General features: G+C 44.4%; 36 protein-coding genes, 1 tRNA gene, 22 pseudogenes and 2 other annotated features (1 of these 61 running past the window's edge). Of the genes and pseudogenes, 2 read left to right on the top strand and 57 right to left on the bottom strand.

All coding sequences use genetic code 11. The annotated features are described in order from the left end of the window. The 31 genes and pseudogenes from hemA to MMY81_RS34485 all read right to left on the bottom strand — a co-directional run. A protein-coding gene (gene hemA, locus MMY81_RS23625; protein ID WP_252314751.1) for a glutamyl-tRNA reductase crosses the window boundary here: on the bottom strand, positions 1–1,304 show its 5' portion. 97 nt of this gene lie to the left of the window's left edge; only the first 1,304 of its 1,401 coding nucleotides appear in the window; the start codon lies at positions 1,302–1,304; its stop codon lies off the left edge, out of view. 227 nt (positions 1,305–1,531) lie between these two features. Further along, entirely contained in the window at positions 1,532–2,119 is a 588-nt protein-coding gene (gene yihA / locus MMY81_RS23620; RefSeq protein ID WP_120192543.1) for a ribosome biogenesis GTP-binding protein YihA/YsxC, read from the bottom strand. Then, positions 2,116–4,372 (bottom strand): annotated as a pseudogene (gene lon, locus MMY81_RS23615) (endopeptidase La). Before lon ends, yihA begins: the two are co-directional and overlap by 4 nt. Positions 4,373–4,679: 307 nt before the next feature. Next, positions 4,680–5,951, bottom strand: a complete 1,272-nt coding sequence (gene clpX, locus MMY81_RS23610; RefSeq protein ID WP_120192545.1) for an ATP-dependent protease ATP-binding subunit ClpX — start codon at positions 5,949–5,951, stop codon at positions 4,680–4,682. 259 nt (positions 5,952–6,210) lie between these two features. After that, entirely contained in the window at positions 6,211–7,557 is a 1,347-nt protein-coding gene (gene tig, locus MMY81_RS23605; protein WP_252314750.1) for a trigger factor, read from the bottom strand. 105 nt (positions 7,558–7,662) lie between these two features. Continuing rightward, positions 7,663–8,685 (bottom strand): tetratricopeptide repeat protein, encoded by a 1,023-nt coding sequence (locus MMY81_RS23600; protein ID WP_252314749.1) that lies wholly within the window; start codon positions 8,683–8,685, stop codon positions 7,663–7,665. A 99-nt stretch (positions 8,686–8,784) separates the two neighbouring features. After that, positions 8,785–9,372 (bottom strand): 3-isopropylmalate dehydratase small subunit, encoded by a 588-nt coding sequence (gene leuD / locus MMY81_RS23595; RefSeq protein ID WP_120192548.1) that lies wholly within the window; start codon positions 9,370–9,372, stop codon positions 8,785–8,787. 16 nt (positions 9,373–9,388) lie between these two features. Continuing rightward, complete coding sequence (gene leuC, locus MMY81_RS23590; protein WP_252314748.1) at positions 9,389–10,804, bottom strand: 3-isopropylmalate dehydratase large subunit; 1,416 nt, start codon at positions 10,802–10,804, stop codon at positions 9,389–9,391. Between the two features lie 22 nt (positions 10,805–10,826). Further along, positions 10,827–11,910: pseudogene (gene leuB, locus MMY81_RS23585) on the bottom strand (3-isopropylmalate dehydrogenase). 27 nt (positions 11,911–11,937) lie between these two features. Further along, the gene (locus MMY81_RS23580; protein WP_120192551.1) at positions 11,938–13,485 is read right to left on the bottom strand and encodes a 2-isopropylmalate synthase; all 1,548 of its coding nucleotides are present in this window, start codon (positions 13,483–13,485) and stop codon (positions 11,938–11,940) included. Further along, positions 13,472–14,493 (bottom strand): annotated as a pseudogene (gene ilvC, locus MMY81_RS23575) (ketol-acid reductoisomerase). The gene MMY81_RS23580 and the pseudogene ilvC overlap by 14 nt, the downstream one beginning before the upstream one ends. Positions 14,494–14,526: 33 nt before the next feature. Continuing rightward, the gene (gene ilvN, locus MMY81_RS23570) at positions 14,527–15,048 is read right to left on the bottom strand and encodes an acetolactate synthase small subunit (RefSeq protein WP_120192553.1); all 522 of its coding nucleotides are present in this window, start codon (positions 15,046–15,048) and stop codon (positions 14,527–14,529) included. Beyond that, positions 15,045–16,715, bottom strand: coding sequence for an acetolactate synthase large subunit (ilvB, locus tag MMY81_RS23565; RefSeq protein ID WP_252314760.1), 1,671 nt, complete (start codon positions 16,713–16,715; stop codon positions 15,045–15,047). Before ilvB ends, ilvN begins: the two co-directional genes overlap by 4 nt. 151 nt (positions 16,716–16,866) lie before the next feature. After that, positions 16,867–17,127 (bottom strand) — a binding site (T-box leader). Between the two features lie 11 nt (positions 17,128–17,138). Then, the gene (gene ilvE, locus MMY81_RS23560) at positions 17,139–18,038 is read right to left on the bottom strand and encodes a branched-chain-amino-acid transaminase (RefSeq protein ID WP_252314759.1); all 900 of its coding nucleotides are present in this window, start codon (positions 18,036–18,038) and stop codon (positions 17,139–17,141) included. A gap of 324 nt (positions 18,039–18,362) precedes the next feature. Continuing rightward, positions 18,363–18,439, bottom strand: a tRNA-Arg gene (locus MMY81_RS23555). A 161-nt stretch (positions 18,440–18,600) separates the two neighbouring features. Further along, positions 18,601–19,116: a metallophosphoesterase family protein gene (locus MMY81_RS23550; RefSeq protein WP_252314747.1), complete on the bottom strand. Its 516-nt coding sequence runs from the start codon at positions 19,114–19,116 to the stop codon at positions 18,601–18,603. Positions 19,117–19,129: 13 nt separating this feature from the next. Next, positions 19,130–19,722: pseudogene (locus MMY81_RS23545) on the bottom strand (XTP/dITP diphosphatase). A gap of 1 nt (position 19,723) precedes the next feature. Further along, positions 19,724–20,481 (bottom strand): annotated as a pseudogene (rph, locus tag MMY81_RS23540) (ribonuclease PH). A 23-nt stretch (positions 20,482–20,504) separates the two neighbouring features. Then, positions 20,505–20,885, bottom strand: a complete 381-nt coding sequence (locus MMY81_RS33485) for a glutamate racemase (protein WP_256497992.1) — start codon at positions 20,883–20,885, stop codon at positions 20,505–20,507. A 27-nt stretch (positions 20,886–20,912) separates the two neighbouring features. Beyond that, positions 20,913–21,320 (bottom strand): glutamate racemase, encoded by a 408-nt coding sequence (murI, locus tag MMY81_RS33480; RefSeq protein ID WP_308215460.1) that lies wholly within the window; start codon positions 21,318–21,320, stop codon positions 20,913–20,915. Between the two features lie 19 nt (positions 21,321–21,339). Continuing rightward, a complete protein-coding gene (locus MMY81_RS23530; RefSeq protein WP_252314746.1) occupies positions 21,340–21,825 on the bottom strand; it encodes a MarR family winged helix-turn-helix transcriptional regulator in 486 nt (161 codons plus the stop codon). Between the two features lie 156 nt (positions 21,826–21,981). After that, a pseudogene (gene ptsP / locus MMY81_RS35760) lies at positions 21,982–22,940 on the bottom strand (phosphoenolpyruvate--protein phosphotransferase). After that, positions 22,922–23,119, bottom strand: coding sequence for a hypothetical protein (locus MMY81_RS35755; protein ID WP_374562673.1), 198 nt, complete (start codon positions 23,117–23,119; stop codon positions 22,922–22,924). Before MMY81_RS35755 ends, ptsP begins: the two are co-directional and overlap by 19 nt. A gap of 196 nt (positions 23,120–23,315) precedes the next feature. Further along, positions 23,316–23,708: a phosphoenolpyruvate-utilizing N-terminal domain-containing protein gene (locus MMY81_RS35750; RefSeq protein WP_374562671.1), complete on the bottom strand. Its 393-nt coding sequence runs from the start codon at positions 23,706–23,708 to the stop codon at positions 23,316–23,318. After that, positions 23,708–23,971: a phosphocarrier protein HPr gene (locus tag MMY81_RS23520; protein WP_120192561.1), complete on the bottom strand. Its 264-nt coding sequence runs from the start codon at positions 23,969–23,971 to the stop codon at positions 23,708–23,710. Before MMY81_RS23520 ends, MMY81_RS35750 begins: the two co-directional genes overlap by 1 nt. A 345-nt stretch (positions 23,972–24,316) precedes the next feature. Then, positions 24,317–24,771 (bottom strand): annotated as a pseudogene (locus MMY81_RS23515) (acyl-CoA thioesterase). Between the two features lie 81 nt (positions 24,772–24,852). Then, positions 24,853–25,625: pseudogene (gene sdhB, locus MMY81_RS23510) on the bottom strand (succinate dehydrogenase iron-sulfur subunit). Next, positions 25,625–27,352, bottom strand: a pseudogene (gene sdhA / locus MMY81_RS23505) (succinate dehydrogenase flavoprotein subunit). Before sdhA ends, sdhB begins: the two co-directional pseudogenes overlap by 1 nt. Positions 27,353–27,438: 86 nt before the next feature. Continuing rightward, positions 27,439–28,043, bottom strand: a pseudogene (locus tag MMY81_RS23500) (succinate dehydrogenase cytochrome b558 subunit). Positions 28,044–28,587: 544 nt separating this feature from the next. Next, the gene (locus MMY81_RS23495) at positions 28,588–29,580 is read right to left on the bottom strand and encodes a TrkH family potassium uptake protein (protein ID WP_308215459.1); all 993 of its coding nucleotides are present in this window, start codon (positions 29,578–29,580) and stop codon (positions 28,588–28,590) included. Between the two features lie 11 nt (positions 29,581–29,591). After that, the gene (locus MMY81_RS34485) at positions 29,592–29,798 is read right to left on the bottom strand and encodes a hypothetical protein (RefSeq protein ID WP_308215458.1); all 207 of its coding nucleotides are present in this window, start codon (positions 29,796–29,798) and stop codon (positions 29,592–29,594) included. Between the two features lie 109 nt (positions 29,799–29,907). On the opposite strand from MMY81_RS34485, the gene MMY81_RS23490 reads away from it, so the two are divergent. Further along, positions 29,908–30,288, top strand: coding sequence for a DUF2507 domain-containing protein (locus tag MMY81_RS23490; protein WP_252314745.1), 381 nt, complete (start codon positions 29,908–29,910; stop codon positions 30,286–30,288). Positions 30,289–30,334: 46 nt separating this feature from the next. On the opposite strand, the pseudogene uvrC reads toward MMY81_RS23490, so the two are convergent. The 17 genes and pseudogenes from uvrC to MMY81_RS23405 form a co-directional block, all read right to left on the bottom strand. Beyond that, positions 30,335–32,116: pseudogene (gene uvrC, locus MMY81_RS23485) on the bottom strand (excinuclease ABC subunit UvrC). Positions 32,117–32,243: 127 nt separating this feature from the next. Beyond that, positions 32,244–32,558 (bottom strand): thioredoxin, encoded by a 315-nt coding sequence (trxA, locus tag MMY81_RS23480; protein ID WP_120192569.1) that lies wholly within the window; start codon positions 32,556–32,558, stop codon positions 32,244–32,246. Positions 32,559–32,719: 161 nt separating this feature from the next. Then, positions 32,720–33,692: pseudogene (locus tag MMY81_RS23475) on the bottom strand (electron transfer flavoprotein subunit alpha/FixB family protein). 13 nt (positions 33,693–33,705) lie between these two features. Next, positions 33,706–34,479, bottom strand: coding sequence for an electron transfer flavoprotein subunit beta/FixA family protein (locus MMY81_RS23470; RefSeq protein ID WP_252314744.1), 774 nt, complete (start codon positions 34,477–34,479; stop codon positions 33,706–33,708). A gap of 20 nt (positions 34,480–34,499) precedes the next feature. Further along, the gene (locus tag MMY81_RS23465) at positions 34,500–35,273 is read right to left on the bottom strand and encodes an enoyl-CoA hydratase (RefSeq protein WP_252314743.1); all 774 of its coding nucleotides are present in this window, start codon (positions 35,271–35,273) and stop codon (positions 34,500–34,502) included. A gap of 19 nt (positions 35,274–35,292) precedes the next feature. Beyond that, entirely contained in the window at positions 35,293–35,895 is a 603-nt protein-coding gene (locus MMY81_RS23460; RefSeq protein ID WP_252314742.1) for a fatty acid metabolism transcriptional regulator FadR, read from the bottom strand. 171 nt (positions 35,896–36,066) lie between these two features. Further along, the gene (locus MMY81_RS23455; RefSeq protein WP_252314741.1) at positions 36,067–37,770 is read right to left on the bottom strand and encodes a long-chain-fatty-acid--CoA ligase; all 1,704 of its coding nucleotides are present in this window, start codon (positions 37,768–37,770) and stop codon (positions 36,067–36,069) included. Between the two features lie 239 nt (positions 37,771–38,009). Next, on the bottom strand, positions 38,010–38,420 hold the full coding sequence (locus tag MMY81_RS23450; protein ID WP_252314758.1) for a DUF350 domain-containing protein: 411 nt from the start codon (positions 38,418–38,420) through the stop codon (positions 38,010–38,012). 41 nt (positions 38,421–38,461) lie between these two features. Continuing rightward, positions 38,462–40,818 (bottom strand): annotated as a pseudogene (locus tag MMY81_RS23445) (endonuclease MutS2). Between the two features lie 2 nt (positions 40,819–40,820). After that, the gene (gene polX, locus MMY81_RS23440; RefSeq protein ID WP_252314740.1) at positions 40,821–42,566 is read right to left on the bottom strand and encodes a DNA polymerase/3'-5' exonuclease PolX; all 1,746 of its coding nucleotides are present in this window, start codon (positions 42,564–42,566) and stop codon (positions 40,821–40,823) included. 87 nt (positions 42,567–42,653) lie between these two features. Then, positions 42,654–43,202 carry a CvpA family protein gene (locus MMY81_RS23435; RefSeq protein WP_120192577.1) on the bottom strand — a complete coding sequence of 183 codons (549 nt, stop codon included), beginning with the start codon at positions 43,200–43,202 and terminating at the stop codon, positions 42,654–42,656. A gap of 62 nt (positions 43,203–43,264) precedes the next feature. After that, positions 43,265–43,471 (bottom strand): cell division protein ZapA, encoded by a 207-nt coding sequence (gene zapA / locus MMY81_RS23430; protein WP_252314739.1) that lies wholly within the window; start codon positions 43,469–43,471, stop codon positions 43,265–43,267. A gap of 177 nt (positions 43,472–43,648) precedes the next feature. Then, positions 43,649–46,069 (bottom strand): annotated as a pseudogene (pheT, locus tag MMY81_RS23425) (phenylalanine--tRNA ligase subunit beta). 11 nt (positions 46,070–46,080) lie between these two features. Beyond that, positions 46,081–47,113, bottom strand: a pseudogene (pheS, locus tag MMY81_RS23420) (phenylalanine--tRNA ligase subunit alpha). 345 nt (positions 47,114–47,458) lie between these two features. Then, entirely contained in the window at positions 47,459–48,223 is a 765-nt protein-coding gene (locus MMY81_RS23415) for a TrmH family RNA methyltransferase (RefSeq protein ID WP_252314738.1), read from the bottom strand. A 132-nt stretch (positions 48,224–48,355) separates the two neighbouring features. Further along, positions 48,356–49,439: pseudogene (locus MMY81_RS23410) on the bottom strand (M42 family metallopeptidase). A gap of 102 nt (positions 49,440–49,541) precedes the next feature. Next, a pseudogene (locus MMY81_RS23405) lies at positions 49,542–49,936 on the bottom strand (dUTP diphosphatase); the annotation flags it as partial. Between the two features lie 254 nt (positions 49,937–50,190). Between MMY81_RS23405 and MMY81_RS23400 the strand changes: the two are divergent. Continuing rightward, entirely contained in the window at positions 50,191–50,583 is a 393-nt protein-coding gene (locus tag MMY81_RS23400; RefSeq protein WP_308215456.1) for a sigma-w pathway protein ysdB, read from the top strand. Between the two features lie 75 nt (positions 50,584–50,658). Here the strand turns inward: MMY81_RS23400 and rplT are convergent. The 9 genes and pseudogenes from rplT to MMY81_RS23355 all read right to left on the bottom strand — a co-directional run. Then, a pseudogene (rplT, locus tag MMY81_RS23395) lies at positions 50,659–51,014 on the bottom strand (50S ribosomal protein L20). Between the two features lie 55 nt (positions 51,015–51,069). Continuing rightward, on the bottom strand, positions 51,070–51,261 hold the full coding sequence (gene rpmI / locus MMY81_RS23390; protein WP_120192585.1) for a 50S ribosomal protein L35: 192 nt from the start codon (positions 51,259–51,261) through the stop codon (positions 51,070–51,072). Between the two features lie 12 nt (positions 51,262–51,273). After that, positions 51,274–51,914 (bottom strand): annotated as a pseudogene (infC, locus tag MMY81_RS23385) (translation initiation factor IF-3). A gap of 69 nt (positions 51,915–51,983) precedes the next feature. After that, positions 51,984–52,119 (bottom strand) — a sequence feature (ribosomal protein L20 leader region). 67 nt (positions 52,120–52,186) lie between these two features. Then, positions 52,187–54,119, bottom strand: a pseudogene (gene thrS, locus MMY81_RS23380) (threonine--tRNA ligase). A 348-nt stretch (positions 54,120–54,467) separates the two neighbouring features. Then, positions 54,468–55,573: pseudogene (gene mqnC, locus MMY81_RS23375) on the bottom strand (cyclic dehypoxanthinyl futalosine synthase). 189 nt (positions 55,574–55,762) lie between these two features. After that, a complete protein-coding gene (locus tag MMY81_RS23370; RefSeq protein WP_252314736.1) occupies positions 55,763–56,089 on the bottom strand; it encodes an ATP-binding protein in 327 nt (108 codons plus the stop codon). After that, complete coding sequence (locus tag MMY81_RS23365) at positions 56,086–56,694, bottom strand: hypothetical protein (RefSeq protein WP_252314735.1); 609 nt, start codon at positions 56,692–56,694, stop codon at positions 56,086–56,088. The genes MMY81_RS23370 and MMY81_RS23365 overlap by 4 nt, the downstream gene beginning before the upstream one ends. An 11-nt stretch (positions 56,695–56,705) precedes the next feature. Next, the gene (locus MMY81_RS23360; RefSeq protein ID WP_252314734.1) at positions 56,706–57,203 is read right to left on the bottom strand and encodes a DnaD domain protein; all 498 of its coding nucleotides are present in this window, start codon (positions 57,201–57,203) and stop codon (positions 56,706–56,708) included. Next, positions 57,196–57,671: pseudogene (locus tag MMY81_RS23355) on the bottom strand (replication initiation and membrane attachment family protein); the annotation flags it as partial. The gene MMY81_RS23360 and the pseudogene MMY81_RS23355, both read right to left, overlap by 8 nt.

Raw genomic sequence — 57,671 nt, 5'->3', positions numbered from 1 at the left:
TTATGCTGAATGCTCTCTACTTCTTTAGCAGAGGCAATTTCCTCTTCAAGAGCAAATATTTCTGTAAACAAAGCAAGGGACTGTTCAGCGTCAGGTTCAGCTGCCAGCTCTTTTGCACGCATGATAGGATCACGCAGCATTTGATTGACAATGCTTTTAGTGTGCTTACGAAGAATTTTACGCTCTCTTTCCGTTAAGTCGGGAAGCTTTCGCTCGATGCTGTCCATTGTATCAGCCTGAATAGAGACAGCTTTGCTCCGCAGAGCAGAAATGATAGGCACGACGCCCAGGGTATCCACCCATTCTTTAAACTGTAGAAGCTGGTCCTGCATCATGTCTTCTATTTTAGCTGCCGCAACTTTCCGCTCGGAAAGATTAGACTCCACGATTCCCTGAAGATCATCGATATCGTAAAGAAAAATATTATCAAGATCGTTCAGCTCCGGATCCAAATCTCTTGGAACGGCGATATCGATCATAAACAGCGGCCGGCCTCTGCGTTTTTTCAGAGCCATTTCCATCATTTTTCGATCGATCACATATTCCTTTGAACCCGTTGAGGAAATCACAATATCCGCGCTCTCGAGCGTCTGCTGAAGGTGATCCATTTCCAGCGCCCGGCCGAAAATCCGGTCTGCCAGTTCTGCCGCTTTGGAAAACGTTCTGTTTAAAACGGTTACTTCCGCTGCACCACTGGAATACAGATGACGGGCCGTTAGTTCACTCATTTTCCCTGCACCTAGAATCAGGACATTCTTATTCGAGAAATCCCCAAATATTTTATGGCCCAGTTCTACTGCTGCGTAACTTACCGACACGGCGTTATCATTAATTTCCGTTTCATTATGGGCTTTTTTCGCGAACGTAATAGCCTGCTTAAATAATTCGTTAAAAATAGTTCCTGTTGCTTCTGAGTCCTGGGCGGTAAAAAAGCTGTTTTTCACCTGACCGAGAATCTGTGTTTCTCCCAGAATCATGGAATCAAGACCGGTTGCCACCTTAAATAAATGCTGAATCGCAGCATCATTTTCACGTATCGTTAAATAAGGGCCGAACTCTTCTTTTGGAAGATCGAACCACTGGGAAAGAAATTGTTTAATATATTGGCGTCCCGTGTGAAGCTGATCAACCACAGCGTATACTTCCGTACGGTTACAGGTGGAAATAATAGTGCATTCCAGAATACTCTTCATTCCACTAAGGCTGTGAAGAGCTTCCGGCAGCGTTCCATCCTGGAAAGCAAGCTGCTCTCTGATCTCAACGGGGGTTGTTTTATAATCTAATCCTGCAACGAGAATATGCATGTATTGTTCACCCCTAATAAATAAGCTGCACTATTTCACAGAGAATGTAAGTATGTAACAGCATTTTACTTTTTACATACGCTTTCATACTCTTATAGTTATACCATTTTTTTCGTTCATATTAAAGAAGCTGAACGCTTTTCTTATTTAGAATAATTCTATTATAACATGATTTATTATAAACGAAAAAAAGAAATGTGAACAGCAAACGACATCTCGCTGCATAATTATTTTGCTCTAAGCCTGTTAATAGCACCCCATGCTTCTTCTTTACCCTGGCCGGTTTCCGAGGAAAACAATACGACCGAATCTTCTTTATGCAGGCCAAGCGTTTCTTTTATCTGCTTCACGTGCTTGGGTCGTTTATTTTTGGTGACTTTGTCCGCTTTTGTAGCAATTATGACAACAGGCAGCTCAAAATGCTTTAAATATTGATACATCCTCACATCTTCACCGCTTGGTGCATGCCTTACATCCAATATAAGAGTAACTCCGCAGAGCTGGTCACGTTCTCCTAAATACGTTTCAATCATTTTTCCCCATGCTGCGCGTTCTGTTTTGGAAACTTTAGCGTAGCCGTAGCCAGGAACGTCTACAAGCATCAGGATTTCATTAATTAAATAAAAATTAAGGGTTCTTGTTTTTCCCGGCTTGGACGAAGTTCTCGCCAGGTTTTTTCTATTAAGCAGGGTATTGATAAAAGAAGATTTCCCTACATTGGACCTTCCGGCCATGGCAATCTCCGGAAGATCCATTGTGGGATACTGTTCTTCAGCTACTGCACTTATTACAAGCTCTGCTTGATTGGCTTTCATTCTTTTTCCTCCAACGCGTGTTCTAATACTTCATCTAACTGGGAAACCGGTATAAAGGTAAGTCCTTTTCTAACGCTTTCCGGTATATCTTCCAAATCTTTTTCGTTGTCCTTTGGAATAATAATCGTTGTTAGCCCGGCTCTATGAGCGCTCATTGCTTTTTCTTTGAGCCCGCCTATCGGAAGTACTCTTCCTCTCAGCGTTATCTCTCCGGTCATTCCCACTTCTTTCTTAACGGGTTTGCCGGTGAAAGCAGAAATCAAAGCAGTAGCAATCGTGATTCCCGCCGATGGACCATCCTTTGGCGTAGCGCCTTCGGGAACATGAATATGAATATCATACTCCTTGTAAAAGTCCGGAGAAATACCTAATTGTTCTGCGTTGGCTCTCGTATAGCTGAAAGCAGCACGTGCAGATTCTTTCATGACGTCTCCGAGTTTACCGGTGAGACTTAAATCACCTTTTCCTTTTGCAAGCGATACTTCAATGGAAAGAACGGTACCTCCGGCTGTAGTGTATGCAAGTCCCATAGCCGTTCCTACCTGATTTTCTATCTCCGCCTGGCCGTAACGGAATTTAGGACGTCCAAGCATCTCTTCAATCGTATTTTCCGTAACAACGACACGCTTCTTCTCGCCTGCTACTATTTTCTTCGCAGCTTTCCGGCATACTTTAGCTATTTCTCTTTCCAGACTCCGGACTCCTGCTTCCCTTGTATAATAACGGATTAATTTCATCATGGAATCGTCTTTAATCTGTAGTTTGCTCTTTGTGAGCCCATGGGCTTCCAGCTGCTTTGGAAATAAATAGTCGATGGCAATACGCTCTTTTTCAAGCTCCGTGTAACCGGCAATCGGAAAATTTCCATACGGTCCAGAAGAGGCCCCGGTATAGCAGAAATGTTGTTTGCTGTCGTAATAAAAAGCACTTTCGACAGATCATACGTCTCTTCTATATAATGATCGCTGAATGAATTATTCTGCTCAGGATCAAGCACTTCAAGCATGGCAGAAGACGGATCTCCTCTGAAATCACTTGCCATTTTATCAATTTCATCCAGCAGGAACACCGGGTTGGTGGAGCCGGCTTTATTCATGCCCTGAATGATACGTCCCGGCATCGCTCCTACATACGTGCGTCTGTGGCCTCTAATTTCCGCTTCATCACGCACTCCGCCAAGGGAAACACGGACAAACTTACGCTCTAGTGCACGCGCAATCGATTTAGCCAGTGATGTTTTACCGACTCCCGGCGGACCGCTGATACAAAGAATAGGTCCTTTTAATGAGTTGGTAAGCTCCTGTACAGCTAAATGTTCCAGCACCCGTTCTTTTACTTTCTCAAGGCCGTAATGGTCCTCGTCAAGAATTTCATGGGCATGGTTCACGTCCAGACGGTCCGTTGTTTCTTCTTTCCACGGAATGGACGTCAGCCATTCGATATAGGTACGGATAACGGAACTTTCCGCCGCTGTGGACGGCATCTTTTCGTAGCGGTCCAGCTCTTTATAGGCTTTAGCCAGCACCTGCTCGGCATATCGGACTGTTCAATTTTTTCACGGAGTTCTCCAACTTCGCCGTCTTTACCGTCTTTGTCACCCAGTTCTTTTTGAATAGCTTTCATCTGTTCGCGAAGATAATATTCTTTCTGCGTTTTTTCCATTGATTTCTTTACCGTCTGGCCGATTTTTTGTTCCAGGCCGAGAACTTCTTTTTCATTATTTAAGATATCCAGAATACGCTGCAGTCTTTTCTTAACGGAAACCGTTTCCAGAAGTTCCTGCTTTTCAGCGACTTTCAAAGGAAGGTGGGAACTGACGATATCCGCGAATCGGCCCGGTTCTGCTATATCCTGAACGGACTGAAGGGTTTCTTTTGATACTTTTTTGGATAAACGGATATATTCTTCAAATTGCTCCAGGGCATTGCGCATTAATGCGAGTTCTTCAGAAGGATTGCTTTCCTCCACATTCGATAAAATCGACATTTCCACCTGAAAGTACTCTTCCTTTTGCGTAAACTTTTCAATTTTTGCCCGCTCCAGTCCTTCGACCAGCACACGGATAGTGCCGTTCGGGAGCTTAAGCATCTGCTTTACCTTTGCCATCGTACCTACCTGGTACATATCATCTGCACCAGGCTCATCTACTGATAAATCCACCTGGCTCGTGAGTAGTATTTCGCTGTCTTCCACCATAGCCTGCTCTAATGCCTGGACGGACTTGTCTCTTCCTACGTCCAAATGCAGCACCATCGTTGGGAAAACTAAAAGTCCTCTAAGTGGTAAAAGTGGTATCGTTCTATTGTTTGATTCTGTCAATTGTCAGCACCTCCGGTCTCTATCTCTATATAAGCTGTCATTCTATGTAATGAAACAGCAGGATAACTACCCTGCTGCAGTATATGCACAGTACTTTTATTTTATCCCACTCCTGCACGGTTGTCTAATGAAGCCGGCGTATTGAGTAAGAATGCTCTCATTTATAGAATTTGGCATTATATAGGAAAAACCGCTTTGGGATTCACTAAAACCCAAAGCGGTTTGACTTTCATTTGTAGTGTTACGCGCTTTCTTTTGGTTCACCTTTGAGAGGAACTATTTCGCCGTCTTTTGTTTTTAAAATTGGCGTAGCATCTCCGGTCACACATTCAGCTGTAATTTCACACTTGACCACTTCTTCTTTAGAAGGCAGATCATACATAACGTCCAGCATAATTCCTTCAATAATAGAACGAAGTCCACGTGCGCCAGTTTTTCTTTCAATTGCTTTAATCGAAATTTCGCGAAGCGCATCATCAGTAAATTCAAGTTCTACGTCATCAAGTTCAAGCAGCTTCTGGAACTGTTTAACAAGCGCATTCTTAGGCTGTGTCAAAATTTCAATCAGCGCCTGCTCATCCAATGTAGAAAGGCTGGAGATAACAGGAAGACGTCCGATGAATTCAGGAATAAGACCGTATCTTAACAGGTCTTCCGGAAGAATTCTGCTCATGTACTCTTCTTTTGCAAGCTCTTCTTTTTCCGAATCAGAACCAAAGCCGATTACTTTTTTACCTAAACGCTGTTTTACGATTTGATCGATACCGTCAAAAGCACCGCCGCAGATAAACAATACGTTGCTTGTATCAATCTGGATAAATTCCTGGTGTGGATGCTTGCGTCCGCCCTGTGGAGGAACACTTGCCGTCGTACCTTCGAGAATCTTTAGAAGAGCCTGCTGCACACCTTCACCCGAAACGTCTCTTGTAATAGATGGATTTTCAGATTTTCTGGCTACTTTATCGATTTCATCGATATAGATAATGCCTTTTTCTGCTTTTTCAACATCATAATCTGCGGCCTGGATTAATTTAAGAAGGATGTTTTCCACATCTTCTCCTACATAGCCGGCTTCTGTCAGAGAAGTAGCATCTGCAATCGCAAATGGCACGTTTAATACTCTGGCAAGCGTCTGTGCAAGAAGGGTTTTACCGCTTCCTGTAGGACCGATTAGGCAGATGTTACTTTTCGCAAGCTCTACATCATCAGTTTTCTTAACAGAATTAACCCGTTTGTAGTGATTGTACACAGCTACTGAAAGCGAACGTTTGGCTCGTTCCTGTCCAATAACATAATCATCCAGAATTTCGTTAATTTCAGAAGGCTTAGGAATTTCTTCAAATTCCACTTCTTCATCTGTACCCAGTTCTTCTTCTACAATCTCCGTACATAGTTCAATGCACTCATCGCATATATAAACACCAGGGCCTGCTACAAGCTTTCTGACCTGGTCCTGAGTTTTTCCGCAAAAGGAGCATTTAAGCTGACCTTTTTCTTCATTGAATTTAAACAATTCGTTCACCCCTTACATGTTTTTAAAGCTCATTATTATACTTACTATATGTTAGTCATAAAAGAGAGCAGCTTATCTATCAGCTGCCATTTATCTTTGATTTATGGCTAATTTATGAATTTATATCATGGACTGCATTGTATCATAAAATGAACATGAATATAAAACAATACGTTCTTCTATGTGTATCTCTTTTTTTAGTACTTATGTAGAAAACTGCCCTGAAAGTAATCGATACTTACAGGACAGCATTTCTTTATTATTCTTTCTCTTCTCCTTCTTCAGCTTCAGGCGCTTCTTCTTCCTTCTTTTCCACAGTTACACTGTGTTCAACAAGAAAGTCGATCGCTTTTTGAATGCGGAGGTCGCCTTTAATAGCGTCGTCTCCGCCCTGCATGGCAAGAAGATTTCTAATTTCATCTTTAGAGCGCTTGTACATTTCCGCCATTTTATCAAGTTCCGCTTCTACATCTTCATCAGATGCTTCAAGCTTCTCTTCATCGGCTACAGCTTCAAGCGTAAGGTTCATTTTCACACGCTTTTCAGCTTCTTCTTTGAACTGTTCTTTCATGCCTTCTTCATCAGAACCTGTCACCTGGTAGTACATATCCATAGACATGCCCTGGGACTGAAGACGCTGACTGAATTCCTGAAGCATACGGTCTGCTTCTGTGCTTACCATGGCCTCTGGAATATCAACAGAAGCATTCTCAGCAGCAAGCTCTACTACTGTATCTCTATCATGATGTTCTTTGGAGTGCTCTTTATCGTGCTCAAGCTTGTGCGCTACGCTGCTTTTTAATTCATCAATTGTTTCTGCTTCGTGCTCTTCCAGATCTTTAGCAAAATCATCATCAAGCTCAGGAAGTTCTTTGCGCTTAATATCATGAAGCTTAACTTTAAATACGGCTTTTTTACCGGCAAGATCTTCTGCATGGTACTCTTCAGGGAACGTTACTTCTACGTCCTGTTCAGCACCCGGCTTTAATCCGATTAACTGTTCTTCAAATCCAGGAATAAACTGGCCGGAACCAATTTCAAGTGAATGGTTCTCCGCCTGTCCGCCTTCAAATGGCTCACCATCAACGAATCCTTCAAAGTCAAGAATAGCAGTATCGCCTTCCTGTACTTCTCCATCTTCTACAACAGCAAGATCTGCCTGCTTCTCACGAAGCTGGTCAAGCTCTGCCTGTACTTCGTCTTCTGTAACAGTTACATCGAACTTTTCAACTTCAAGTCCTTTGTATGTGCCAAGCTTCACTTCAGGCTTCACGGTAACAGTTGCTTTAAAAATAACGTCTTTACCCTGCTCTACCTGATCCACATCAATTTCCGGTCTGTCCACCGGCTCAATTCCTGCTTCGTCAACAGCAGATGCATAAGCATCAGGAAGAACGATATCCAGAGCATCCTGGTATAATGATTCAACGCCAAAGCGCTGTTCAAAAATTTTGCGTGGAATTTTCCCTTTTCTAAATCCAGGAACGTTCACCTGTTTTCTTACTTTTGTAAAAGCCTGATCCAATGCTTCGTCAAATTTTTCTGACGCTACATCAATTGTCAGTACACCTTGATTTCCTTCTAATTTTTCCCAATTGACACTCATTTATTTGTCCCTCCAACATTCTTATATCCGTTTTTGACAACCACTACATTATAACATATCACTTAGCCATTTCAATCATAAAAGCCAATTCAGGCGCTGATACGTCTATATTGTTGTTAATTGCTTTTGAATCCTTTCATAATCGCGATGTACAGCCTGAAAATCATGAACGCTGACATCGTAGCTTTGGCATATTGCTTCCACCTGCATGTCATATCCGGACTGAACAGCAGCTTCATAATGAAGCATAGCAGAAAGAGCTGAAATCTGCACGGATGGCGGAAAAGGATAATAATACAGCAGCATCTGCTGAAGCAGATGAATAATATGCTGCATTAACGTCGGATCTTTTTCTCCTATAACCTGCTCAAGCGCAGCCGTGGCTTCCAGATAGGACGTACTGCTGTTAATATCCGGAAGCGTTTCAGGAGCAAACTCCCCCTGCCGGTTTAATTTATTTACTTCTATCGTTCTTTCTACTTCCCAGTCCTTTAATAACAGGACTAGAAAACTCTTTAAAAGAGGGGAAGTATGTTCACTTGTCAAAAGGGTCTGTATGTAAGGCAGAGACTGAAGCGAACGCTGCTGTTTTAATTCCTGAAGCACAGCCATCTTCTCTTCAGGAGAGCCGCTTCTAAGCATCGGTACCCATTCCGGCTCATTTGCTTCATATGTAATAGGAAGTCTGCTTTCTTCATTCGCTTCTATTATAGTACGCTGCATGTTTTTAGAAACCGTCAGCAGGTGTTCAAGTTCTTTTTTTAACTTGGACGGAATGTCTTCTTCAGCCATGACCGCTTCAAGCGTTACGATCACTTCTTCATACTGCTCCAGTTGAGCCAGCACAGAAACATAAACCTGGAGAATTTCGTAATAATCCCCGCTGTCTTTTTTCATCATTTCTTCAGCCAGAAGCCTGGCTTTCGTAAGCTGATTGGTTTCTGCATAAGCAAGGAGCAGGCCATAGGCAGCTTCTTCGTGCTCAGGATCGTGCATTAACGCTTCTTGAAAAAAAGACTCTGCCTCCGACTTGTCAGCCTGCTTTAATGCATGCAGCCCATCTGTAATCAATTTATCAACAGCCCCTGGAAATGGAACAATATTTCCTTTTTCTTTAAATGCATCCACTCATTTCCCCTCCCTTCTCTCTTCTATCGGTCTCTATCTAAAAATCATAATACCCGTCAGCAGCCATACAAAAAGGAAGACGGCCTTGTAGGCCGCCGTTTAAATCCCTCTTTGCTTTTCATAAGCATCAATATGATCTGCATACTGCAGTGTCAGGCTGATTTCGTCCCAGCCTTTCAAAAGCATTTCTTTCCAGTATGGATCAATTTCAAAACCGGCTTCAAAACCTTTGCTGTCCTGAATCGTTTGATGCTCCAGATCTACTTTGAGTTTATAATACTCTTCTTTCCCATTATCCATCAGTTCGTAAACCTGTTTTTCCGGAAGTCTTATTGTTAATATACCGTTCTTAAAACAGTTGTTATAAAAAATATCCGCAAAGCTTGGAGCAATAATAACACGAAAACCATAATCCTGCAGAGCCCACGGCGCATGCTCTCTTGAAGAACCACATCCAAAATTGTGATCTGCCAGCAGGACACTTGCTTCTTCTGCTTCCGGCTTATTTAATTCAAACGAAGGATCCGGCGTTCCGTCAGCCAAAAAGCGCCAGTCAAAAAACAGAAACTGTCCAAATCCTGTGCGTTCTACTCTTTTTAAAAATTGTTTCGGAATAATCTGGTCTGTATCAACGTTCACACGAGGCAGTACCGCAGTGTTACCCTCATGCACAATAATTGGTTCCATTTTTTATTACCCTCCTTTATTGAAGCGATGGTTTTTTTAAATCACGGATATCCACAAATCTGCCGGCTACTGCGGCAGCTGCTGCCATAGCAGGACTGACCAGGTGGGTGCGGGCACCTTTTCCCTGGCGGCCTTCAAAGTTACGGTTGGATGTAGAGGCACAGCGTTCTCCTTCAGGCACAAAATCCGGATTCATGCTTAAACACATGCTGCATCCAGATTCTCTCCATTCAAAGCCGGCTTCTAGAAATACTTTATCCAATCCTTCTGATTCCGCCTGCATTTTCACTGCCTGTGAACCCGGCACAACCAGAGCGCGGACGCCATCTGCTACTTTTCTGCCTTCTGCTATTTTCGCAGCGGCTCTTAAATCGCTTATTCTTGAATTTGTACAGGAACCGATAAATACATGCTGTATTTCTACCTCAGTCATTTTCATTCCCGGTTTTAAATCCATATAGTCAAGCGACTGCTGGATTGCTCTGCGGTCATGATCCGACTCAGCATTAGCAGGGTCAGGAATCTGCTTATGAATGCCGATTCCCTGAGAAGGGTTTGTTCCCCATGTCACCATAGGCTCGATTTCTTCACTATCCATCTCCACGACCGCATCGTACACAGCACCTTCGTCGGAAGCCGTGTCTCTCCATTCCTGGGCGAGCTTTTCAAAAGCTTCTCCGTCCGGTACTTTTTCACGGCCCTTCAAATAGTCAATCGTTACCTGGTCCGGACTGATCAAACCAGCTTTAGCACCTGCTTCAATCGACATGTTGCATATAGTCATACGCTCTTCCATAGTCAATCCCCGGATCGCTTCGCCGGTAAATTCAAGAACATGGCCCGTACCAAAGTCAACACCGTGCTTAGCAATAATACTTAAAATAATATCTTTTGCAGTAGCACCGGGATTAAGGCGTCCGTTTACACGAACCTCCATTGTTTTAGGCTTTGACTGCCAGATCGTCTGGGTGGCAAGTACGTGCTCTACTTCACTCGTTCCGATTCCAAACGCAAGCGCACCGAAGGCTCCGTGGGTGGAGGTATGGCTGTCTCCGCATACTATCGTTTTTCCAGGCTGGGTCAGCCCCATCTGCGGTCCGATAATATGGACAATACCATTGTTCGGGCTGTTAAGATCCGCAATATCAATACCAAACTCTTCACAATTGTTGGCAAGAGTTTCAATTTGTTTTTTTGCAATCGAATCTGTAATGGACATTCGGTTCTGGGTCGGTACATTATGATCCATTGTTGCAAATGTTAGATCAGGACGGCGTACTTTTCGACCAGCTAAACGAAGTCCTTCAAAAGCCTGGGGTGACGTTACTTCATGAACCATGTGCAAGTCAATAAACATAAGGTTCGGTTTACCTTTTTCGGACATCACTGCGTGCTTATCCCAAATTTTTTCTATTATCGTTTTTGGCTGCATCGAACTACACCCTCTCTATCTTTTATAATTTAGAACGCAGAGTTTCTATAACTTTCCGCGTTATTTCCGAAGTTGTTTTTACTGCTTCGCCTTCTCTGGCAATATCGCCGGTACGAAAGCCTTCATTGAGCACTTGATCTATAGCTTTATCGACAGCAAGTGCCTCTTCTGACAAACCAAACGCATATTTCAGCATCATGGAAGCAGACGAAATCGCTGCCAGCGGATTCGCTTTATCCTGTCCTGCAATATCAGGTGCTGAACCATGAACCGGTTCATACAAACCAGGTCCTTCAGCACTCATGCTTGCAGAAGGAAGCATTCCAAGAGAACCTGTAAGCATAGACGCTTCATCACTTAATATATCTCCAAACAGGTTTTCTGTAACAATAACATCAAAATACTGTGGATCTCTAATCAACTGCATAGCGGCATTATCAACCAGCATATGCTCTAATGCAACATCCGGGTATTCTGTGCTTATTTCCTCTGCAATTTCTCTCCAGAGCCTGCTTGTTTCCAATACATTGGCTTTATCCACAGATGTTTACTCTTCTGCTTCGCACCTGGGCAAGCTCAAAGCCTTTGCGGATGATTCTTTCTATTTCAGAACGGCTGTATATTAACGTATCCACAGCTATCGTTTCACCATTTTCTTCGCGGCGTTCCCGAGGCTCCCCAAAATACAGGCCGCCTGTCAGTTCACGCACGATCATTAAGTCTATCCCGGTAATCACTTCTTTACGAAGAGTGGAAGAATCAGACAGACTGTCAAATCCGATAACAGGTCGAAGATTGGCGAAAAGATCCAATTCTTTACGAATACGAAGAAGACCTTTTTCCGGCCTCATATCGCCACTCAGCTGATCCCACTTCGGACCGCCGACTGCGCCTAGAAGAACTGCATCTCCTGCTTTGCAGGCTTCAATAGTAGAAGCAGGAAGCGGATCATTGTGCTTGTCAATGGCGCTTCCCCCAATATCCGCATAAGCAAAGGAAAAGTCATGTCCGTATATCGTGCCGATTGTTTCAAGCACTTCCACGGCCGACTGCACGACCTCCAGGCCGATTCCATCTCCGGGAAGTACTGTAATATTTTTTTTCATAACAGGCTCTCTCCTTAGTGACAGCCGTTAAACGTGGATGGTTTCCATTTTCGTTTTGTCCCGGCTTGAACGATTCATAATTCTATTTACTGCGTTAATATAAGCCTTTGCAGAAGCTTCAAGAACATCATTTGCCGTGCCTCTTCCGGTAGTTTCTTCCCCGTCGAACTCAACCCGTACAAATACTTCTGCCAGCGCATCCCGGCCTCCGGTAATAGACTGGATCCGGTAGTCTTTCAACTTGATCTTTCTATCAATTATACGTTCAAGCGTATTATAGAGCGCTTCTACGCTTCCTGAGCCGGTGGCTGCTTCTTCTACAATTGAGCCGTCCGGTATTTTCATGGTTACGGTGGAAGTTGGTATATTGTTAGTTCCATAATTCACCTGAAGTGTTTCTACTTCATAATACTTTACAGCTTCGCCGGCTTTTTCCTCTGTCATCAAGGCAAAGATATCTTCATCAGTGATTTCTTTTTTCTTATCCGCCAACGACTTAAATGCTTTGAACACTTTGTTTAACTCATCTTCACTTGTGTTATACCCAAGATCAGTAATTTTTTCTTTAAAGGCATGACGTCCGGAATGCTTTCCGAGCACCATTCTATTGGCATGTACACCGACGAGTTCAGGAGTAATAATTTCATACGTTGTTTTTTCCTTCAGAACACCATCCTGATGTATGCCTGCTTCGTGGGCAAAGGCATTGTCTCCTACAACAGCTTTGTTGTTAGGTACGGCCATTCCGGTTAAGGAGCTTACAATCGTACTGCTGCGCTTAATTTCTTTGAGCGTTAATCCAGTCTCCGCATTATAATAATCCTGACGGATTCGAAGCGCCACGGCAATTTCTTCTAAAGAAGCATTACCGGCCCGCTCACCGATGCCGTTAATGGTACATTCCACCTGATCTGCACCTGCTTCAATGGCAGCAAGAGAGTTGGCTACAGCTAATCCAAGGTCATCATGGCAGTGTGCGGAAAGATTTGCTTTATCAATGTTCGGTACTGTTTTTTTCAGGTAGCTGAACATTTCAAAAATTTCTTTTGGTGTAATATAGCCGACGGTATCCGGAAGATTAATTACTTCTGCGCCTGCATCAATTACCTGTTCAATAATTTCTGCAAGAAAATGAATATCTGAGCGACAGGCATCCTCCGCAGACCACTGTACTTTTGCAAAACGTTCTTTTGCATATTTAACAGAATCAACAGCTGTGTCTATCACCTGCTGGGGGCTCATGCGGAGTTTATGCTCCATATGAATAGGCGAGGTTGCCAAGAATAAATGAATTCTTGGCTCCGCTCCTCCTTTTAACGCTTCCCACGACGTATCAATTTCTTTTTTGATGGATCTGGAGAGTCCGGTTACTGAACTGTTTTTAATCGTGTTGGCAATGGCCTGAACCGATTTAAAATCGCCTTCAGAAGCTCCTGGAAAACCAGCTTCCATGATATCCACTCCGAGCCTTTCAAGCTGGGTGGCTATCTGCATTTTTTCTTCAAAGTTCAAGTTCACGCCCGGTGATTGTTCTCCATCTCGAAGCGTCGTGTCAAAGACGTTAATTTTTCGCACTGCCCACCACTCCCTTAGATTGTTTGTTCACAAACGGCATCATGCCGCGGAGTTCCTTGCCGACTTCTTCAATCAAATGGTTGTTTTCTCTATCGTTTGTAGCATTGAATTCTGGACGGTTTGCCTGGTTTTCAAGAATCCATCCTTTAGCGAAACGGCCGGTTTGATATCGGTAAGAACGTCACGCATAGCCTGTTTAGTATCTTCTGTTACGATACGTGGGCCTGCCTGAAAATCTCCCCACTGAGCTGTGTCAGAGATAGAATAGCGCATTCCGGCCAAACCGCCTTCATACATTAAATCAACGATAAGCTTCAGTTCATGCAGACACTCGAAGTAAGCTACTTCAGGCTGATATCCGGCTTCAACCAGTGTTTCAAAACCGGCTTTTACCAATGCAGAAGTTCCTCCGCAAAGGACAGCCTGCTCACCGAATAAATCTGTTTCTGTTTCTTCCTGGAACGTTGTTTCCAGAACGCCTGCTCTTGCTGCACCGATCTGTTTTGCATAAGCAAGTGCTGTATCTTTTGCAGATCCTGTTGCATCCTGATATACAGCGATTAATGCAGGAACGCCTGCTCCATCTTCATACGTACGGCGGACAATGTGGCCCGGTCCTTTAGGAGCTACCATAAATACGTCCACATTTGATGGTGGAACGATCTGGTTAAAGTGAATGTTAAAACCGTGCGCGAATACAAGCGCCTTGCCTTCTTTCAGCTGTGGTTCAATTTCGTTTTTATAAATTGTTGGCTGGTATTCATCCGGAAGAAGGATCATGATAACATCCGCTTTCTCGGAAGCGTCTTTTACAGAAAGGACAGTAAACCCGTCTTCTTTCGCTTTATCCCAGGATTTTCCCTGGCGCAGGCCGATTACGACATCTACACCGCTCTCACGAAGATTCTGTGCGTGTGCGTGTCCTTGTGAACCATAACCTACTACTGCTACTGTCTTATTCTGAAGTACCCCTTCATTTACATCCCCGTTATAAAATACTTTAGCCATTTTTACATTCTCTCCTTTAGTGTTTGCAATTTTTTAGTTGATAACAGAATACTTTGGACTATCTATAACGCCTTTTTTAGTGTCACGCTTAAAGGCGGTAATCCCGGTTCTTGCCAATTCTTTAATTCCATAAGGTTTCACCAAATCAATCAGTGCTTCTACCTTGTCGTTATCGCCGGTAACCTGAATCGTAATACTTTCGCGGCTCACATCAATAATCGAGGCGCGGAACGGCTGAATAAGATCTGTTAATTCTCCACGCTGCTGCGGGGGAGAAAGCACCTTGATTAAGGCAAGTTCTCTCGCAACAATCGCTTCATCGGTTAGATCTCTTACTTTCAGCACGTCGACCTGCTTATTAAGCTGTTTAATAACCTGGTCGAGTCCCCGCTGATCGTCGACATTCATGACAAAAGTCATCCGGGACACCCGTGGGTTCTCAGTCATGCCTACAGTAATGCTTTCAATATTAAAATTACGCCGGGCAAACAGTCCCGTTATTCGGTTCATTACTCCGGACGTATTATTTACGGTTGCAACGATTGTTTTTCTCATGGTTTGATCCCCTCCATCTCATGGTGGCCTTTTCCTGGAGCAATCATTGGATATACGTTTTCTACTTTATGGACTCTGCAGTCAAGCAGAACCGGACCGTCATACGCAAGAGCTTCTTTCAGAATATCCTGCATTTCCGCGGGGTCTTCGATTTTCCATCCCTTAACGTTGTAAGCATCCGCCAGCTTTACGAAGTCCGGCTGAATAGGGAATAGTGAGTTGGAATAACGCTCTTCGTAGAAAAGCTGCTGCCATTGTCTTACCATTCCAAGAGATGCGTTGTTTACAATGATGATTTTTACCGGAAGGTTTAATTCCTGCAGAATCGACAACTCCTGCGCGGTCATTTGGAAACCTGCATCCCCGACAACGGCAACTACCGTTTTGTCAGGCTCTGCAAACTGGGCCCCGATTGCTGATGGAAAACCAAATCCCATCGTTCCGAGACCACCGGAAGTAACCCACTGATTCGGCTTAGGAAATTTGTAGAACTGGGCAGACCACATTTGGTGCTGACCTACATCTGTTGTAACGATCGCATCGCCGTTCGTTTCTTCATAAATCATCTCAATCAGGCGCTGCGGCTTTAACAGTTCATCATCCTCTGTATACCAGAGCGGATATTCCGCCTTCCACTTTTTAATCGTCTCTTTCCAATCACCGCATTCACAGTTCGTCTTCGCTTCTTCATTGAGCATTCGCATCGCTTCTTTAGCGTCTCCTACAATAGGAATATGCGTTTCCACGTTTTTACCGATTTCTGCCGGATCGATATCAATGTGGGCAATGGTGGCATATGGCGCAAAAGCATCAAGTCTGCCTGTAAGCCGGTCGTCAAACCTGGCACCGATATTAATTAATAGATCGGCTTCATGCAGTGCCATATTAGCTGAATACGTTCCGTGCATACCGCCCATTCCAAGAAATTGTTCATGATCCCCCGGGAATGCCCCCAGTCCAAGCAGCGTGCTCGCTACCGGTATCTGCTGATTCTCCGCAAATTCAAGTACTTCTTCCGAGCCGCCGGCATGTAGAATACCCGCTCCTGTTAAAATAACCGGTTTTTCAGCCTTTGCTACCGCTTCTGCCAGCTTACGAATCTGCAGCCTGTTCGGAATTTTTGTCGGCTGATAGCCTGGAAGATCGAGTGGTTCATCATAATTAAATTCACCAATCGCAATAGACACATCTTTAGGCAGGTCAATAAGCACAGGTCCCGGTCGTCCGGAGGTGGCAATGTGAAAAGATTCTTTAATAATATTTGGAAGGTCATTTACGTTTCTTACCTGAAAATTGTGTTTCGTAATCGGCATTGTTACTCCGATAATGTCAGCTTCCTGAAAAGCATCTGTTCCAATAACCGAAGTGGCTACCTGGCCTGTAATAACGACAAGCGGCAGCGAATCAATCATGGCGTCCGCGATACCCGTAATCACATTTGTGGCTCCCGGGCCGGAAGTAACAACGCATACGCCTGGTTTTCCGGACACTCTTGCATATCCTTCGGCAGCGTGAATAGCTCCCTGTTCATGCCGGGCAAGAATATGTCTGATCCCTGTGCGGTAAATTTCGTCATAAGTTGGCAGAATAGCTCCACCGGGATACCCGAAAATGACGTCTACTTTCTCTCTCGCTAATGCCTGGATCAGCATGCTCGATCCTGACATCTGCTGATTTTCCACCTTCAATTCACGACCATTTTCTTCTTTTACTTTTGTATTCACTGCTAGCCCTCCTTATTAGCCTATCGCTCTATCGCCCGGAATTTTTATACACAAAAAAATCTCTCCACTCCAATCAGCCTATAGTTATATAGGCCAAAGGGGCGAAAAGATTCTTTTCACGGTACCACCCTTATTTCGCGGTAAATCTTTACCGCCTCAGCAGTAATCCTTTTACGGATCACTCATTTGATAACATGTGAAGTGTGTGCTTCACACGGCCCGGATTAATAGTATAAACGTTCATCCAGGCGCTCAAAGGGGAGTTCATTCTCAGCGTTTACACCGTTTCTCAGCAATCAACGGTTCTCTGTAGTAATACGGTCTGACAACTACTTATCCTTCTCAACGCATTTCTATATATAATTATTAGGCTTTAACTTCATTTGCAGAGTAAATTTTCACACCGTCCTGTACAACTTTCCGGCGGAAGCCGTCCAGCAGCACATTCGTATGATATCCGGGTTTTCCGTCGCCGATTATCCGGCCGTCCACTTTAACAACTGCAATAACTTCTGCAGCCGTTCCGGTTAGAAATACCTCATCTGCTGTATATACATCATGTCTGGTAAAAGGTTCTTCTTTAAGAGTATAACCTAATTCTTCAGATAATTCCATAATCGCGGCTCTGGTTATTCCTTCCAGCGCCCCAATATAGCCGGGAGGCGTGTAAAGCGTATTGTTTCTAATAATAAAAATATTGTCTGCAGAACCTTCAGCTACATAGCCTTCGCTGTTTAGCATAAGGGCTTCGCTCACTCCTGCAAGTCCTGCCTCTATCTTAACGAGTATATTATTTAGATAATTTAATGATTTTACTTTCGGACTGAGCACATCCGGGCTGTTTCTTCGGGTGGCCACTGTTACAATATCAAGCCCATTTTCATAAAATTCCTTTGGGTAAATAGCCAGTTCTTCTGCAATCGCTATAATCTGCGGAGAAGAACATGATGCAGGATCCAGACCTAGATTTCCGACTCCCCTGGATACCACCAGTCTAATATAAGCATCCTGAAGATCATTTTTACGAAGGGTTTCCAATATAATTTCTGTCATCTCTTCAGAGGAATGGGGAATGTCCAGCATAATCGACTTGGCAGAATTATACAACCTCTTTAAGTGTTCATCAAGTTTGTATACATTGCCGCTGTAAACCCTGATACCTTCAAATACGCCATCACCATACAGAAAACCATGATCATAGACGGAAATTTTGGCATCTTCTTTTTTCACAAATTCACCGCTTAAATAAATCCACTGATTTTTCATCATTAACCACTCCTGATGTTTGAACTCAATATAAGGAACCATCAGGACTTTGCTTTCAAGTTACATCTTAGACGGTTCTATCTTTTATTTGTACACACGGAAAAGCCAAATGTATTTCCCCTGTATACAAACAGTGCGTTGAAATCCATATTACTCCGTTTGTACTGAAGGGTCAACCGTTTTTCGTAAATATTTTGACGATTCGTATTACTTTTCATTACAGCCGGGAAGACTAAACAGGAGGCTCCTAATGTATCCGCTTTTATTATATGCTAAAACAAAAAAGAACAGCATCTGCACAGATGCTGTTCGGAATATTAGTTTTGGTGTCCCAGGCAGGATTCGAACCTGCGACCGACGCCTTAGAAGGGCGTTGCTCTATCCTGCTGAGCTACTGAGACATTATATGTTCTGTCGTTTTTCACGACAAGATTTATATTAATATATCTTCACGATAAAGTCAATGCAGTTTGTAAAGAAACTTGCAGTTCACTTCAACTATTTAACAGGAACTGTCCCTTCCGTATCTAAATATAGATACGGCGGAACCCAGGCATTTTTATTATAGAAAAAAATGCCCGGACAGCTCTTCTACTTCTTTTCCGGAATGTTCTTCATAAAACCTCACATTTGCTTCTGCCGGTGCAGGAAATTCTACGACAGCATATGTTTTCTCCATCCGCGTCCTTGGCATCAATAAGCTGCCGGGATTTACAAACAGTCGGTTTTGGTAGACTTCAGCCGCTGCTATATGACTATGTCCGCTGCAGACAAGGCTGGCACCGTTTTTTTCTGCCTCTTTCGCTATAGGTTTAATATCGCTTTTTACGTTCAGCAGATGGCCGTGGGCGGCATATATTGTAATGCCCTCCACTTCAACGGATACCTCCGTAGGAAATTGACCCGGCGTATCCACATTCCCTTCAACAATATGAATGCCCGAGAGAATTTCGTCATCCCGGAGGAGCTCGGAGTCCCCACAGTGAATGACAGTATGAACTTCCTCCCTGTGCCGCTCTAATACACGCTGCAGTTCTTTTTTGCTTCCATGTGTATCGCTTACGATTAATGCTTTCATTCCATTCCCGCCTTTATTCATTCATTGTGTTGGAAATATAGTCTGCAGCCAGCTTTAACGCTTTGCCACGGTGGCTGATTTCGTTTTTTTGTACGCTGGAGAGCTGGGCCATCGTTTTATTGTAGGAGGGCAGAAAAAATACAGGGTCATACCCGAATCCGTTAGCGCCTTCTTTTACAGGATGGATGACTCCGTCACAACTCCCTCTAAACGTGATTGTTTTCTCCCCGGGAACGGCTACTGCAATTACACAGACAAATCGTGCCGTTCTTTCTTCCTCGGGAACGCCGTTTAGTTCCTGGAGCAGCTTATTTATATTCTCTTCATCGTTTTTTTGAGGGCCGGCATACCGGGCAGAATACACCCCAGGCTCCTGATTGAGGGCGTCCACTTCAAGACCCGAGTCGTCCGCCACTGCCATGCATCCAAACATCGAAGCGACCGCTTCTGCTTTTGCTGCAGCATTTTCTTCAAATGTGATTCCGTTTTCGGGATATCTGCAATATCATAATCAAGAAGTGATTTTACATTCCACCGATCCTGCAGCATATCGTTAAATTCAGCAATTTTTCCTTTATTCTTTGTAGCAATAATAAGTGTTTTCATTTTATACTTCCTTTGTTTCATCTTTTTGGAAAGGCAGAATTTCCTTTAGTGCTTCAGCCTGAACTAAAAAAAGTTCATCCGCTCCCTTTTCAGCCAGATCGAGCATTGCGTTAAGCTGGGCTCTTGAATAGGTAGATTCTTCTCCGGTTCCCTGCAGTTCCACAAGTTCCCTGTCGCCTGTCATAACAACGTTCATATCAACCAATGCTGCGGCGTCTTCTTCATAGCATAAATCCAGTAGAGCACGCTCTTCTTTATCGATACCGATTGATACGGCACAGAGGTAGTTTGTTATTGGCAGAGACTTAATTTTCTTTTTCTTCACATGACCCTGCAGCGCCATAACCATCGCTACATATGCACCCGTTATAGAAGCCGTTCTCGTGCCGCCGTCTGCCTGAATAACATCACAGTCTATCCATATTGTTCGTTCGCCAATACGCTTAAATCTACTACCGATCGAAGAGAACGGCCGATTAAACGTTGAATTTCCATTGTTCTTCCGGTCAATTTTCCTTTTGCTGCTTCTCTAATATTTCTTTTGGCTGTGGCTCTTGGAAGCATCGAATACTCTGCAGCAATCCAGCCCTTGCCTGAATTTCTTAAAAAAGGAGGCACTCTATCTTCAATGCTTGCCGTACAGATTACTTTTGTATCGCCGACAGTAATTAGTACAGAACCTTCCGGATGCATTAGATAGTCTGTTTCTATCGTTACGGGTCTTAATTCATTTTCTTGTCTCTGGTCAATACGGAACATACTCTTTCCCCTTTTGCTGCTCTCTATTTTTGCGCGCTTGTTTTGCTTAATTGTATTGAATATACAGCCAGTTCATCATTCTGCAGCCATTCTTCTGCCATTTCTTTAAACGATTCTGCCGGGCCTGTAGTGTAATAAATATTGTCCTCCAGTGCTTCTTCCGAGGCTAAATCGTTATTGTAATGCAGGATGGTGCTAACTTCTCTGGCCGTTTCATCTCCCGAGCTGATTAAAGAGATGCTCTCTCCTACTACTTCCTGAATTAGTTCCTGCAGCAGAGGATAATGGGTGCATCCAAGAATCATCGTATCAAAAGAGGAAGATAGTAACGGCTGGAGCGTATTTGTAATTACCTCAATTGCTTCTTCTTTATCGGTATAGCCATTCTCCCACCAGGGGAACAAACGGCGGACAGGAAATACTATCTACCTTTACATTGGCATTAATCGTATGCAGCGCTTCGTTATAAGCCCGCTTGCAATGGTACCCTCTGTACCGATAACAGCTACATGATTGTTCGCCGTCACTTTTAAGGCTGTAATAGCTCCAGGCTGAACTACGCCAATCACCGGAATCGTAAGCGATTCTTTCACTTCCTCCAGAACTACCGCAGTAGCTGTATTACAGGCAATAATAAGCATTTTTATGTTTTCTTCAAGAAGCCGGTCTATCATTTCCCATGTATATGCCCTGACTTCTTCAACAGGACGTGGGCCGTAGGGACATCTGGCAGTATCGCCTATGTATACCATCCTCTCCTTAGGAAGCTGTCTTGAGATTTCTTTCGCTACAGTGAGGCCTCCCAGCCCCGAATCAATTACTCCAATCGGTCTTTCCACACTTTTCCCTCGTTTTCTGTTAGAAGTTGTACATAATTATTTTTGTATCGGCTGGTTCTTTATCTGCTGTATCTTTTAACTGATTCATTTTTTCCTGAAGAGCTGCCATCCCCTGTTCAATTGATATTACCTCTTCAGGCGACATTTCAGACAACACGCCTTCTAAATAAATCTGGCGTTCATTAATCACATCTTTAATAATAACGGTTCCCTTTTCTAAAAGGTGAATTCTTACTACGCGGCGGTCCTTCTCGTCTTTCACACGTTCTACCAGTTCGTTTTTTTCCATCCGGTCAATCAAATCAGTAGTCGTGCTGCACGCTAAATACATGCGCTGAGAAAGTTCGCCGATCGTCATATCCCCCTCTTCCTGAAGCCACTGCAGAGCGACAAACTGAGGAGGTGTTATAGGGAATTCATTAAGAATTTCTCTTCCCTTCTGCTTTACGATGTAGGAAACATGCCGAAGCGACTTTTCGATTTGAGACACTTGCTGTCGATTCACCACTGTTTTCCTCCCTTCCTTTCGGGTCTCTGTATATTTTCGCTTGTTTCGCTCTTTATTGCAAGTCGTATGAAGCAAAATCAAGCGTGCTGTATCTATCATGTGACGGTTATTGGACATAGAAAAAAAGCTGCCCCGGAAAGAGGCAGCTTTTTATTACATTTCTTCTGTAATAAATCCACGCTTTTGAACCAGCTCAGCAATTTCAGCAGAAGTAGACAGCGTCATCGCTTCTTCCACTAATGATTCTGCTTCTTTCTTTGAAAGCTGGCGGATCTGGCTTCTTGCCGGAAGTACCGATGTTGCACTCATGCTGAACTCATCGAGCCCAAGTCCGAGCAGAAGGGGTACAGCTGTTGGTTCTCCAGCCATTTCTCCACACATTCCGGCCCATTTGCCTTCTTTGTGAGCTGCATCGATAACGTTCTTTACGAGTCTGAGAATCGCCGGATGATACGGCTGGTATAAATGAGCTACCTTTTCGCTCATCCGGTCTGCAGCCATCGTATACTGAATCAAATCGTTTGTTCCAATGCTGAAGAAATCTACTTCTTTGGCAAAAATTTCTGCCGCCGCAGCAGTAGACGGAATTTCCACCATGATGCCGATTTCAATTGCATCACTGACTTCAGTGCCGCCGGCCGTAAGCTCTTCTTTTACTTCCTGTAGAATAGCTTTGGCCTGTCTTACCTCTTCAATAGCAGCTACCATAGGAAACATAATGCTCAATTTCCGTAGGCGCTGGCCCGTAGAAGAGCTCTCAGCTGTGTTTTGAACATGTCGGTTTTTTCGAGGCAGAGACGGATAGCACGGAAACCGAGAAATGGATTCATTTCCTTAGGAAGATCTAAATACGGAAGCTCTTTATCTCCACCTATATCAAGCGTGCGGATAACCACACGTTTGTTATCCATTTTTTCCAAAACAGACTTATAAGCTTCAAACTGCTCTTCTTCTGTAGGCAGTTCATCGCGTCCCATATAAAGAAATTCTGTACGGTAAAGGCCGATGCCTTCTGCGCCGTTTGCAAGAACACCTTCCATGTCCTGAGGCGTGCCGATATTAGCAGCAAGCTCTACATGATGATCATCTTTCGTTACAGACGTTTCATTAATAAGCTTCGCCCATTCCTCTTTTTGGCGGCGAACGCCTCTTTTTTCTCCTTGTATTCCGCAATTGTCTTCTCATCAGGATTAACAAGTACAGTTCCCTCTAATCCGTCAATAATGACAAAGTCACCGGTTTGAACAGAAGAAGTAGCTTCTTTTGTTCCAACGACAGCAGCAACTTCCATAGATCTTGCCATGATAGCCGAATGGGAAGTTCTTCCCCGATATCGGTGGCAAACCCTTTAATGTATGCCAGATTAAGCTGCGCTGTGTCAGAAGGAGTCAAGTCTTCTGCAATAATAACTGTTTCTTTATTAATCTCAGCAAGACTTGTGTTTTCCATGCCAAAGCAGATGAAGCAGTACCCGCTTTGATACGTCTTTAATGTCTGCAGCGCGTTCTTTTCATATACTCATTGTCCATGCTCTCAAACATGGAAACGTACATGTCGGATACTTCTTTCATGGCAAATTCAGCATTAACACCTTCTTTGATCTTTGCTTCTACAGCATCGATCAGTTCCGGATCTTCCAAAACAAGCAGATGGGCAGAAAAAATCTCTGCTTTATCTTCGCCCATTTCTTTTAAAGTCTTATCTTTTATTAAAGTAAGTTCTTCTTTAGCAGTCGCTACTTGCTTTCTTGTAACGGGCTGCTTCTTCTTCCACATCGGAGACGGACTTTTTTTGAATATCCATATCAGCTGCTCCAGTATAAAGGCCGGTGCCATGGCGATGCCTTTAGAAGCTGCAATTCCTGTCAGGCTCTGTGACATTACTCCCCAAGCCCTTCCTTTACTACTTCTTCAATAGCATTCATTGCTTCATCTTCGTCAGATCCATCCGCCTTGATTGTTACTTCAGCACCTTTGCCTACTCCAAGGGACATAACTCCCATAATGGACTTAAGGTTTACGGACTTGCCATTGTACTCTAATGTAATATCAGAGGAAAATTGGCCCGCTTTGTTTACCAGCTGTGTAGCAGGGCGTGCGTGGATCCCAGTATCGTTCGTAATATTGAATGTTTTTTCTTTCATGTCAAATTCCCCTTTTCTTTACTTTCATTTATATCGCTTTCATAAACATACTAAGTATTGACCCTGGCGGTCAAGTAAAAGATAAATAGTTTGTTCACGAAAAGCCGGCAGAGCAGCGCCAGGTGATTAAAAAAAGCATGAGTAATGCAGCTGAAAAACCTCTGTATTCTGCAGATAATACAAGGGACTCATTCAGCTTTACCCTACTCATGCCTGATCTAATCAGTTACACGCTTATTTACCGCCGCAATATTGAGCGAATATTTATCCAACAATTATTTTAAAACACTTGTCATTTCTCTAGACAAGCAACTTATTGTAAAAGAAATGAAATAATCCCGGCGTTCACTGAAGGCTGTTCATTCGTTCTTTATCGTCATCACTCCACGGAAGAGAGGAGCCGGTTCCTTGGATATCTGGACGACCGCTCCCCTGCCTGTTAAGCAGTTCTCACCGTTTTTGTTTTTCACTAAATAATGCACATCCGCGGAGCTGTTGCCGATACGGGCTATTTTCATATAGATGTTCAATGATTCATCAAAGTATACCTGCTTTAATATAGATCACAGTGCATATCCGCTACTAACAATCATTTTTTCGGAATCCGGAGCCAGCCACTGCTGCATTAAGCCTGCTTTTTTAAAAAATTCAAGTCTGACCTCTTCAAAATAAACAAATGCATTCGTATTGTTCAGGTGTCCGAAAGCATCAGTCTCCGAGAACCTTACTTTTGTTTCATTGTAAAAGGAGAAATCTTTCTCCCACTCTGTCCAATCACCGATATAAGATGGGGTACCCATATAGCTGCTCCTTTTTTGTACGTCTCGTATTTTTGCTGCATAAGAAAAACCGGCGCAGATATAATCCGCACCGGCCAGGGTTCAATGATTATTGTCACTGCCGAAAAAGCTCTTAAAGGACTGAATGTTTGTGTCGCGGTTAAGCGCAGCGATAGAAGTGGTAAGAGGAATCCCCTTCGGGCAGGACTGCACACAGTTCTGTGAGTTACTGCAGCTTGATATGCCTCCATCTCCCATCAGCTCTTTTAAACGTTCTTCTTTGTTCATTTCACCGGTTGGATGAGCATTAAATAATCTCACCTGGGAAAGAGCTGCCGGTCCAATAAAGTCAGAATTATCGTTAACGTTCGGGCAGGCTTCCAGACAGACACCGCACGTCATGCACTTTGATAATTCATAAGCCCATTGACGCTTGTTTTCTGCCATTCTTGGTCCTGGTCCAAGGTCATATGTTCCATCAATCGGAATCCATGCTTTGACCTTTTTAAGAGAATCAAACATCCGTGACCGGTCAATTTGAAGATCGCGGACGACAGGAAATGTTTTCATCGGCTCCAGGTGAATCGGCTGCTCAAGCTGATCGACAAGCGCTGTGCAGGACTGGCGCGGTTTGCCATTGATTACCATAGAACAGGCTCACAGACTTCTTCGAGACAGTTCATATCCCAGATAACTGCAGATGTCGGATTACCCTGGGCATCTACCGGGTTTCTGCGGATTTCCATAAGTGCCGAAATAACGTTCATGTTCTGTCGGTAGGGAATTTCAAATTCCTGTTTATATGAAGGTTCGTCCGGTCCTTCTTGTCTTGTGACAACAAACCGGATTACTTTGTTTTCGGTCTTTTCACTCATTAACTTCCGGCCCCTTCCTTTTTACCTGCTTTTTTCTGGGAGTAGTCGCGTTTACGAGGCTTAATAAGAGAAACGTCCACTTCCTCGTATTCAAAATCAGGTCCCTTTTTCGCAGGGTTGTACTTCGCTTTTGTTGTTTTCAAAAACTCTTCGTCATTACGATCCGGGAATTCCGGCTTGTAGTGGGCTCCACGCGGCTTTCGTTTCTATGGTAGGCACCTCGTAACAACTCTGGACAGGTTCAGCATTCCTTTCAGCTGGCGTGTGAAAGAGGCCCTGGTTGCTCCATCTGGACGTATCATTATATTGATGTTTTCCCAGCGGTCCATAAGTTCCTGGATTTTTTCATCTGTTTTGAGGAGCTTTTCATTGTCACGAACAACCGTTACGTTGTCCGTCATCCATTCACCGAGTTCTTTATGAATCACATAGGCATTTTCTTTGCCGTCCATGTTCATAATTTTTTCAAACTCATCTACTTCCTTCTGCTTGGAACGGTCAAAAATTTCGCTGCTCATATCCTCAGCAGATTTCTCGAGCCCGTTCATATATTCCACCGCTTTAGGACCTGCGACCATTCCACCGTAAATAGCGGAGAGAAGCGAATTTGCACCTAAACGGTTTCCACCGTGCTGAGAGTAATCACATTCGCCGGCAGCGAATAAGCCGGGGATGTTGGTCATCTGGTCATAATCGACCCACATGCCGCCCATTGAATAGTGTACGGCAGGGAAAATTTTCATTGGCACTTTACGAGGGTCATCGCCCATGAACTTTTCGTAAATTTCCATGATGCCGCCAAGCTTAACATCAAGTTCTTTGGGATCTTTATGGGATAAGTCAAGGTATACCATGTTTTCACCATTGATGCCAAGCTTCTGCTCTACACAGACATCGAAGATTTCACGGGTGGCAATGTCACGCGGAACAAGGTTACCATATGCCGGGTATTTTTCTTCAAGGAAATACCACGGTTTTCCGTCTTTGTATGTCCATACACGACCGCCTTCTCCACGTGCTGACTCACTCATAAGACGGAGTTTGTCATCTCCTGGAATAGCGGTAGGATGAATTTGAATGAATTCTCCATTGGCGTAATAAACGCCCTGCTCATAAAGAGCTGCAGCTGCATAACCGGTATTGATCATGGAGTTGGTTGATTTCCCGAACATAATTCCAGGGCCGCCGGTAGCCATGATAACCGCATCTCCACGGAACGTCTCTACATCATGAGAGCTCAGATTCTGTACGGTTACCCCTCTACAGGTGCCTTCATCGTCAAGAACAGCAGAAAGAAATTCCCAGCCTTCATATTTATTAACAAGACCGGCTGCTTCGTAGCGTCTTACCTGCTCGTCCAGCGCATATAAGAGCTGCTGTCCGGTCGTTGCCCCAGCAAATGCTGTGCGGTGATACTGGGTGCCGCCGAATCTTCTGAAATCAAGCAGTCCCTCAGCTGTCCGGTTAAACATAACTCCCATACGGTCCATTAAATGAATAATTCCTGGTGCCGCTTCTGTCATTGCTTTTACCGGCGGCTGGTTGGCAAGAAAGTCGCCTCCGTATACTGTATCGTCAAAGTGCTCCCACGTAGAATCGCCTTCCCCTTTTGTGTTAACAGCGCCGTTAATTCCGCCCTGGGCACAAACAGAGTGCGATCTCTTCACAGGAACAATAGAGAATAAATCCACTTGAATGCCTGCTTCTGCTGATTTGATTGTCGCCATAAGGCCGGCCAGACCTCCACCGACTACAATAATTTTGCCGTTACTCATAATTGACCCTCTCCTTAATTAATTGACAGTCTAAGGACTTATACAAATGCAAAAATGGCTCTTAATCCAACGATTGTTAATACAACGAACAGACCGATTGTTGCATAAGTGGAAATCTGCTGGGAACGTGGTGTTACTGTAATGCCCCAGGTAACCATAAATGACCATAGACCATTGGAAAAGTGGAACGTTGCTGCTACGACACCAAGAATGTAGAAAACAAGCATGAACGGGTTACTTAGTATTGAAGCCATCATATCATAATTTACTGTTTCCCCAAACATAGCTGCAATTCTCGTTTCCCATACGTGCCAGGTAATAAAGATAAGTAAAATACGCCGGTAATACGCTGGAGCAGAAACATCCAGTTACGGTAATATCCAAACCGCTTTGTATTCGCTTTTCCTTGAAAAACGATAAACAAACCGTAGATAGCATGAAACAGAATTGGAAGAAAGATAATAAAAATTTCCAGAAAATAGCGGAAAGGCAGCTGCTCCATGAAGTGCGCAGCCTGATTAAAACCTCGGCTCCACGGGTGGCAAAATGGTTCACGACAAAGTGCTGGATTAAAAACAATCCGATGGGATGACTCCAAGCAAAGAATGAAGTCTGCGGTTAAAAATTCACGGTTTTCAGCCATGCAAATATCCTCCTAAAATTATTCCATTTTTGTTGGTGATTCCTGATGTAACGTCTGCTTTTTCACCATCCCTTTCAGACCGAATAGAAAATGCCCCACAAAATAAAACAGCCCATGTACAAAGCTGTTTGGTTGTCACCTTATGTAATGGAACAAAAAACAAAGCGGTCATTCTCAAGTTCGTTGCCATTTAGAAAAACGAAAGCAGTGCCGGATACGTACTCATTTATCCATTTTACGTTTTTCGTAATCACAGCGCGCATTGTACTTCAACACATTTATTGTACTCCCACTTTTACAGTGAGTCAAGAAAACGGATACATGTCTTTATAAACAAAATATACAAAAACCCCCTGTCCCCAAATGGTAATTTAAAGGGAAAGGAGGTTTTTTTATTATCTATTAACCTATAATCATACGCTCTGTTGGATATTTATAATAAGACTTCGTTTCTTTTCTTTTTACAGAGAGCAGAAAGGCAAGAATACCTACCCGTCCGACAAACATCAACAGCATCAGCACTAACTGGCTTGGTCTTGATAAATCATCTGTAATGCCTGTGGTTAAGCCCGCACGTACCAAATGCCGAACTAACTTCAAAGATAATATCAATCAGCTCTACGTTTGTATTATTCTGCTCAAGTGCACTAATACACAGCACGGCGGCGAATACCCCTACGAGAAAAAATGACAAAACAATGAACGCTTTTTGTTTATCCTCCGGGTGAACCTGCCTGCCGAACACTTTTACTTCTTCTTTTCCCAGAGCGAAGCTGCGGATTGTTAAAAACATGACAGCCAGCGTAGTTGTTCGCAGGCCTCCTCCCACGCTTGATGGGCTTGCTCCAATAATCATCAGCGAGGAAACAAACAAAAGCGTAGGAAGAGAGTAAGCCGACACATCCATTGTTGATAAACCCGCACTTCTGGAAGAAGCTGAATGAAAAATAGCGGAAGATACCTGCTGATGCCAGGCCATTCCCTGATAATACACATTCGCTTCGAGCAGCAGAATGCCGATCACACCTATAATAAACACGAGAAAGTAAGTAGTAACCGTTACTTTAGTAAACAGGCTGAAACGGAAGTCTTTATTATTGGAAGAAAGATATTCTCTAACTTCCATCAGCACAGGAAATCCGATGGCGCCTGCAAATATAAGAAGAACTACTATCAGCTGTACATAGTAATCATCTGCAAACGGGATCAGCGACTGTCCGGTCACATCAAATCCTGCGTTCGTAAAGGCAGTTAAAGCGCCGAACGCCCCTTGATAATAGGCCTGGCCGATCGAGTCGAAATACTGGATATAATAAGTTCCCAGAATAAAAGCCCCAACTGCTTCAATAGCCAGGGCCAGAAGAAGAATATTTCTCATCAGCTTTACCATACCGGAAAACTGGTACTGATTCTGATCCACCATAATAAGCAGCCGCTGGGACAGGTTAATTTTCCTGCCTAAAAGCATCCATACAAAAGTTCCGAGAGACATTATACCAATGCCGCCCACCTGCATGGCCATTGCCAGAAAAAACACACCCGTGTAGCTCAGCGTTTCCGTACGTTGATAACGGTCAAGCCGGTTACGCTTACTGCCGAAACAGAAGTAAACAAGGAGTCCAGGTAACCAAGCTCCACCCCGGGATTATGGGATACCGGAAGCCACAGCAGAACACTGAATATAAGCATGGATACTATATATGAAAAAATGATCATTCTAAAAGGAGTCATAAATGCGCTGGTAAATTTTTTCATGCCTCAACCTCCGCTGGATTTCGGACATCAGTATATCATTTATGCTTTTTATAATCTATAGAGATTTCAGCTTCAAGCCTGTATAATAAAGACAGAAAAGGAGGCCATTATGTCAGACACTAACAGCACTTCCCCTGAATTTGGCTATGCTCTGCTCAGAGAAACGCTTCTGCCGGAACTTTTGGGGCATGACGAGCCTGAAATATTATACTGGGCCGGGAAATCCCTTGCCCGTAAATACCCGTGTGACTCTATAGAAGAAATTATGGAATTTTTTAACAAAGCCTACTGGGGAGAACTTCAGCTTATTCATGAAAAAAGACGGGAGCTGCAGTTAAAGCTTCAGCCTACCAATGATACATATTCATTTTTACTCGAGGCGGGATTTCTCGCCGAACAGCTGTCTGAATTAAAGAATGCTGCTGCTGAAACATATATGGACGAAAAAAAAGAAGATCATATTTTTTATATCCGCTGGGATAAAGAATAGCACAGGAAAAAGGAACCGCCGCAGATAAAAATGCAGCAGTTCCTTTTTATTTAGGTGCCGGTGCTTCGTGAAGCCGTTTCAACAATTCCCTGGAGACGCTGTCCGGTATTGCAATGGCCCGAAAATCGTCTACCGTAGCTTCTTTCATATTTTTCATTGAGCCAAAGTGTTTCAAAAGAGCCCGTTTACGTTTTTCACCGACACCGGAATGTCATCCAATGCGAAGAAAACATTTGTTTTTCCTCTTGTCTGCCGGTGAAATGTAATAGCAAAGCGGTGGACTTCGTCCTGGATACGCTGCAGAAGATAAAATGAAGAGCTGTTCCGCTTGAGCGGTATGACGGCAGGCGGGTCTCCCATAATGAGTTCGGACGTATGTGTTTGTCATTCTTCGCCATCCCTGCTACCGGCACATTCATGCCCAGTTCATCTTCTATCACACTCAGCGCAGCACTAAGCTGCCCCTTGCCTCCATCCACCAGAATAAGGTCCGGGAGCGGCTGTGATTCTTTCAAAAGACGGGTATAGCGGCGCCGTATAACTTCTTTCATGGAAGCATAATCATCCGGGCCGGTAACACTTTTCACTTTGTATTTCCGGTATTCTTTTTTGAAAGGCTTTCCGTCCATAAATGTAAACCATTGCCGCTACCGGATCGGTGCCCTGAATGTTGGAGTTATCAAACGATTCTATTCGGTGCGGCATATCAATCTGCATAGCTTCTGCCAGCTCTTCCACCGCTTTTACCGTCCTTGCTTCATCGCGCTCAATAAGAGAAAAACGTTCTTTAAGAGCATGGGCTGCATTGCGCTCTGCCAGCTCCACCAGCTCTTTTTTCTTTCCCCGGGCAGGCTGTACGACTTTTATCTCTAACAGCTGAGCAGCCATTTCCTGATTGATCCCTGTTGGAATAAATACTTCCTTCGGCTTTAGATGATCTTCCCTGAGATAAAACTGGCCCAGAAACGTCAGGAAATCTTCTTCCGGTTCCTGATAGTAGGGGAAAACGGATACGTCGCGCTCGATCATTTTTCCGCTGCGGATGAAAAAAACCTGGACACACATCCAGCCTTTATCGACAGAATAGGCAAAAATATCACGATTGATCGTATCATTAATGTTCATTTTTTGTTTTTCCATGACGGAATCAATGTGGTGAATCTGATCGCGGAGCTCCTTGGCTCTCTCAAAATTCAATTCATCTGAAGCCGTATGCATTTTCACACGCAGGTCTTCTTTCACCTGCTGGTGGCCATTATTTAAAAACTTCGTGATATCCTGCACCATTTTCTGATTGGTTTCCCTGGATACATCAAATTCACAGGGGGCAAGACACTGCCCTATATGATAATAAAGGCAGACTCTGTCCGGCATCGTCCGGCATTTCCTCATAGGATACAGGCGGTCGAGGAGCTTTTTGGTTTCGTTGGCTGCACCTGCATTAGGGTAAGGGCCAAAATATTTGGCGCCGTCTTTTTTTATTTTCTCGTTGTAATTAAACGGGGATGTTCTTCTTTTGTGATTTTAATGTAAGGATAGGATTTATCATCTTTTAGCAGTACATTGTACTTCGGTTCGTATTTCTTGATTAAATTCATTTCCAGAATCAGTGCCTCAAGGTTGGACGACGTAATAATATATTCAAAATCTTCTATTTCTCCAACGAGCCGCTGGGTTTTTCCATCGTGGGAACCAGTAAAATAAGATCTGACCCTGTTTTTTAAGACTTTTGCTTTTCCTACATATATGACAGTGCCGTGCTTATTTTCATTAAGTAACAGCCCGGCTGATCCGGGAGCACGGTTAATTTTTCTTTTATTGTATTCATTCCGGAACACCTCTTCGCTTCATTCTTCTCTCGTAGTATAAAGCGAAAATATGTTTGTGTGCAAAGAATCCTTCTTTAAGTATAATAAAAAGCCGCTGATCATTGATCAGCGGCTTTTTCAGGCATATTAAATGTGTTTATTTAATAGTTCAACAAGCTGTTCTTTCGGCTGAAAGCCTACGACCTGATCCACTACTTCGCCGTCTTTAAAAACGAGAAGAGTTGGGATGCTCATTACGCCGTACTTTCCGGCCGTTTCCTGATTTTCGTCAACATCTAATTTTGCGATCTTTATTTTGTCGCCCATTTCTGTATCGATTTCTTCAAGTACCGGAGCGATCATTTTGCATGGTCCGCACCAAGTAGCCCAGAAGTCCGCCAATACAACGCCTTCAGACGTTTCAGTTGAGAAGTTTTGATCAGTAGCTGTTACAATTGCCATTTGTGTGGTCCTCCTTTTAAGTAGCTTTATTAAGCTAATGCATATTATAGCATTGTGTATAAATTGTGGCTAATAGATTGCCTGAGTATTCTTACCGCTCATTATTTGTCTAAACCCGGGCACTGAAATTGAAAAGCCTGCCGGTTCCGGCAGGCTGGTTTCTAAGAAGCTGTGACTTTTTTAAACTCTTCTGTCAAAGCTGGAATAACATCAAACAAATCCCGACAATGCCATAATCAGCCACTTCAAATATAGGCGCTTCAGGATCTTTATTAATCGCTACAATTACTTTTGAATTGGACATTCCTGCCAAATGCTGAATAGCACCGCTGATGCCGGCTGCAATATACAGATCCGGTGTGACTACTTTACCCGTCTGTCCGATCTGCAGCGCATAGTCGCAGTAGTCAGCATCGCAGGCACCGCGTGACGCCCCAATGGCTGCGCGAGAACGCCTGCAAGCTCTTCCAGCGGCTTAAAGCCTTCCGCGCTTTTCACGCCTCTTCCGCCGGCAACAATAATGTTGGCTTCGGCTAAATCGATTCCTCCCGTGCTCTTTTTGACTACTTCTTTAATAATCGTACGCAGATTGGAAATGGTAAAGGTTTTCGTATCGATATTTCCGCTTCTGCTGCTGTCCGCTTCCAGCGCTGGGATGTTATTGGGACGGATTGTTATAAATAGAAAACCATCTTCCATCTTTATTTTTTCAAATGCCTTACCGGAATAAACAGGACGAATAAACTGAGCATTCGTTCCTTCCCCTTCTATTTCTACGCAGTCTGTAATAAGCCCTGAGCTTAATTTTCTCGACAGACGGGGAGCCAGGTCTTTTCCACTGGACGTATGTCCGATAACAAGCCCTTCCGCCTGCTCTTCCTCGCATACCTGCTCCATTGCCTGCATATATGCATCCGTCGTGTACTGCTTTAATTCATCCATTTCTGACACAATGACACGGTCCGCACCGTACTGAATCATTGCTTCTGCGTGTGAAGCGGCTCCTTCACCGAATAAAACACCGACTACCTCTCCGCCGTCCGCTGCTTTATGTGCAGCTGCTATTGCTTCAAACGATACGTTTCTTAATTCATTTTCCTTCGTTTCTCCTAGTACAAGAATTTTCCTGGCCATTATGATCTCTCCTTTATATTACTTTTGCTTCTGATTTCAGAAGTTCGACGAGCTGCTGTGCCTGTGATTCCGTAGAACCTTCCAGAACCTTCCCTGCTCCTTTTTCTGGAGGCAGAAAACGATCGGTGGTCGTGGTTTTCGCGGCAATTTCTTCTTCATCCAAATCAAGATCATCAAAATCTATTGTTTCCAGCGGCTTTTTCTTCGCTTTCATAATTCCCGGAAGAGAAGGATACCTCGGATCATTCAAACCCTGCTGGCAGGTAACTAATAATGGCAGCGATGTCTCTACGATTTCTACATCACCTTCCACATCCCGTTCAATAGTTACTTTTGTTCCTTCAATATCGAGCTTTGTAATAGTGGTCACCTGATTCATCTGCAGTCCTTCCGCCAGCCTGGAAGCTACCTGTCCGGCACCGTCATCGACAGCTACGTTGCCGCCTAGAATAATATCGGCTTCCTGATCTTTAAAATAAGCTGTTAACACTTCTCCAATTGTATAGTGGTCGATAGCTTCATCCATATCTTCCATATTAAGAAGCACAGCCTTATCAGCACCCATGGCAAGAGCTGTCCGAAGTTCCTTTTCTGCTTCTTCTTCCCCTACGGTCACCACCGTAATTTCTCCCCCGTGTGCCTCTTTTAATACAATAGCCTCTTCAAGCGCATATTCATCGTACGGGTTAACGATAAATTCCGCCCCTTCTTCATCAATACGTCCGTTTTCAATTATTATTTTTTCTTCCGTATCAAACGTTCTTTTCATTAATACAAATATGTTCATTCTGTGTTCCTCCCTGATTTTTATTTGTTTTTAAAAGCCGGCTTCCGCTTTTCAATAAATGCCTGGATGCCTTCTTTTGCATCTTCGCTCGCAAATGCCCGCCCAAACAGTTCTGCTTCTTTTCTACTGCCTTCTTCTCTTGAAGCTGGTATAGCATAGCGCAGAAGCTCCAGTCCCATTTCTGTCGTTATACGGCTTTTCGAAGCGATATGACGGGCTATTTCAACAGCCGCTTTCACATGTTCGCCTTCAGGTACTGCTTTATTTACAAGACCCCAGCGTTCTGCTTCTTCTCCGGTAATGGGAAGGCCGGTTAATATCATCTCGCCTGCTTTGGGCCGTCCTACCAGCTCAGGAAGTCTCTGGCTTCCTGCATAGCCTGGAATGAGCCCTAATGTGGTTTCCGGAAGGCCGAGCTTGGCATCTTCTGTAGCCACTCTCAGGTGACATGCCATCGCCATTTCCAGCCCTCCACCCAAGGCTGCACCATGAATAGCCGCAATAACCGGCTTTGTAAGGGCTTCCATTTTATCGAATACCTTTTGCCCGTTTGTGCCTAAATCTGAAAACCCACTGCTCGTTTCAACATTCGTGAATTCTTTAATATCTGCCCCGGCTGCAAAAAATCTGCCTTCCCCATACAGCACGGCTGCATGTACTTGTGTATCTGATTCAATCTCATCCAGAACAACGCTTAGTTCTGAAAGGACGGAGGCAGCCAGAGCGTTAGCCGGCGGCCTCTCAAAAACGATATGGGCGACATGATCTTCCACCCGCCATTGTAAATGATCCATCCTTATCCCTGCTTTCTATCTATTGTTTTGCCCGCACGTTTGCACCAAATCCCTGAAGAAGCATGGAAGCTACGGGAGCGGCTAATTCATTCAAGTCATACCTGTATTCATTCATGATCCAGGTAGTAACAACTTCATCTATCGTGCCGAAAATCATCTGCCGGGCCAGCTTTTCATTTAAATCATCTGAAAAAACGCCCGTTGCTTTTCCTTCTTCAATCAGCCCATCCATAATAATAAGATATTCTTTTAAAATATCGTTAATCTGCTTGCGCAGATGGCTGCTTGACTGCCTTAATTCAAGCTGCGTCACGATAGCCAGATTTCTGCTTAACGAAAGCTGTCGGAAGTGATTGGCTACGAGTGAATGAAGCTTTTCCTCAACTGACAGCCGGGACGTAAGCTCGTCTTTAATATTCGTAATAAACTGACCCATTTTTTCTTCAAAGACGGAAATCAGCACATCTTCTTTATTTGCAAAATAAAGATAAATTGTACCGTCCGCTACACCGGCCCGTTTTGCAATTTTGGATACCTGGGAATTGTAGTAGCCGTTTTCGGCTATTACGTCTACTGCCGCTTCTATAATTTGTTCATATTTGGGACCTTTTCGTTTCCCCATGGCAGAACGCCCCTTTTACAATGTATTAATAGTGAATGACTGTTCATTCATTATATGTCTAGCTTTATCATAGATAATATTCAAAGGAGTGTCAAGCCTTATTCGGTAGATTCTCCGCATGAAAAAAAAGCCCGGTTCCAGGACCGGACTTTTCCGCACATATCAGACAGATCAGCTGCCTTTCTGCATTTCTTTTGCTTTTGTATTTTTTTCTTCTTCTTCAACAAGAACCCGTCTTAATACTTTACCGATAATTGTTTTCGGAAGTTCTTCTCTTCGTTCAAACTGTCTCGGCACTTTAAAGGAAGCCAGATGCTCCCTGCAGAATGCTTCCATTTCTTCGTCTGAGGCACTTCTGCCATCTTTGAAAACGAGGAACGCTTTTACCGTCTCTCCACGGTAAGGATCCGGTACGCCGATAACGGCGGCTTCTTTTATTGCTTCGTGCTCATATAGTACTTCTTCGATTTCTCTTGGATAAATGTTAAAGCCTCCGGCGATGATCATATCTTTTTTGCGGTCAACAATATAAAAGTAGCCTTCATCGTCCATGTATCCCATATCCCCGGTCAGAAACCAGTTCCCATGAAACACAGCCGCCGTATCCTCGGGCCTGTTCCAATAGCCTTTCATCACCTGAGGGCCTTTCAGCATAATTTCTCCGATTTTCCCTGCCGGTGCCGGCCCTTCTGTTTCCGGATCGTAAATAGCCGCTTCCGTGTCAGGCCAGGGAATACCTATGCTTCCTTCTTTTCGTTTCCCCCAGATAGGCGTAGAAATAGCGACTGGAGACGTTTCCGTGAGCCCGTAACCTTCTACGAGCTTTCCTCCCGTCAGCTTTTCAAACGTCTGCTGCACTTCGAGAGGCAGCGGAGCGGATCCGCTCAGGCAGGCTTCAATAGAAGAAAGATCGTATTTATTAATGGTAGGTTCATTAATCAGCCCAACATACATCGTTGGCGCTCCTGGAAAAACGGTCACTTTATGCTTTTGAATTGCTTTTAAAATAGGGACCGGCTCAAAGCGGGGCACGATAATCATTTTCGCTCCGTGCATAATGCTGATATTCATTACTGTTGTCATGCCGTAAACGTGAAAGAACGGCAGGGCAGCCATAATTGTTTCTTTTTTTCGATCAATATTATACATCCATGCACTGCTCTGCATAGTGTTTACTACTAAATTATAATGTGTCAGCATGACCCCTTTTGCAGGTCCCGTCGTTCCTCCGGTATATTGAAGAAGAGCAATATCTTCTTTTGGATTAAAAGAAATATCCGGTTTTTCCGGTTTTCCCTCTGCCATAATTTTTTTCAGCCGGTGCGTCGTGCTGTCATACTCGATCTGCTTTGCAAGAGCTGCATTTTTGCGCTGCACGAGCGGATACAGATTTTTTTTAGGGAAGGGAAGATAATCTTTAATACTCGTGACAAGTACATGTTCAAGCGAAGTTCTGCTTCTAACGGCCCGTACACGCGGATATACTAAATCCAGGCAGATCATAACCTTCGCCTGGGAATCGTTCATTTGATGCTCCAGTTCACGTTCCACATACAGCGGATTTGTCTGCACCACAATGGCTCCGGCCATCAGGGCTCCATAATAACAAATGACTGCCTGAGGGGAATTTGCCAGCATAATCGCTACCCTGTCCCCCTTCACTACACCAAGCTTTCTCAGCTGGCTGCTGAGCTTGAGGGCTTCATGATAGACCTCCCGGTATGTCATATCTCTTCCCATAAAGTGAAGTGCTTCACGGTGCGGCTGATTAGCAGCCGTTTCTTCAAGATAAGAGTGCAGCGTTTTTTCGTCATAGGAAATACTTACAGGTATTTCCTTTGGGTAATGGGACAGCCATGCATGCTTTTCTTCCATTTTAAATCCCCCTTTTAAATGTGGACACAGGAATACGTAAAGAAGCACTCTATACAATCATTATAATGGAAACGCTTACAATTATAAAGAGATATATGTAAAAAAATGGGCTCTATCCTGAGGACGGCCCATTTCTCTCCTATAATGAAGAAAATAAATAGATACAGCCTGCTGCAAAAAACACGGCACAGCAGATGATTAATATTTTTGCTAACCGCTCCATTATCTTCCTCCTTTTATCAGCTTAGTATCCCTGCTCCTATAACAAAAGACAGCCCTGCAGAAATAATAAATGCAATCAGACCGACCGCTCTATTATCATTTGCAAGTTCTTCATCTACTTTAAACATAGGGGTTAAAAACTCAAAAAGAAGATAGCTGATAATCAACAGCACAAAGCCGAGACATCCCCACACAATAGTCGTTAATATCTGATCGTTATGCAGGATGGAAAAGTGAAGAATATTGGCAACGCCGAAGATCTTTCCTCCGGTGGCAAGTGCGACAGCAATATTGCCTTTTTTTATTTCTTCCCAATTGTTATAGGGGGTTATTGTTTCAAACACAGCTAAAAATACGATAAGTGAGAGCAGTGCTACACTGTAGTTGGCAGCAGTCTGCCCGAATGGCGTCTGCAGTATGGCTTCCAGGCCTGCCACCTTCCCTTCTCTGCCTCAGGCGGCGTGAGTTATTATTTTAGTTCTGCAACCGTATTTCCTATGCCGCCTTCATTCATTCCCCCGTCACGGGTGCTTTTTACACTGGGGTGTTTTTTCAGGTACTCCTTCACTCCCTTACGCAGCGCTCCTGTTCCTTTTCCGTGAATAATATGAACCTGTCCGTATCCTGCGAGAACGGCTTCGTCCAAATATTTCTCCACCTGACGCAGGGCATCTTCATAGCGCTGCCCGCGCAGGTCAAGCTCGGGCTTTACCGGGGCACTGGTCGTCACAGAACGGACATTGCGAAGTGGAGTTTTTTCTTTAGAGCTGTTCAATTTCTCCATGTTGCTTTTATTAACCGTCATTTTCATAATGCCAAGCTGTACCTGGAATTCATTTTCATTCAGCTGTTCCAGCACCTGGCCTTTCTGCCCGAAACTTAGCACCTTTACTTCGTCTCCGGACTTAATCGTATCGGTTTTTTCAGCCTGCCTTTTTATTTGTTTCATTCGTTTCGTAGGAGCCGGCTGTGCTTTATCCATCCGCGACTTGGCATCAATAAGCTGATGTTCTTTTACATTGTGGCCTTGTTTCTCCAGTTCTCTTAACTCACGGATGATTTCATCCGCCTGTTTTTTTGAAGCAGAGAGTTCGCTTTCTGCCTCATCTCGTGCTTTTTGAAAGATAGATTCTTTTTCCTCTTCCACCCGCTGGACTTTCTCAGCTAATTCCTTCTGCAGCGATTCGGCTTCTTTTCGAAGCGCGGTCGCCTGCTTTTCCTGTTCTTCTACAGACAGCTGCCTATCCTGCAGCGATGCTATCATCTGCTCCATCTGCCTGCTGTCTGTACTCACTTCCGCTTCGGCTGCCGTAATAATGTCATCACTCAGACCCAGGCGTTTGGATATGGCAAATGCATTACTGCGTCCTGGTACACCAATCAGCAGGCGGTAGGTCGGACGAAGCGTATTTACGTCAAATTCCACGCTGGCGTTCATAACCCCTTCCCGGTTGTAGGCATACCCTTTCAGCTCGCTGTAATGGGTAGTGGCAATGAGGGATGCGCCTTTATTATAAACGTAATCGAGTATTGAAACAGCCAGAGCCGCACCTTCCGTAGGATCGGTGCCGGCACCGATTTCGTCAAACAATACCAGGCTGTGGTGATCAATTTTTCCAAGAATGTCTACAATGTTGGTCATGTGGGATGAGAAAGTACTCAGGTTTTGTTCAATGGACTGTTCATCCCCGATATCCGCGTAAATAGACTCAAATACAGCTGCTTCCGAATTTTCCTCCACCGGAAGAAACAGACCGGACTGCGCCATCAGCGTCAGCAGTCCCGCTGTTTTCAGCGTGACCGTTTTACCGCCTGTGTTAGGTCCCGTGATAACAAGAGAGGAGAAATCTCCTCCAAGCTCCACCGTGATTGGCACAACTTCCTCTGCGTCAATCAGCGGATGTCTCGCTTTTTTGAATTGAAAATGGCCCGTGTTGTTTACATTCGGCTGAGTCGCTTTTAAGTCATGGGCGTAATACCCTTTAGCAAAAATAAAATCGATATAGCCGAGCGTCCGGGTGTTTTCCAGCAGTTCTTCTCCATTTTCCTGGATTTCAGCGGATAGCTCCCGGAGTATTTTTCAATTTCAATCTTTTCTTTACCGCGGGCTTCCCGAAGCATATTGTTCATCGTAACGACAGACTGCGGTTCAATAAACAAAGTCGCTCCGGAGGCCGATTGATCATGGATAATCCCGCCGAATGATCCGCGGTACTCCTGTTTGACGGGAATTACATACCGGTCATTTCGAATGGTAATAATCGAATCAGATAGCTTTTTCTGTTGATCCTGCGATTTAGTCAGCTGGTCAAGCTTGGAACGGATGGACGCCTGCTGGCCCCGGATCTGCTGTCTTATGCTGCGCAGAGCGGGAGTGGCGCTGTCCATTACCTCTCCATTATCATCCACCGATTGTTTAATAGACCGTTCTACATCTGTCAGGACCGTAATCGCTCCCGTGATTTCATCGAGACCGGGCAGTTCAATGCCATCCTCTGTCATTTTATCGATAAAGGATTTGACTCTTCTTGCAGCATAAATAGTATCGGCTATTTCAAGAAGCTCCCATGCGTTCAATACGCCGCCGATCTGCGCTCGTTTGATATGGGCAAATACATCTTTAATACCGCCGAGAGGGGCCTGTCCTTTTAAACGTACAACACGGTGTGTTTCCTCCGTAATGGTCATGGCATGCTTTATGTCATCCACCGATGTCAACGGCTTCATTTGGTCAATTTCAGCTCTTCCCAATGAAGACCCAGCATGTTTTTTCAGCTGATCTTTCATCTTATTGTATTCGAGCACCCGAAGGACTCTATCGTTCATTGTCATCTTCCTTTCTTATTGAAGCCGGCGTTTGTCTTTTTTCTCCGCAGGTAGTCCGTTAATTCCGCCGCTGTTAATGTATTGAGTATCTGTCCCGGAAGGAGCATGGCTTTTCGGGCGATGCCGGTGCCTATTTCCATATCGTCCATCATCTCCGGATTGTGGGCGTCTGTATTAACTGCCAGCGCTACCCCTGCTTCTGCCGCTTTTTTCAGCCATTCTGCCGATAGGTCCAGCCGGTTCGGATTGGCATTCAGTTCCAGTGCCGTACCCGTTTCAGCCGCACGTTTAATCAGCTTAGGCAGGTCTGCATCATACCCGGGCCTTCTTCCTATTAAACGGCCCGTAGGATGGGCAATCAGGTCCACGTGTGGAGAAGTAAGCGCAGATTCAAACCGTTCCATAATGACAGACCTTTCCTGGGAAAACGAAGAATGAATAGAGGCAATTACTATATCAAGCTGTTCGAGAACGTTGTCCTCGATATCAAGAATGCCATCTGGACGAATATCCATTTCAATACCGGCAAATATCTGCAGATCTGTATATTTTTCATTCACCGTTTTTATTTCTTCAATCTGTCTGAGAATGCGATCTTCATCCAGACCGTGGGCTACTCTTAAAAACTTGGAATGATCGGTAATAGCAATCCATTCATAGCCTCTTTTTCTCGCTTCCTCTGCCATTTCTTCCACAGACTGGGCGCCGTCACTCCAGGTCGTATGCATATGCATGTCTCCCCGGATAAGGGGGAGCGTGAGGTCTTCACGGGGATTGCTGTAAACGTCCAGCTCATCTTTGCCGGCTCTTGCTTCAGGCGGGATGTACTGCATTCCATAATATCCGAAAAAAGCTGCTTCGTCTGTAAACGTTTGGACGTCTCCGCTTTCCACGTTTTCTATCCCATATTCGCTGATCCGTTCCCCGTTTGATTTTGCGAGCTGCCTCATCTTCACGTTGTGATCTTTCGAACCGGTAAAATGATGAAGGGTCGTCGCAAATGCCTCGTCTTCAATCATCCGCACGTCTACCTGTACCGGATATTCTTCTCCTTCCAGCTCCAGGGACAGCTTTGTATCTCCATCCGCGATAACGCTGGAAATACCGGAAAATGCTTTTATTTGTTCTTTCACACGCGCAGGATTATCCGTTGAGATGATATAATCCATATCTTTAACGGTTTCTTCCAGTCTTCTTAAGCTGCCGGCACGGGCATAGCGGTGCATGCCTTCTACAGCGGCAAGCTTTTCTTCAAAGGAATCCGCCATTTTCAGCATAAGCGGAATCGGAAGTCTTTCCGGCCTGCTCCCCATTTCTTCCAGAGCTTTCATTATTTTCTCCTCTGACTTGGCAGCAAATCCGGCAAGTTCCCGGATCTGCTTATCCTCACAAGCTTTTTTCAGGTCGGCTGCATTGGTAATACCTAATTCCTGATAAAGCTTTCCTATTTTCTTACCGCCCAGTCCAGGAAGACGTAATAATGGAAGCAGCCCTTCCGGTATTTCCTCTTTCAGCGTCTGCAGGAGCTCGGAATCGCCATGCTCTTTTACTTCATTTATTAAACCGGCTGTTCCTTTGCCGATGCCGGAGAGTTTCGCCACATCCTCGATATCATTAATGGAGCGTTCATCGTTTTCAAGCGCCTGGGCAGCTTTCCGATAAGCAGAAATTTTAAATGTATTTTCACCCTTTATTTCCATATATACAGCAATACGTTCTAAATGATTGATAATTTCTTTTTTATTCATTGTTTTCCTCCATTAAAAGTAGAAAAAACTTCTCTTGAAGAGAAGCTTTTTCATTTATTAACGACAAGCCTTTCGGCATATGCTCTTTTAGAGTCCCTGCACTCCCAGGTTTTGAAGCCACTGGGATAAATAAGGCGTATCATAAATCATATACTGAGCCATGCCTGACTGTGCTATGGCCTGTTGAATTGGTTCTACCGGCACGAGCGAAAAAGCGACAAGGAGTATAAAAAGCACTACGTACGTCTCTACAATTCCCAGCAGTCCGCCCAGCCATTTGTTAAGCATACTTACAAGAGGGATACCCGATATAACGTTAAAAATAGAACCAAGCATCTGCATGATTATTTTAGCCACAATAAACAGCGCTATAAAAGCAATGGCCGAATAGAAAAACGTCTGCATGTCAAAAGTCGCTGATAAAAACTGCACGTTCTGGCTTCCGGAATCCTGCAGAAATCCGGGATACGGTATCCACTGCCTGAGCCAGGCGGCTGTGTCTTCATAGAAATAAAAAGCAATGACTAAAGCGAGAAGAAAACTCACCAAAGAAACAAACTGCAGGATAAATCCTTTTCTTAATCCGGAAAAAAAGCTGCCGATTAGAAAAAGAAGAATCAGTATATTTATAAGCATGTGTTATCTGTCCTCATTTTCTTCTTGAATAGTCTGCTCGTTCTTGTACTCGTCTTTCATTTTTAAGTTTTCATCACCAGATTGACTGCTGTTAATACGGCCAGTCTGGTCGTATTCAAATACGGATTCAGAGATTTATGTTCTTTCATTTTTTCTGTCAGGGCTTTCGCTACTTTTCTTACATGTTCGGGTGGATCATCTCCAACAATTGTGTACTGCTGTCCATATATCGTTACGGTCGTTTTGTATTTATTTTTTTCCTCAGCCATCGTCATGCCCCCTGATCTAAGCAAATCCTATACTTTATCATAACAGAATCGCCAACCAATGAAAAATGTTTCCCACCTTTCTGCCGGGGCCTGATATTCCAGCACAGCAGTCCAGTTATGCACTGCCTGTTAAAAACCGGCCCTTCCTGTATACGGAAGAGCCGGCCCGGGCGTTTCTTATTGTTTTCTTAAATTGGCATGAAATGTTTTTTCTACATGATGGAGTACCTTTTGATGGGCCTGCTGCATTTCTTCCTCAGCCAGGGTACGGTCCGGATCAAAATAGATGAGTGAAAATGCCAGAGATTTTTTCCCTGCTTCCATATGTTCCCCGTCATATACGTCAAACAGAGAAACATGTTTCAAAAGGGGACTTCCTGTTTCTTCGATCGCTTTCTGCACTGCTCCTGCCTCTACTTCCGTATCTACTACAAGAGCAATGTCCCTTGTAATAGAAGGAAAGCGGGGGATCGGGGTATAGGTGACCGGCTCTTCTTTTGAGGCAATCAACTTTCCTAAATGCAGTTCAAATACGTACGTTTCTTTTATATCCCATTCTTTCTGCACTAATGGATGAATCTGGCCGACGTAGCCTATGAACATACCCTGCGCATAAATATCTGCACTGCGCCCCGGATGCATATCCTTCATTGAGGTTCTTTCGAAACGTACATCCTGTCCCCAGCCAAGTTTTACAAGCAGGTTTTCAACTATTCCTTTAACCGTGAAAAAGCTGGTTTCCTGTCTGGCTGTTCTCCAACCCGCCTCACTCCATTTACCAGTGACGGCGCCGGCAGCATATTCAAATTCCTCCGGCTGGCCTGTCAGTGTCTCTTCAGTGCTTCGAAACACTGAACCTACTTCAAAAACAGCTGTATCTGCATTTTGGCGGTTTTGATTGTATTGAATAACATCAAGCAGATGAGGAACCAGGCTCGACCGCATGGTGCTTCTTTCTTCGCTCATCGGCATCGTGACTTTGATCGGGTACCCCGGACCTCCGGACAAAAACCTTTCAATCATCCGCGGAGATGTTAAGGAATACGTGACCGCTTCATTTAACCCTGCACTTTCCAGAAAACGGCGCACTTTTCGTTTTTGCTTTTGGGCTTTTGTAAGAGATCCCGGGGTTAAAGCTCCCGCGGGCAGGGTAGATGGAATTTCATCATACCCATACAGCCGTGCTACTTCTTCTGCTAGATCCGCTTCGATAAAAATATCCCATCTTCTTGATGGTATTTCCACATCAAAAGTTCCGTCTGCTTCTTTATAAGGAAAGCCCAGACGGTCAAAGACCGCTGCAATTTCTTCCGTGTTCAGAGGAAGGCCGAGCATAGTATGAAGCTTTTCTGTCCTCGTTGAACAATCCTCGGAGAACGGTCTCTGGAATCATGTACTGACCCGCTTTTCTGGACTTCTCCACCAGCAAGTTCCACAAGTAAGGCTGCCGCTCTGTCAGCTGCTTCATCTGCCCGTAAATGATCAATTCCTTTTTCAAACGAACGCTGGATTCGCTGCGCAGTCCCATATCTTTTGATGCTTTTCTGACTAATGCCGGATCAAACACCGCTGTTTCCAGAAGAATCGTTGTAGTATCCTCCTGCACTTCTGAAAAGCTTCCCCCCATGACGCCGGCAAGGGCTGTCGGCTCTGTACCGTTTGTAATAACGAGGTATTCGGGTGAAAGTTCACGTTCTGTTTCATCGAGCGTTACCATTTTCTCATTCATTTCCGCACGACGCACGACGATTTCCCTGGAGCCAAAACGATCCAGATCAAATGCGTGCAGTGGCTGGCCATACTCAATCAAAATATAATTTGTAATATCAACCGCATTATTGATAGGGCGAATGCCGGCAGCAATTAAACGATTCTGCATCCATACGGGAGAAGGTTTAATTTTAATATTGCTGATGACCCTGGCGTTATAATAAGGGGCATCCTCCTCGTTTTCTACGCTGACGCTGACGGGTGATTCTGTTTTTTCTTCATGCTCTTCTACCTGGGTATTCGGGTGCGTTACTTTTCTGTCTAAAAGAGAAGCAACCTCATACGCCGTTCCAAGCATGCTCAGGCAGTCAGCCCTGTTAGGCGTAAGGTCAAGCTCCAACACCGTGTCATGGAGCTGCAGGGCCTCTACTGCACTACTTCCGGTTTCTACACCGGCCGGAAAAATGTAAATGCCATCTGTAAATTCTTTGGCTACCAGTTTCTGCTCGATGCCAAGCTCCTGCAGGGAGCAGATCATTCCTTCTGAAGCGACTCCCCGAAGCTCTGTAGAAGAAATCGATACATTACCAGGCAGGACAGCGCCGGGCAGTGCTACAGCTACTTTCGTGCCTGCTGCTACGTTAGCAGCTCCGCAGACAATCTGGTTTTCCCCTGAACCAGTGTCTACCTGGCAGACGTTGAGCTTATCAGCTTCCGGGTGCTTTTCTACAGAGAGTATCTCCCCTACGACGACCGATTCAATAGGCTCGGTTCTTTTATAAACAGCGTCTACTTCAATCCCTCCGCGGGTAAGACGCTCTGCTGTTTCTTCCGGGTAACATCCCGTACGTCTACATATTCATTCAGCCATTCATATGAAACTAACATCTAATCCCTCCTTATATCTGCTTCCATTGATTTAAAAAACGCATGTCATTTGTATAAAAATGACGAATATCATCAATACCGTACTTCAAAAGGGCAAAACGTTCTACACCCATTCCAAAAGCAAATCCGCTGTATTCCTCAGGATCGAATCCGCTCATTTCGAGTACCTTTGGATGCACCATTCCGGCACCAAGCACTTCAATCCACCCGCTCTGTTTACACATACGGCAGCCGCTTCCACCACAGATACCGCACGTTACATCGACTTCTACAGAAGGTTCAGTAAAAGGAAAAAAGCTCGGACGCAGGCGGATGGTCCGCTCTTCGCCAAAATATTTCTTCACGAATGCCTCCAGGATTCCTTTCAGGTCACTCATGCGGATATTCTTATCCACGTAAAGTCCTCGATCTGCATGAACTGATGGGAGTGGGTCGCGTCGTCATCATCGCGGCGGTACACTTTACCAGGGCAGATAATTTTGACCGGTCCGCGTCCCTCATGCTTTTCCATCGTACGTGCCTGGACCGGCGACGTCTGGGTACGGAGCAGCAGATCTTCCGTTATGAAAAAAGAATCCTGCATATCACGTGCCGGATGCTCTTTCGGCAGATTCAACGCTTCAAAATTATAATAATCCGTTTCAATTTCCGGCCCCTCTGTAACGGAAAAACCAAGGCCGATGAAAATATCTTCAATTTCTTCTACTACTGCCGTCAAAGGATGCCTCGATCCCTGTTTAACCGTATCGCCCGGAAGCGTTACGTCAATTGTTTCCCCGGCAAGCTGTTTATTTAATTCCTCCGCCTCAAGGGATTGATTTTTTTCGTCCAGTTTTTCCTGGATTTCGCCGCGCACATCATTCGCAGCCTGGCCGACTTTAGGCCGTTCTTCTGCCGAAAGCTTTCCCATTCCTCTTAATACTTCTGTAATGGGGCCTTTTTTCCTAAGTATTTCACCCGCACCTTTTCTACATCTTTTTTATCTGCTGCCTGGTTTAATTCTTCCAGCGCCTCGCTCAAAAGTGCCTGTAATCGTTCAATCATTTTATTTCCTCCTGCCGATATCGCTCTACGCGTGTTTTGGACAAATAAAAAAACCTTCCTCCCGGAAAGGGACGAAAGCTCGCGGTACCACCCTTGTTAATCCTGCCGCTGCCGGCAGGAATCACTTATACAGCGTAACGTGCTGCCAAACGGGATACCTTTTGGATTTCTCTACTCCGGCTCCGGCTCTGGACTGAATTCATCCACTATCTGCACATAAGAATGCTTCCAGTCTAAGGCATTCTTTCCCTGTATGGCGGCTAATGGACTACTTGTTTCCTTCAATGCTTTTTATATGAATACAGTAAAGTATAGATAATAATGCTTTTGTTTGCAACCGTCCTGCTAATTTACTTTGTGCAGATAGTATAAAAGGATGCCGGTTGCTACCGAAACATTCAAGGATTCGGCTTTTCCGTAAATCGGCACGTAAATATTCTGGTCTGTTTTTTCCAGTAGTTTTTCATTCACACCGGCTCCTTCGTTGCCTATGATCAGGGCAAATCCCGGCTGCGGCTCAATCGCTGTATGCGTTGTTCCCCCCTGAAGGGAAGTACCAAATACCGGAATACTATTATCGCGGCAGCGCTTTATCCAGTCTTCGAGCTCTCCCTGCAGAACAGGCACGTGAAAAAATGACCCCTGTGTGGACCGGATCACTTTATCGTTATAAACGTCTACCGTGCCTTCACCGAGAATGACGGCTTTGGCTCCCACCGCATCGGCGGTTCGGATAATCGTTCCAAGGTTCCCGGGATCCTGCACATTATCGACCAGTACATACATCTCATTCTCTTCCGCTTCGACGGCGGCGTCGGGTATCATCTGACAGAGCGCAATAATGCCGGGCGGCGTCACGGTCTGGCTCATACCTTTCATAACGGCCTCTGTAACGATAGTAACAGGTATATTTTTTCGTTTTTCTTCAGGTGGAAGCAGCTCATCTGCTATCACAAAAATATCTGTAATCAAATTTCCATAAACAAGGGCTTCTTCAACAAGATGCCTACCTTCTATAACAAAAAGCTGTTCTTTTTCGCGTTTTTTTCGTTTCGTCAGCTGTTTAATTAATTTGACAGTGGCGTTTTTTGTAGAATCTATTTGTTTCAACAGGCTGTTCTCCTTTTGTACCGGCTTCTTTTATCCATCCTCTATCTTACCTTGAATCAGGCGGTTTTTACATAATTATTTATGTTTTATAAAAAAGCCTGCAGGGAATCCCTGCAGGCCGCTGACAGCTTCTTAATTATCGAATACAATTGCTTTTACTTTATCTTCATCCAATGCCTTGCTGATTTCTACAAGCAGCTGAACTGCGTGCTCAAAATCATCGCGGTGCAGAATCGCTGCGTGGGTATGAAATATCTGGTCGGTACGGTTATCGCAAGCGAAGGCACCCCTTCTCCTGACAAATGAATGGAACCTGCATCTGTTCCCCCGCCGCTCATGGCGTCAAACTGGTATGGAATGGAATGCGTATCAGCAATATCCGTTACGAAGTCACGAAGCCCCTTGTGTGCTATCATCGAATGGTCATAAATCAGCACCTGCGGGCCTTTTCCGATTTTCGCTGCTGCATCATTACTCGTCACTCCAGGTGTATCTCCGGCAATGCCAACATCTACAGCGAACCCGATATCAGGCTTCACTTTATTCGCTGCCGTTTTAGCGCCCCGCAGGCCGACTTCTTCCTGCACAGCCCCTACACCGTAAACTTCATTTGGGTGGTCGATTTTCAAGACGCTTTAATACCTCAATAGCAATGGCACATCCGATACGGTTATCCCATGCTTTTGCCATCAGTAATTTCTCGTTATTCATCACTGTAAAGTCACAGATCGGAACGACAGAGTCTCCCGGGCGCACGCCGAATGATTCGGCTTCTTCTTTGCTTGAAGCACCAATGTCAATAAACATATCTTTAATTTCCACCGATTTTTTACGCTGTTCCGGCGGAAGGATATGCGGCGGCTTTGATCCGATAATCCCTGTAATGCTGCCTTTACGGGTCATTACCGTTACGCGCTGGGCGAGCATAACCTGGCTCCACCAGCCTCCGACCGTTTGAAATTTCAAAATCCATTATCATCAATCGTTGTAATCATAAAGCCGATTTCATCAAGGTGCCCTGTAATCATTAATACGGGGGCCGCCTTTTTTCCTGTTTTTTAGCGATCAGGCTGCCGAGGTGGTCGGTTGTGACCTCATCGGCAAAAGGCTCAATATATTGTTTCATAACATCTCTTGGTTCTTTTTCATCTCCGGGAATTCCTTTTGCATCTGTTAAATCCTTCAGCATTTGGAGCGTTGGTTCTAATTCAGCCATGTTTGTTCCCCTCTCAATATGTAGTGTCTTCACCATTCTTAGTATAAAAGGAATTGTTTCGATACTCAAACAATTTCTTTTATTCAGCGGGATGTCTTTTCATTAGTAGCCATTCTGTTGTCTTTTATGGTTTGTTTCGTTCTTCTTTTTATAGGCTTCCACGATTTCGTCTTTAGAAAACTGCAGCTTTTCCCCGAGCAGCAGATATTCTTTAAAAAGCTGCATAAATGAGTCTTCGGACAGATTTTGGCTCAGTTCCGCGGAAGCTTCGTACACATCCTGAAAGTGCTGGGGCAGAGCCGAATCTTTGGAAATTCCAGTTTCCGGGACGGCCTCCCACTGCTGGTCAATACCCATGGATAATAAAAAATGAATACCGTCACGTATTCCTCTAGAATAACGTCGCGGCTGGAAGCAGGCTTAAGGCTCCAAAATTTAAAACAGCGGGTTTCGTTAGCCAGTTCTCCAAGTTCTACTTGAAATGCAAGCAGCTTTTTTGTAAAATGTCTCTCTGCTTCTTTCCAGTCCGTGTGTGGCTAATATTTTTCATCGAGCTCTCTTGAATCGCATATAATGACTGCATGGTTACTCCTTCTTTCGTATTATTCTGGTTTCTGGTGAAACGTTCTTTCTATTCTATCGTATATTCTGGTAAGAATGAATGAATAAACGTATAATGTGACAAGAACAGATGCCGCGGCGTAACCGCCGGTTGATTGTCCCAAACTGTAAGCAAGGGAGGAACTATTATATGATGGCACTATTACTGCGCCTGCTGCTTCTCATTGCTCTAGTGATTATTGTATATACAGCTGTGCAGTACTTTAAGAATCCCAAACGCAAGTTGGAAATGGCGCACAGCAAAAAATATTTTTATTTTTTGGATGATGTTAAAAACGTCCGGAAAAATTTTCTTATTACGTATAAAGGGGTTATGTTTGAAGGGGAAAAATATCTGGGATCCACTTCTACTTCCTTTGATGTGGTTTCTATATCCATATGGGTGCTGGACCGCGAAGCTCTGCAGGGACTACAGCGCAAGGACTTTGAATTTATGGAAAAAGAAATTCACTCCAACTACCCCAATGCCGAACTGATCTGGAAAAGCCCCATTAAGGAATTTATTAATAAGTCTGAACCATAAAAGCAGATAGTCAGCATGTTTCCCGGTTTTCATACAAAAAAAGGACGAGCCATCAGGCCCGTCCTTTTTTGTAGTTTATTTTAATTTAGCTTTTGCCTGATCAGCAAGTGCTGTGAAAGCTTTTCGTCATTTACAGCAAGATCAGCAAGCATCTTGCGGTTCATGTGAATATCCGCCTGTTTGAGGCCATGCATCAAACGGCTGTAGGACAGTCCGTTCAAGCGTGCAGCTGCGTTGATACGCGTAATCCAAAGCTTACGGAATTCGCGCTTCCGCTGTCTGCGGTCCCGGTATGCATACTGAAGTGATTTCATTACCTGTTCCTGAGCCGTTTTAAATAAACGGTGTTTGGAACCATGATACCCCTTTGCAAGTTTTAAAACCTTTTTACGACGACGACGTGCCACATATCCGCCTTTTACTCTTGGCATCGTCCATCCCTCCTTTAATTTCTATTTATTATCGTTTCAATTAATCGTTAGTTGTTTATGGAAGCAGCTGTTGGATACGCTTTTGGTCTGTTGGATGCACCAAGCCCTGTTTGCTCAATCTGCGCTTTTGCTTTTCAGATTTGTTGCGGAACATATGGCTTGTATAAGCGTGTCCACGCTTAAGCTGACCAGAACCAGTCTTTTTGAAGCGCTTTGCAGCTCCTCTGTGAGTTTTCATTTTAGGCATGTTATTTCCTCCTTAGCATGTGATAAAACGATAAGCTTTACGCTTTTTCGTTTGGGTCTTTTTTATCTTTATCAGATACAGGTTTTCTTTATCAGATGCAGGCTTATCTTTATCTGATATAGGTGCCAAAATGAGGAACATGCTGCGGCCTTCCATCTTGGGCTTCGTTTCAATGGTACTGACGTCTTCACAGTCTTTAGCAAGACGGTCCAGCACTTTTTTCCCGATGTCGGAATGAGTAATCATTCTTCCACGGAAACGAATAGCAGCTTTGACTTTATCGCCTTTATCCAGGAACTTTCTGGCATTGCGGAGCTTTGTATTGTAATCGTGCTCTTCAATGTTCGGGCTCAGCCTTACTTCTTTGATGTTGATAATTTTTTGTTTCTTACGTGCTTCTTTGTCTTTCTTCTGCTGTTCGTAACGGAACTTTCCGTGTCCATAATACGGCATACAGGAGGTTTTGCATTAGGAGCAACCAAAACCAAATCAAGATTCGCCTTTTGGGCTAATTCAAGTGCTTCAGACTTAGATTTCACACCAAGCTGATCGCCATTTGCATCAATTAACCGAACTTCACGTGCACGAATTCCGTCATTAAGCTTAACGTCTTTACGAATAATGAGCCACCTCCGAATTTTTTTGAACCTCAGCACTTATGCGCAACTTTATATCTGTCTGCCGTTTTATAAAACGGGACCAGATCACTCAAATGAGACAAAAGCATATAAAAAGGGTGCATGAACGTACCATGCACCCTGAAATCTGTCTCATAAATGGTTATATTGCTTTACCATAATACCTGGCAGCTGCGAGTTGCGCCGTTCAGGTGAGAAGCGGGTGCTTCTTCTTGCTTTGGTTTCGTTTTTTGACACTAGGAAAGAATACCATATGGATTATACAGTGTCAACGTGCCTTGTTTAATTTATTTCGTTATCTCTTCTGATATCGAAGCAATAAAGGCACCAAGCTTGGCAGTGTGAGTATCCTGGCTGCCATAGCTTCGTATATTCACTTCATCGGCATCCTGTTCTTTATCACCGAGTACAAGCGTATATGGGATTTTTTTCATCTGGGATTCGCGGATTTTATAACCAAGCTTTTCCTCCCGTACATCGAGCTCTACTCTTACGCCGGTGCGGCGGAGTTCTTCCTGTACGCGTTCGGCATATTCCATGTGGGCATCCAGCGACACCGGAATGACCTTTACCTGGACCGGTGACAGCCATACTGGCAGCGCACCTTTATATTCTTCCAGAAGAAAAGCAACGAATCGTTCCATCGTAGATACAATTCCACGGTGTATTACTACCGGACGGTGCTCTGCACCATCTTCGCCGACATAAGTTAAGTCAAACCGCTCCGGAAGGTGAAAGTCGAGCTGGACAGTCGCAAGCGTCTCTTCTTTGCCAAGAGCCGTCCTTACCTGAACATCAAGCTTTGGACCGTAAAAAGCCGCTTCTCCCTCTGCTTCCACGTAATCCACCTTCATGTCGTCCATTGCTTCTTTTAACATACTCTGAGCTTTGTCCCACATAGCATCATTGTCTACATATTTCTTTATCTTCCGGATCGCGATAGGAAAGCCGGAAGTGATAATCATTAATGCCAAAGTCATCATACACTCTCTGGATCAGCTCTACTACACGCTTGAACTCTCCCAGAAGCTGGTCCGGTCTTGCAAAAATATGGGCATCATTAAGGGTCATTGCACGAACGCGCTGCAGACCGGACAGGGCACCTGATTTCTCGTAGCGGTGCATCGTGCCAAGCTCTGCAATACGTACCGGCAGATTCCGGTAGCTGTGCATCTGCTGTTTATATACCATCATGTGATGCGGGCAGTTCATTGGCCGGATCACGAGCGTTTCATTGTTATCCATTTCCATTGGAGGAAACATATCATCCTGATAGTGATCCCAGTGACCGGAGGTCTTGTAGAGCTCCGAGCTTCCGAGTACGGGAGTATAGACATGATCGTATCCGAGCTTTTCTTCCAGATCAACGATATAGCGTTCAATTGTACGGCGGATGGTCGCTCCTTTCGGAAGCCACATCGGCAGCCCCTGCCCTACTTTTTGATTAAGCGCAAAAATATCAAGCTCTCTGCCGATCTTACGATGGTCGCGCTCTTTGGCTTCTTCAAGCATTTTTAAATGCTCATCCAGTTCTGTCTGTTTTACAAACGCCGTTCCGTAAATCCGCTGCAGCATTTGATTGTCGCTGTCTCCGCGCCAGTAGGCTCCGGAAATACTCATGAGCTTGAATTTTTTCAATTTACTCGTGCTCGGAACGTGAACGCCTCTGCACAAATCAACAAACTCCCCCTGCTCATACAAGGAAACTGTCTCCCCTTCCGGAATAGCATCAATAAGTTCCAGTTTGAGATCGTCCCCAAGTTCTTTAAACAAGCTTTGTGCCTCTTCCCGGCTTACTTCCCGGCGGACCACGGGAAGGTTTTCATCAATAATTTTTTTCATTTCTTTTTCAATTACCGGCAGATCTTCCGGCGTTAAGGAATGAGATAAATCCATATCGTAATAAAAACCATTTTCGATGACGGGACCGACACCGAATTTTGCATCCGGATATAGACGCTTTACTGCCTGGGCAAGAAGGTGGGCGGAGCTGTGACGAAGAATTTCCAGCCCTTCCGGCTGCTGGTACGTAATAATTTCAATCTTACCGCCCTGCTGGAGCGGTTCCTTCAGATCAATAAGCACCCCGTCCAATTTACCTGCCAGCGCCTGTTTTTTCAGACCCGGGCTGATCGAAGACGCGATTTCTTCAAATGAACTGCCGGACGGAAATTCCTTTGCTGCACCATCCGGAAAAATAAATGTAAGCTGCTCTGCCATTATGCCATCTCCTTTAATACTGACTGTTTGTTCTCTGTAAACACAAAAAAAACGCCCCTTACCATAAGGGGCGATTCATCTCGCGGTTCCACCCTTGTTCCCGTTCTGCCTGCGCAGCAGAACCAGCTCAAGTCCGGGTAACGTCCGGGGGCCGGCAGCGGATACTTGTTGTTCCCCGCTGCTGCTCCAAGGTGGTAAAAAGAATGTCTCGTTAAAAAGCTCTCAGCAGCTGCTTTTTTCTCTGTATAAGAGGCCTGATTCTTTTCATATCCTTTTCTTTGCATCTCATGTTTAACTGATCATTATTATAATAACTCTTTTAGGGAAAAGCAAGAACCATTTCCTGCTTTAATTCTGCATCACAAAATCTTTTTCAGCTTTGGATTCACCGTCAAAACGATGAAGCACATTGTATTTCGTATCACGCTGGGCCGGGATTTTACCTGCTTCGCGGATCAGGCGGAGCGTTTCGTTCGTATTAACTTTATGCGTAGTCCCTGCAGCAGATACAACGTTTTCTTCCATCATTGTGCTTCCAAAATCATTGCAGCCGTATTCAAGGGATTTCTTTCCAGTTACCGGTCCCATAGTTACCCATGAGGACTGGAAGTTGGAAATGTTATCCAGGAATAACCTCGAAATAGCAACATTACGAAGATAACCTTCCGACGTAATAATCTCACCTTTCAGGTTTGTATTATCCGGCTGGAAACGTCCAGGAAATAAAAGCAAGAAAGCAGTCAGCTTCGTCCTGCGCGTCACGGACTCTCTGCAGGTGAAGCGCTCTTTCTTCATTAGATTCCCCAAGCCCTATCACCATCGTAGCCGTGCCGTGCATGCCTACTTTTTTAGCTGTCTTCATGCAGTCAATCCATTCTTTCCAGGTGGATTTAGACGGCTGACTTTCTTTCTTGTTTCTTCTGTTAAAATTTCTGCGCCTCCGCCGGGAAGGAATCCAGGCCGGCTTCATGCAGTTCCGTAAGCACTTCTTCAAGCGTAAGCCCCGACACTTCCACCATTTTGTAAATCTCTGCCGGAGAGAAAGAGTGCATTGTAATATCTGGGAAGCGTTTTTTTATGTTTCTTAATAAATCTGTATAGTAGCTGAATGGAAGGTCCGGGTTTGTACCGCCCTGCATCAAAATTTCTGTTCCATTTACGTCAGATGTTTCCTGGATTTTCTGGAAAATTCTTCATCAGAAAGAACATAGCCTTCTGAAGATCCCGGCCTGCGGTAGAAGGCGCAGAATCTGCAGTATGTGTCGCAGAGATTGGTATAGTTAACATTTCGTCCTACTACGAATGTCGTAACAGGATCCGGATGCCATTCCTGCATTTTTTATTGGCTGCTGCCCCCATTTTTTCGATCTCATCGCTTCGTACAAGCGGACAGCATCCTCCATCGTTAAGCGTTCCCCTTTTAGGGCACGGTCCAGAATAGAATCTATACTCATCGTAAAACCTCCATCATTAATCAAGTTATACCGCGTTTGTTCAACAGCTTTATTTATCCTGTACACTGCCATATTCGATTACTATTTTATGGTATCATAATTTCCAGTCATTTTCCCAATCCATACACTCAAAATCAACACTCATTTTTTACAAATAAGGCGAAAATAAAAACGTTCCTTACGTTTTTTTTAAATACTCCGCTTATTATCGCCATCCACATGAACAGCTTCCGTTAAATGTTTAATTCGTTCCATAATCCGGCTTGCTTTCATGTCTTCGGTGCCGCCGCGCTGTGAATAGGACAGGTGATTTTCCAATTCTTTATAATTATAGTTGGACGTATACAGAGTAGGAAGTTTTTCCATCATACGATACTGCAGGATCACGCCGAGCACATCATCACGGATCCAGGCAGACGTTGTTTCTGCCCCGATGTCATCCAGAATAAGCACGTCAACTTTTTTTATACTGTCTATTTTCTCCTGGGTGGTACCTGTTGAAAGAGCTTCTTTCATTTCCCTGAAAAAGTCCGGGCGTAGACAATTATGGTCGATATACTGCGCTTTGCCAGCGCATTCGCCACAGCCCCCATAATAAAGGACTTTCCGACACCAAATTTCCCGTGAAAGTAAAGACCTTTGGCGTTATTTCCAGGCTCTGCACTTTCTACAAACTCAATCGCTTTTCTTGCAGCTTCCGACCGGCTTGAGTTGTCCAGTTCAATATCATCAAATGTCGCTTCCACCACTTCCGAAGGAATATATAGACTCTTTATCAGCCGGCGGTGCTTTACTTTTTCATCATACTGCAGCTTTAAAGAGCACTTATGGTAGGCTACGCTCCATTCCCGTCCGCTTCCGGTAAGCTCAGGCTGGTAGCCCTGCATCATATTGGGGCACAAATCAAGACCCGGGCAGTTATCGCAGTGATCCCGCTCCCGCTTGTACTCAAAAAGCTTCATCATATTACGCTCTAAATCACCGTTCGTAAGATCCGGGTGCTTTGATTTAAATTCAAGAATACGCGGATCTTTCAATACTTCGTCACGAAGCATATTATACCTGTTCCGCCATTCTTTTTGATTCATCCACTTATCAAGGGATGATTTAATAGGATCCATTGAGCGTCACCTCAGCTTTCCGATTTCTCTTTCCATTGTTTCAACCGCTCTTTAAACAGCTGTTTCTCTTCTTCCCATTTCGATACTTCTTCAGGCGTCTGTTCCACCTTGCTCACATGACCTGCTTTTTGTTCTTCCAGCCACTTGGGGACAGTACCCGGCTTAGGGGCGGAGGACCGCCCGAACCTGGATCCGTACTCTTTGGGAGGCTGGTCTTTGCGTTCTTTCTGAGCTTTATTTTCTTTGCTGGCAAGCTCCATCGCTTCTTTTACAGTCGTCACTTTCGCACGTGTCCACTGCCCTGCAATTTTTTGTACAAACGCAGAATTGAGCTTCATGTTATTTATACGCAGCACATAGTCAATCAGTACATTGGCAACCCCGGGCTGCAGCTTGTATTCAAATAACAGTGCCTCGGCAATTTTTACATCTCCGGCAGGCACCTTTGCTCCCTCCGAAACACTTTCCAGAAGAGCCATAGGTGAAATTTCCTCAAAGTACTTAATCATTTTTTCTTTTCCGGTTACGGGCCTGGTCTTTCATTATCCGGTATTCCTCCGGCTGTGTTCGGTACCCCAGCGCCGGCGGCTCTGATCCATATTCATAGCGGTACCATTCCTGCACTTTTTTCCGAAGGGCATCAAGATCGAGCTCTTCATTCTGATCAAGAGAGCGCTGAATTTCTTTGCTCATATCCAGAGGCTCCATCCGGTACAAAAAGGCCAGCCGCTTAATAGCATGTATGTTATCACTTGATTTTATTTTTTCTTTATTTATAAAGGCAGGCAGATCGGCATAAAGCAGATCCATATCAAATGTCTCGGCTTTAATATCAATCCCCGGTCCTCCTTCGGCTGATAAAAGATCGATGTCATTGTTTTCGCTGAAAATTTCTTCTGTCATCTTCATTTCTGATTGGTGAAGAGACGTAAACACCTGGTCAAAAGAAGAGGTGACGTCTTTATACAAAGAACTCT

This window comes from Sinobaca sp. H24 (assembly GCF_023845525.1).
This window is presented reverse-complemented; position numbering and strand designations above follow the sequence as displayed.

Bases quoted from the DNA above. Each gene is read 5' to 3' on its own strand.
- yihA (WP_120192543.1), bottom strand. From the start codon at position 2,119: ATGAAAGCCAATCAAGCAGAGCTTGTAATAAGTGCAGTAGCTGAAGAA.
- tig (WP_252314750.1), bottom strand. From the start codon at position 7,557: ATGAGTGTCAATTGGGAAAAATTAGAAGGAAATCAAGGTGTACTGACA.
- leuD (WP_120192548.1), bottom strand. From the start codon at position 9,372: ATGGAACCAATTATTGTGCATGAGGGTAACACTGCGGTACTGCCTCGT.
- leuC (WP_252314748.1), bottom strand. From the start codon at position 10,804: ATGCAGCCAAAAACGATAATAGAAAAAATTTGGGATAAGCACGCAGTG.
- ilvN (WP_120192553.1), bottom strand. From the start codon at position 15,048: ATGAGAAAAACAATCGTTGCAACCGTAAATAATACGTCCGGAGTAATG.
- ilvB (WP_252314760.1), bottom strand. From the start codon at position 16,715: ATGTCAGGATCGAGCATGCTGATCCAGGCATTAGCGAGAGAGAAAGTA.
- ilvE (WP_252314759.1), bottom strand. From the start codon at position 18,038: ATGAAAAATCAGTGGATTTATTTAAGCGGTGAATTTGTGAAAAAAGAA.
- MMY81_RS23550 (WP_252314747.1), bottom strand. From the start codon at position 19,116: ATGAAAGCATTAATCGTAAGCGATACACATGGAAGCAAAAAAGAACTG.
- MMY81_RS35755 (WP_374562673.1), bottom strand. From the start codon at position 23,119: ATGGAAGTTGCTGCTGTCGTTGGAACAAAAGAAGCTACTTCTTCTGTT.
- MMY81_RS35750 (WP_374562671.1), bottom strand. From the start codon at position 23,708: ATGTCACAGAGCCTGACAGGAATTGCAGCTTCTAAAGGCATCGCCATG.
- MMY81_RS23520 (WP_120192561.1), bottom strand. From the start codon at position 23,971: ATGAAAGAAAAAACATTCAATATTACGAACGATACTGGGATCCACGCA.
- MMY81_RS34485 (WP_308215458.1), bottom strand. From the start codon at position 29,798: ATGAAAAAATTTACCAGCGCATTTATGACTCCTTTTAGAATGATCATT.
- MMY81_RS23490 (WP_252314745.1), top strand. From the start codon at position 29,908: ATGTCAGACACTAACAGCACTTCCCCTGAATTTGGCTATGCTCTGCTC.
- trxA (WP_120192569.1), bottom strand. From the start codon at position 32,558: ATGGCAATTGTAACAGCTACTGATCAAAACTTCTCAACTGAAACGTCT.
- MMY81_RS23470 (WP_252314744.1), bottom strand. From the start codon at position 34,479: ATGAACATATTTGTATTAATGAAAAGAACGTTTGATACGGAAGAAAAA.
- MMY81_RS23465 (WP_252314743.1), bottom strand. From the start codon at position 35,273: ATGGATCATTTACAATGGCGGGTGGAAGATCATGTCGCCCATATCGTT.
- MMY81_RS23460 (WP_252314742.1), bottom strand. From the start codon at position 35,895: ATGGGGAAACGAAAAGGTCCCAAATATGAACAAATTATAGAAGCGGCA.
- MMY81_RS23455 (WP_252314741.1), bottom strand. From the start codon at position 37,770: ATGGAAGAAAAGCATGCATGGCTGTCCCATTACCCAAAGGAAATACCT.
- polX (WP_252314740.1), bottom strand. From the start codon at position 42,566: ATGAATAAAAAAGAAATTATCAATCATTTAGAACGTATTGCTGTATAT.
- MMY81_RS23435 (WP_120192577.1), bottom strand. From the start codon at position 43,202: ATGCTTATAAATATACTGATTCTTCTTTTTCTAATCGGCAGCTTTTTT.
- zapA (WP_252314739.1), bottom strand. From the start codon at position 43,471: ATGGCTGAGGAAAAAAATAAATACAAAACGACCGTAACGATATATGGA.
- MMY81_RS23400 (WP_308215456.1), top strand. From the start codon at position 50,191: ATGATGGCACTATTACTGCGCCTGCTGCTTCTCATTGCTCTAGTGATT.
- rpmI (WP_120192585.1), bottom strand. From the start codon at position 51,261: ATGCCTAAAATGAAAACTCACAGAGGAGCTGCAAAGCGCTTCAAAAAG.
- MMY81_RS23370 (WP_252314736.1), bottom strand. From the start codon at position 56,089: ATGAAAGAAGCTCTTTCAACAGGTACCACCCAGGAGAAAATAGACAGT.
- MMY81_RS23365 (WP_252314735.1), bottom strand. From the start codon at position 56,694: ATGGATCCTATTAAATCATCCCTTGATAAGTGGATGAATCAAAAAGAA.
- MMY81_RS23360 (WP_252314734.1), bottom strand. From the start codon at position 57,203: ATGATTAAGTACTTTGAGGAAATTTCACCTATGGCTCTTCTGGAAAGT.